54 protein-coding genes (1 of these 54 running past the window's edge) are annotated in these 57,671 nt (G+C 40.1%); 8 read left to right on the plus strand and 46 right to left on the minus strand.

The annotated features are described in order from the left end of the window. Positions 1–277: 277 nt before the first annotated feature. Complete coding sequence (gene gmhB / locus LMH66_RS05155; RefSeq protein WP_229368801.1) at positions 278–835, minus strand: D-glycero-beta-D-manno-heptose 1,7-bisphosphate 7-phosphatase; 558 nt, start codon at positions 833–835, stop codon at positions 278–280. A 158-nt stretch (positions 836–993) separates the two neighbouring features. Here gmhB and LMH66_RS05160 point away from each other — a divergent pair, with 158 nt between their 5' ends. Further along, the gene (locus LMH66_RS05160; protein WP_102528394.1) at positions 994–1,668 is read left to right on the plus strand and encodes a GntR family transcriptional regulator; all 675 of its coding nucleotides are present in this window, start codon (positions 994–996) and stop codon (positions 1,666–1,668) included. A gap of 55 nt (positions 1,669–1,723) precedes the next feature. Continuing rightward, positions 1,724–2,794, plus strand: coding sequence for a ketoacyl-ACP synthase III (locus LMH66_RS05165; RefSeq protein WP_229368802.1), 1,071 nt, complete (start codon positions 1,724–1,726; stop codon positions 2,792–2,794). An 89-nt stretch (positions 2,795–2,883) separates the two neighbouring features. Here LMH66_RS05165 and LMH66_RS05170 read toward each other — a convergent pair whose 3' ends face one another. From LMH66_RS05170 to LMH66_RS05220, 11 genes are all read right to left on the minus strand, one after another. Beyond that, on the minus strand, positions 2,884–3,573 hold the full coding sequence (locus tag LMH66_RS05170; protein WP_420709402.1) for a 3'-5' exonuclease: 690 nt from the start codon (positions 3,571–3,573) through the stop codon (positions 2,884–2,886). 3 nt (positions 3,574–3,576) lie between these two features. Continuing rightward, the gene (locus LMH66_RS05175) at positions 3,577–5,451 is read right to left on the minus strand and encodes a DUF294 nucleotidyltransferase-like domain-containing protein (protein WP_229368803.1); all 1,875 of its coding nucleotides are present in this window, start codon (positions 5,449–5,451) and stop codon (positions 3,577–3,579) included. A gap of 219 nt (positions 5,452–5,670) precedes the next feature. Then, positions 5,671–7,389, minus strand: coding sequence for a sodium:solute symporter family protein (locus LMH66_RS05180; RefSeq protein WP_229368804.1), 1,719 nt, complete (start codon positions 7,387–7,389; stop codon positions 5,671–5,673). 10 nt (positions 7,390–7,399) lie between these two features. Further along, complete coding sequence (locus LMH66_RS05185; protein ID WP_102528398.1) at positions 7,400–7,666, minus strand: DUF4212 domain-containing protein; 267 nt, start codon at positions 7,664–7,666, stop codon at positions 7,400–7,402. A gap of 777 nt (positions 7,667–8,443) precedes the next feature. Further along, on the minus strand, positions 8,444–8,698 hold the full coding sequence (locus LMH66_RS05190; protein ID WP_229368805.1) for a hypothetical protein: 255 nt from the start codon (positions 8,696–8,698) through the stop codon (positions 8,444–8,446). Between the two features lie 13 nt (positions 8,699–8,711). Next, complete coding sequence (locus tag LMH66_RS05195; protein WP_229368907.1) at positions 8,712–9,509, minus strand: DNA-binding protein; 798 nt, start codon at positions 9,507–9,509, stop codon at positions 8,712–8,714. Next, positions 9,509–10,054 carry a core component of ECF transporter gene (locus LMH66_RS05200; RefSeq protein WP_229368806.1) on the minus strand — a complete coding sequence of 182 codons (546 nt, stop codon included), beginning with the start codon at positions 10,052–10,054 and terminating at the stop codon, positions 9,509–9,511. The genes LMH66_RS05195 and LMH66_RS05200 overlap by 1 nt, the downstream gene beginning before the upstream one ends. A gap of 26 nt (positions 10,055–10,080) precedes the next feature. Beyond that, positions 10,081–10,857 carry an energy-coupling factor transporter transmembrane component T gene (locus tag LMH66_RS05205; RefSeq protein WP_229368807.1) on the minus strand — a complete coding sequence of 259 codons (777 nt, stop codon included), beginning with the start codon at positions 10,855–10,857 and terminating at the stop codon, positions 10,081–10,083. Next, complete coding sequence (locus LMH66_RS05210) at positions 10,854–12,266, minus strand: ATP-binding cassette domain-containing protein (protein ID WP_229368808.1); 1,413 nt, start codon at positions 12,264–12,266, stop codon at positions 10,854–10,856. Before LMH66_RS05210 ends, LMH66_RS05205 begins: the two co-directional genes overlap by 4 nt. 3 nt (positions 12,267–12,269) lie before the next feature. Next, entirely contained in the window at positions 12,270–14,336 is a 2,067-nt protein-coding gene (locus tag LMH66_RS05215; RefSeq protein ID WP_229368809.1) for a TonB-dependent receptor plug domain-containing protein, read from the minus strand. A gap of 208 nt (positions 14,337–14,544) precedes the next feature. After that, positions 14,545–16,056 carry a helix-turn-helix domain-containing protein gene (locus LMH66_RS05220; RefSeq protein ID WP_229368810.1) on the minus strand — a complete coding sequence of 504 codons (1,512 nt, stop codon included), beginning with the start codon at positions 16,054–16,056 and terminating at the stop codon, positions 14,545–14,547. A gap of 211 nt (positions 16,057–16,267) precedes the next feature. On the opposite strand from LMH66_RS05220, the gene LMH66_RS05225 reads away from it, so the two are divergent. Both LMH66_RS05225 and LMH66_RS05230 read left to right on the plus strand, forming a co-directional pair. Beyond that, positions 16,268–17,173, plus strand: coding sequence for a helix-turn-helix transcriptional regulator (locus LMH66_RS05225; protein WP_229368811.1), 906 nt, complete (start codon positions 16,268–16,270; stop codon positions 17,171–17,173). A 123-nt stretch (positions 17,174–17,296) separates the two neighbouring features. Beyond that, a complete protein-coding gene (locus LMH66_RS05230; protein WP_229368812.1) occupies positions 17,297–19,486 on the plus strand; it encodes a sensor domain-containing diguanylate cyclase in 2,190 nt (729 codons plus the stop codon). Here LMH66_RS05230 and LMH66_RS05235 read toward each other — a convergent pair. Continuing rightward, positions 19,467–20,921: an alpha/beta hydrolase gene (locus LMH66_RS05235; RefSeq protein ID WP_229368813.1), complete on the minus strand. Its 1,455-nt coding sequence runs from the start codon at positions 20,919–20,921 to the stop codon at positions 19,467–19,469. The genes LMH66_RS05230 and LMH66_RS05235 overlap by 20 nt on opposite strands. 107 nt (positions 20,922–21,028) lie before the next feature. On the opposite strand from LMH66_RS05235, the gene LMH66_RS05240 reads away from it, so the two are divergent. Continuing rightward, positions 21,029–21,607, plus strand: coding sequence for a DUF6942 family protein (locus LMH66_RS05240; protein WP_229368814.1), 579 nt, complete (start codon positions 21,029–21,031; stop codon positions 21,605–21,607). Between the two features lie 31 nt (positions 21,608–21,638). Here LMH66_RS05240 and nadE read toward each other — a convergent pair whose 3' ends face one another. The 9 genes from nadE to LMH66_RS05285 all read right to left on the minus strand — a co-directional run bounded on the left by nadE (position 21,639) and on the right by LMH66_RS05285 (position 30,532). After that, positions 21,639–22,469 carry an ammonia-dependent NAD(+) synthetase gene (gene nadE / locus LMH66_RS05245; protein ID WP_229368815.1) on the minus strand — a complete coding sequence of 277 codons (831 nt, stop codon included), beginning with the start codon at positions 22,467–22,469 and terminating at the stop codon, positions 21,639–21,641. A gap of 246 nt (positions 22,470–22,715) precedes the next feature. Beyond that, positions 22,716–24,020 (minus strand): inosine/guanosine kinase, encoded by a 1,305-nt coding sequence (locus tag LMH66_RS05250; RefSeq protein ID WP_229368816.1) that lies wholly within the window; start codon positions 24,018–24,020, stop codon positions 22,716–22,718. Positions 24,021–24,253: 233 nt separating this feature from the next. Continuing rightward, on the minus strand, positions 24,254–24,898 hold the full coding sequence (gene adk, locus LMH66_RS05255; RefSeq protein WP_102528409.1) for an adenylate kinase: 645 nt from the start codon (positions 24,896–24,898) through the stop codon (positions 24,254–24,256). A 133-nt stretch (positions 24,899–25,031) separates the two neighbouring features. Next, entirely contained in the window at positions 25,032–25,895 is an 864-nt protein-coding gene (locus tag LMH66_RS05260; protein WP_229368817.1) for a co-chaperone YbbN, read from the minus strand. A 103-nt stretch (positions 25,896–25,998) separates the two neighbouring features. Beyond that, on the minus strand, positions 25,999–27,918 hold the full coding sequence (gene htpG / locus LMH66_RS05265; protein ID WP_102528411.1) for a molecular chaperone HtpG: 1,920 nt from the start codon (positions 27,916–27,918) through the stop codon (positions 25,999–26,001). 299 nt (positions 27,919–28,217) lie between these two features. After that, complete coding sequence (recR, locus tag LMH66_RS05270; RefSeq protein ID WP_102528412.1) at positions 28,218–28,817, minus strand: recombination mediator RecR; 600 nt, start codon at positions 28,815–28,817, stop codon at positions 28,218–28,220. 177 nt (positions 28,818–28,994) lie between these two features. Beyond that, on the minus strand, positions 28,995–29,228 hold the full coding sequence (locus LMH66_RS05275) for a helix-turn-helix transcriptional regulator (protein WP_102528413.1): 234 nt from the start codon (positions 29,226–29,228) through the stop codon (positions 28,995–28,997). Further along, positions 29,221–29,718 (minus strand): hypothetical protein, encoded by a 498-nt coding sequence (locus LMH66_RS05280; protein ID WP_229368818.1) that lies wholly within the window; start codon positions 29,716–29,718, stop codon positions 29,221–29,223. Before LMH66_RS05280 ends, LMH66_RS05275 begins: the two co-directional genes overlap by 8 nt. Before the next feature lie 463 nt (positions 29,719–30,181). Next, positions 30,182–30,532: a putative quinol monooxygenase gene (locus tag LMH66_RS05285; protein WP_229368819.1), complete on the minus strand. Its 351-nt coding sequence runs from the start codon at positions 30,530–30,532 to the stop codon at positions 30,182–30,184. 298 nt (positions 30,533–30,830) lie between these two features. Here LMH66_RS05285 and LMH66_RS05290 point away from each other — a divergent pair, with 298 nt between their 5' ends. Then, positions 30,831–31,010 carry a DUF6435 family protein gene (locus LMH66_RS05290; RefSeq protein WP_229368820.1) on the plus strand — a complete coding sequence of 60 codons (180 nt, stop codon included), beginning with the start codon at positions 30,831–30,833 and terminating at the stop codon, positions 31,008–31,010. A 240-nt stretch (positions 31,011–31,250) separates the two neighbouring features. Here LMH66_RS05290 and LMH66_RS05295 read toward each other — a convergent pair whose 3' ends face one another. The 7 genes from LMH66_RS05295 to LMH66_RS05325 form a co-directional block, all read right to left on the minus strand. After that, positions 31,251–31,580: a YbaB/EbfC family nucleoid-associated protein gene (locus tag LMH66_RS05295; protein WP_102528417.1), complete on the minus strand. Its 330-nt coding sequence runs from the start codon at positions 31,578–31,580 to the stop codon at positions 31,251–31,253. A 130-nt stretch (positions 31,581–31,710) separates the two neighbouring features. After that, positions 31,711–34,521 carry a DNA polymerase III subunit gamma/tau gene (gene dnaX, locus LMH66_RS05300; RefSeq protein WP_229368821.1) on the minus strand — a complete coding sequence of 937 codons (2,811 nt, stop codon included), beginning with the start codon at positions 34,519–34,521 and terminating at the stop codon, positions 31,711–31,713. Between the two features lie 302 nt (positions 34,522–34,823). After that, the gene (gene apt / locus LMH66_RS05305) at positions 34,824–35,375 is read right to left on the minus strand and encodes an adenine phosphoribosyltransferase (RefSeq protein WP_198589576.1); all 552 of its coding nucleotides are present in this window, start codon (positions 35,373–35,375) and stop codon (positions 34,824–34,826) included. A gap of 157 nt (positions 35,376–35,532) precedes the next feature. Next, the gene (locus LMH66_RS05310; protein ID WP_102528419.1) at positions 35,533–35,898 is read right to left on the minus strand and encodes a YbaN family protein; all 366 of its coding nucleotides are present in this window, start codon (positions 35,896–35,898) and stop codon (positions 35,533–35,535) included. A gap of 336 nt (positions 35,899–36,234) precedes the next feature. Then, positions 36,235–36,996 (minus strand): DNA-binding domain-containing protein, encoded by a 762-nt coding sequence (locus LMH66_RS05315; protein ID WP_229368822.1) that lies wholly within the window; start codon positions 36,994–36,996, stop codon positions 36,235–36,237. Continuing rightward, positions 36,996–37,835: a DUF692 domain-containing protein gene (locus LMH66_RS05320; RefSeq protein WP_229368823.1), complete on the minus strand. Its 840-nt coding sequence runs from the start codon at positions 37,833–37,835 to the stop codon at positions 36,996–36,998. The genes LMH66_RS05315 and LMH66_RS05320 overlap by 1 nt, the downstream gene beginning before the upstream one ends. A gap of 141 nt (positions 37,836–37,976) precedes the next feature. Then, positions 37,977–38,438 carry a hypothetical protein gene (locus LMH66_RS05325; protein WP_229368824.1) on the minus strand — a complete coding sequence of 154 codons (462 nt, stop codon included), beginning with the start codon at positions 38,436–38,438 and terminating at the stop codon, positions 37,977–37,979. Positions 38,439–38,752: 314 nt separating this feature from the next. Here LMH66_RS05325 and LMH66_RS05330 point away from each other — a divergent pair, with 314 nt between their 5' ends. Together LMH66_RS05330 and LMH66_RS05335 are read left to right on the plus strand one after the other, a co-directional pair. After that, positions 38,753–39,700 carry a tRNA-dihydrouridine synthase gene (locus LMH66_RS05330; RefSeq protein ID WP_102529634.1) on the plus strand — a complete coding sequence of 316 codons (948 nt, stop codon included), beginning with the start codon at positions 38,753–38,755 and terminating at the stop codon, positions 39,698–39,700. A 154-nt stretch (positions 39,701–39,854) separates the two neighbouring features. Then, positions 39,855–40,223 carry a TraR/DksA family transcriptional regulator gene (locus tag LMH66_RS05335; RefSeq protein WP_102529633.1) on the plus strand — a complete coding sequence of 123 codons (369 nt, stop codon included), beginning with the start codon at positions 39,855–39,857 and terminating at the stop codon, positions 40,221–40,223. 113 nt (positions 40,224–40,336) lie between these two features. On the opposite strand, the gene LMH66_RS05340 is transcribed toward LMH66_RS05335, so the two are convergent. The 17 genes from LMH66_RS05340 to trmJ all read right to left on the minus strand — a co-directional run. After that, positions 40,337–42,985: a TonB-dependent receptor gene (locus tag LMH66_RS05340; protein ID WP_229368825.1), complete on the minus strand. Its 2,649-nt coding sequence runs from the start codon at positions 42,983–42,985 to the stop codon at positions 40,337–40,339. A gap of 463 nt (positions 42,986–43,448) precedes the next feature. Next, a complete protein-coding gene (locus LMH66_RS05345; protein ID WP_229368826.1) occupies positions 43,449–46,079 on the minus strand; it encodes a TonB-dependent receptor in 2,631 nt (876 codons plus the stop codon). A 728-nt stretch (positions 46,080–46,807) separates the two neighbouring features. After that, a complete protein-coding gene (gene ndk / locus LMH66_RS05350; RefSeq protein WP_102526368.1) occupies positions 46,808–47,239 on the minus strand; it encodes a nucleoside-diphosphate kinase in 432 nt (143 codons plus the stop codon). Between the two features lie 225 nt (positions 47,240–47,464). Beyond that, positions 47,465–48,115, minus strand: coding sequence for a TetR/AcrR family transcriptional regulator (locus tag LMH66_RS05355; RefSeq protein WP_229368827.1), 651 nt, complete (start codon positions 48,113–48,115; stop codon positions 47,465–47,467). A 126-nt stretch (positions 48,116–48,241) separates the two neighbouring features. Beyond that, positions 48,242–49,186 (minus strand): amidohydrolase family protein, encoded by a 945-nt coding sequence (locus LMH66_RS05360; protein ID WP_229368828.1) that lies wholly within the window; start codon positions 49,184–49,186, stop codon positions 48,242–48,244. After that, positions 49,104–49,637, minus strand: coding sequence for an amidohydrolase family protein (locus tag LMH66_RS05365; protein ID WP_229368829.1), 534 nt, complete (start codon positions 49,635–49,637; stop codon positions 49,104–49,106). Before LMH66_RS05365 ends, LMH66_RS05360 begins: the two co-directional genes overlap by 83 nt. Positions 49,638–49,729: 92 nt before the next feature. Then, positions 49,730–50,212, minus strand: a complete 483-nt coding sequence (locus tag LMH66_RS05370; protein ID WP_229368830.1) for a Rid family detoxifying hydrolase — start codon at positions 50,210–50,212, stop codon at positions 49,730–49,732. Between the two features lie 15 nt (positions 50,213–50,227). Continuing rightward, a complete protein-coding gene (locus LMH66_RS05375) occupies positions 50,228–50,635 on the minus strand; it encodes a GFA family protein (protein ID WP_229368831.1) in 408 nt (135 codons plus the stop codon). 345 nt (positions 50,636–50,980) lie between these two features. Then, entirely contained in the window at positions 50,981–51,319 is a 339-nt protein-coding gene (gene fdx / locus LMH66_RS05380; protein ID WP_102526364.1) for an ISC system 2Fe-2S type ferredoxin, read from the minus strand. An 8-nt stretch (positions 51,320–51,327) separates the two neighbouring features. Next, positions 51,328–53,190, minus strand: a complete 1,863-nt coding sequence (gene hscA / locus LMH66_RS05385; protein WP_229368832.1) for a Fe-S protein assembly chaperone HscA — start codon at positions 53,188–53,190, stop codon at positions 51,328–51,330. A gap of 74 nt (positions 53,191–53,264) precedes the next feature. Continuing rightward, positions 53,265–53,789 (minus strand): co-chaperone HscB, encoded by a 525-nt coding sequence (gene hscB / locus LMH66_RS05390; RefSeq protein WP_229368833.1) that lies wholly within the window; start codon positions 53,787–53,789, stop codon positions 53,265–53,267. Between the two features lie 48 nt (positions 53,790–53,837). Then, positions 53,838–54,161 carry an iron-sulfur cluster assembly protein IscA gene (gene iscA, locus LMH66_RS05395; RefSeq protein WP_102526361.1) on the minus strand — a complete coding sequence of 108 codons (324 nt, stop codon included), beginning with the start codon at positions 54,159–54,161 and terminating at the stop codon, positions 53,838–53,840. Positions 54,162–54,174: 13 nt separating this feature from the next. Continuing rightward, positions 54,175–54,558: a Fe-S cluster assembly scaffold IscU gene (iscU, locus tag LMH66_RS05400; protein ID WP_102526360.1), complete on the minus strand. Its 384-nt coding sequence runs from the start codon at positions 54,556–54,558 to the stop codon at positions 54,175–54,177. A gap of 39 nt (positions 54,559–54,597) precedes the next feature. Then, positions 54,598–55,812: an IscS subfamily cysteine desulfurase gene (locus tag LMH66_RS05405; RefSeq protein WP_102526359.1), complete on the minus strand. Its 1,215-nt coding sequence runs from the start codon at positions 55,810–55,812 to the stop codon at positions 54,598–54,600. A 79-nt stretch (positions 55,813–55,891) separates the two neighbouring features. Continuing rightward, on the minus strand, positions 55,892–56,353 hold the full coding sequence (gene iscR, locus LMH66_RS05410; protein WP_055024669.1) for a Fe-S cluster assembly transcriptional regulator IscR: 462 nt from the start codon (positions 56,351–56,353) through the stop codon (positions 55,892–55,894). 312 nt (positions 56,354–56,665) lie between these two features. Further along, the gene (cysE, locus tag LMH66_RS05415) at positions 56,666–57,487 is read right to left on the minus strand and encodes a serine O-acetyltransferase (RefSeq protein WP_102526358.1); all 822 of its coding nucleotides are present in this window, start codon (positions 57,485–57,487) and stop codon (positions 56,666–56,668) included. A 56-nt stretch (positions 57,488–57,543) separates the two neighbouring features. Next, a protein-coding gene (gene trmJ / locus LMH66_RS05420) for a tRNA (cytosine(32)/uridine(32)-2'-O)-methyltransferase TrmJ (protein ID WP_229368834.1) crosses the window boundary here: on the minus strand, positions 57,544–57,671 show its final stretch. It continues 616 nt past the right edge of the window; the window shows 128 of its 744 coding nt (coding positions 617–744); its start codon lies beyond the right edge, outside the window; it ends in the stop codon at positions 57,544–57,546.

Consider the following 57,671-nt stretch of genomic DNA (forward strand, 5'->3'; position numbering starts at 1 on the left):
GCCACCTAAGTGACAATTTCGATTAACTCAACACCTGTGAGTGTCCACACAGATTACTTGATAAATTGTTAAAGAGCGGACTCGGTAACTAGCGTTAAACGCCTTGTTCCGTGTCAGTGGTTGCGCATTATAGGGAAAACATTTTTTCCCGCAAGTGCTTTTATTAAATAATTTAAAAAAAACCGATCAAAAGCGTACTTTTTGAACGTTTCGAGTTAAAAATCATCATTAAACGTTCATTTTGCATTTTTATGACAGTTTTAAGAGCAAACTTTTACTACTTGGTTAGCTCAGTTAGGTAATTAGGTACATCCGCAATGCTATCTACAACTACTGTCGCAAGCTCAATTCCTGCTTCATCGACAACTTTGCCGCTTCGTACCAATATAGCGGTATTAATACCAGCAGCTTTTGCTGCGCGAATATCGTCAGCTTTATCACCAACCATAATAGAGTTAGCCATATCAATTTTTAAAAACTTTGCTGCATCTAATAACATGCCAGGTTTAGGTTTACGACAATCACAATCTTGTTTGTAATCCCCTATGCCTTTAACTGGATGATGTGGACAATAGTAGATACCATCTAAATCGACACCTTTATCTGCAAAGTTCCAATCCATCCATTCTGTTAAATGGTGAAAATCATCTTCTGAATACATTCCACGCGCAATACCTGACTGATTAGTGACAACAACTATCTTATAGCCCATTTCTTTAAATGCTAAACAAGCTTCGAAAACGCCCTCTATATACTCAAAGTCATCGACAAGGTGAACATATCCCTTATCAACATTAATGACTCCGTCACGATCTAAAAAAACGGCTTTATCCACGATACCACTCCAAAATTCTTTATTATTGCGATTATCCCATTACTGAGAAAATTATGCACTTGTATTATAAAAGGAACATTTTTTACTGTTGTACTTTATAATGCGTGCAGTAAAGGTTACCCTTCCGTAGATATTTTGTGACACTTATATAAGAAGTAATGAGTCAAATAAAACCAATAATTCATAAAACACGCACTCAGGCGGTTGTTGAAGTACTTAGAGAACGCATTTTGTCTGGTTATATAAAAGCAGGCGAACCTCTAAGACAATCAGCTATTGCTGAGCAGCTCAATGTAAGCCGTATTCCGGTACGTGAAGCATTAGTTCAACTAGAAGCCGAGGGCTTAGTTAAATTTGAAGCGCATAAAGGTGCAACTGCGACTGAACTTTCTGTAGAGCAAGTCACAGAATTATTTGAATTAAGGGTTATGATTGAAACAGACTTACTTGCAAAGGCTATTCCTAACTTGCAAGAAGAAGACTTCGATAAAGCTAACAAAGTACTAGCTCAATTAGAGTCGGCATTAAAGTTACAAGACTCCGTGGCAACATGGAGCGAACTCAATACTCAGTTTCATACCTGTTTATACGAAGCCGCGAACAAACCACATACACTCGAAGTCGTCCATGGATTGAACACTAATTGCGATCGTTATATTCGTTTGCAGCTATTATTAACCGGTGGGATCCCAACTGCGGAAAAACAACACCGCGAATTATTCGAGTTATGCAAAAACAAAGATATCGATAAAGCGACCCAGCTTTTGCGAGAGCATATTTTACATGCCGCAAAAGCGATAAAAAAATTAGTTATTCAACAAATCGATGAATAACACTATTTTAGTGTCGTTTTAGAAACAATTTAATTTTTATTTGAGAGATAAACACATGCAGTATGCTCATATTACCGGGTGGGGAAAATGTGTCCCACCAGCAAAGTTGACCAATGACGACTTAGCCACCTTTATGGAAACGTCAGATGAGTGGATTAAAACTCGTACTGGCATCAGTGAAAGACATATCAGTCATGTGAACACATCTGAACTTGCCACTGTTGCTGCGCAAAATGCATTATTAGCTGCAGGCATTGAAGGTAGTGAATTAGATTTAATCATTCTTGCTACTGCAAGTCCTGATACGCTTATTCCAAATATTGCTTCTACTGTCCAAGCTAATGTTGGCGCAACCTGTGGCGCATTTGATATCAATGCTGCATGTAGTGGTTTCTTATATGCCCTTGGTATGGGTAGCTCTATGATAAAAAGCGGCCAAAACAAGAAAATTTTGGTGATAGGTGCTGAACGCTTATCTTTTTATTTAGATTGGTCTCGACGTGAAACTGCAGTCTTATTTGGTGACGGCGCAGGCGCAGTTGTGATTGAAGCAAGTAATGAACCTGGTGGCGTATTAGGCTATGAGCTGAATAATGACCCAGCTGCACGTGACATTTTATCTTCGGGTTTTGGTACTCGGATGGATCGATTTGACTCATCTTCTTTAGATTTCTTTATCAACTTAAATGGTCAAGAAGTCTTTAAGCGTGCTATTCACGGCATGGGCGGACTCAGTACTAAGGTCCTGGAAAACTGCAACATGAGCAAAGAAGATGTTGACCTTGTGATTCCACATCAAGCTAACGAACGTATTATTGATACCTTAATTAGCCGCATGAAAATTCCAAAAGAAAAAGCTTTTGTTAACATCGCTAATTATGGCAACACATCTGCAGCGACTATTCCAATCGCGATTTGTGATGCATTAGAACAAGGTCGAATGACCTCTGGTCAAACAATTTTATCTTGTGCATTTGGCGCTGGACTTACATCAGCTGCGTTACTGCTAAAATGGGGCGATCGCACAACCCCAATCAATGCGCCAACTGCTGAGCTTCCACCATGTGAAGTGTCGGCATTAGAGTTGATTAAACCTGCTGTGGATTTCTTTACTAATCGTAAGTAGTCGCTACAGCGGTTTTCAATAATAAGAAACCAGCTTAATGCTGGTTTTTTTATACCCAAAAACCTTCAACTTCGCATTAGAAAATTCACTCATATTGATATAAATTCTGCTGCAGACAACGTATTAATGTCGCCAATGGAATTAACTTGTGCAACAAACAATTCAGCACAAGCCAATGCATCAGTCAGTGCATCATGTCCTGAATATGTCGGTAAACCATAGCGCTGCCTACAGGCATCTAAACGCAAACTCCCCTCTTTCAATACATCATGTTGACGCAGTAATCGCTGTTTCTCTAGTGCCAGCGTATCGATAAAAGGAAGCTTTATAGCTCTACCGTTGGTTTTATATAAATGGGATTGTAAAAAACCAATATCCATGGGCGCATGGTGTGCCACGAGTAAATGTCCTTTGGTTTTCTCAACAAACCATTCCATGGCTTGGGTTAATGTTAACGCGCTAGATAAATGATGATCAACAATACCGTGTACCGCAGCACTTTGACCGACACTGCCGTCAATATTAATCATGATCTGCTGCGCTTTGGCTAATGGAATCGATAATGGCATTGAGCTTGGCTCAATAGGAACGATACCAATACTGATGATTTGGTCTTGTTGAGGATCGAGTCCTGTCATTTCAAGATCGATAGCCATTAATGGTGCTGATGTTATTGGCTTATTAATCACACTCAAGTAAGCCTGTTGGTATTCAGATAAAAGATCACTTTGGCCAAACATTTCATAATACAATCGCGCTTTTAGCCATAATTCGTTCACAGATTAATAGCTCCGCATAAATTTCATTCGCAAACCAGATTGCGCGTCATGAACCACTTTAAAGGCATCCCGTAGTTGGTGCCGTATAAGCGAAGACATCTGTTGAGGCTTTAAGTAATTCGTCACATCTTGCTGACTAGTATATTGTTCGCCCTGATTAGCAAGGCGCATATGTGCAATAAATTCATGCGCATCTGCAAGGTTTAACGCATCTTTACGATTAATAATATTCGCGTCCATCAAAGCCCGAATACGCTTTGGGGTATTCACTTCTGTTATCCCAGCACTTAATGCATACACGCGAGCAATATCATTAATTAACGCTACGCCTTTATGCTTTAAGTCCATCCCTTTTACTTCACTACCATCACGCTCAAGTACGAATTTTCTAAAGAAGCCTAATGGCGGCGATTCAACCAAAGAGTTACCCGCCATTCCAGCAAGGAAAATGTCATTATCTTTAGTGCGCTCAAGCACATGGTTTTGCAATTGCTCGAATAAGTTTTGAGGGCCATACACCGCGCGCATATCAAAAAAGATACTTGCATGCATCAATGCCTTAGGCTCAGGTGCATTTAACCAACTTTCGAAATGACGCTGCCATTTATCAAGTGATAATCGCCATTTCGGGTTTTGCGCCATAATATCGCCTGGACAATAAATATAGCCACACTTATCAAGACCTTCACACACAGCATGGGATAAAGCATTGAAATAACCTTTAGCATGTTCATCGGGTTCATGAGCAAGCAGTAAACCATTATCTTGGTCGCTACATGCAGCTTGATCTTGTCTACCTTGAGAACCAAAAGCTAACCAACAAAAAGCCATTGGCGCTGCACCTAGTATTTGCTGGTTTAGAATGATCAAACGTCGAGTTAACGCATCCGTTACCGACGTTAATACACGGCCAACTTCTTCAGCCCTTGCATCGGCACTGATCAGGTTTTGCAGTAATACTGGGATTTGTTTACTGACATTAATCAAACTATCAATATCTTGCTGTCTTTCAATTTCCCCAATGAGCAATAAAGGTTGCGAGCTTTGACCACGCAGAATATCGGTACTGGTCAGCATCCCAACTGCAGGCGCTTCAGTGTTATCATCAATGGGGGTTTCAGCCATGATAGGTAAATGGTGTATTCCATGCTCACTCATTAAAAGCATCGCTTCAAACACTAATGCGTTTGCCGATAGCCTTTTAGGATTAGTTGTCATTGCTTGATGCACTGCTAAACTGCCATCGAAACCTTCAGCTAATACACGGTTACGTAAATCTCTATCAGTTAAAATGCCAATTAATTTATGATTATCTATCACTAGTACTGATGACACTCTTGCCAGACGCATTTTTTTAGCCGCATCACATACACTGGCATGGCAATCAATCGTTAAGGGATCAACTGACATCAGACTATTAACCCGATTGGTGGTGGTTAAGTCTTTGGCTTTAAACCTCGCTTGGTGACGCATTCTTTTTGCAAATGCACGATTAAAAAACCGATCGAAGACTCTGCTTTCATTTCTTAAATAATTGAATGTGTCTGGATCAAGGTGATAAACAAGACTATCTTCTAGGATTTGCACCTGATTACTGACTTTTTCACCTGACAACAATGATGGAAAACCAAAGTAATCACCTTCGCCTAACCTATCAAGCAATTCCCCCTGCTCATCTCTGACTTCAAACGCACCACTTCTGACGATGTATAATTGCGGGTGACTTTCATCTAAAGGTACGACTTTGCTCGTTTTACTGTAATAGCCGATGGTTAATTGCTGGCAACACCTGACTAAACTTGAATCGGAGAGTGAATCAAATGGCACTAATGCGGAAATAAACTGTTGTATGGGTTGAAGCTCGCTATCATCTTTCATATTAGCCTCATCAGAAAACTCAATTTGTCAGGGTGTTGATAGACCTTGTTATATTGAACTATACGGAATTGTTTAATTGAGCACTATTCGACTTAAGGTTAGTGATAAGGTTAGAGATAACGAGTGCGATGTTATGAATAATCATCAAGTTTTCAAAAACAAAAAGAGCGCCGAGGCGCTCTTTTTAATGAATGAGTATTATCAACTCATGCATCATGATTAATGATCTTGTGCTTCACCTGATCCTTTAGGGAAACGAATAGATTCAACCATTGCCACCACATCATCAGGTATTTTCTTAGTCACTTTAGTTACAGCAAATGCAACACCAAAGTTAATGAACATACCAACCAGACCAAAGCCTTCAGGTGAAATACCTAAGAACCAGTTATCACTGATGTTGGCACTTGGATTAACAAACTTGAAGTAGATGATATAAGCAGCGGTACAAAATAGACCTGATAGCATACCGGCAATCGCGCCTTCTTTATTCACTGTTTTAGAGAAGATACCCATGATAATCGCAGGGAACAGTGATGATGCAGCAAGACCGAATGCAATCGCCACTACCGCAGCCACAAATCCTGGAGGATTAATCCCAAAGTAACCCGCCATTACAACACCTAAACCTGCAGCAATTCGGGCGTATTTGAGCTCTTCTTTATCAGAAATGTCTGGCATTAAATTCTTCTTCAATAAATCATGTGAGACTGAAGTTGAAATAACCAATAACAAACCTGCTGAAGTTGAAAGTGCTGCCGCTAAACCACCCGCTGCAACCAGTGCAATAACCCATGCTGGTAAAGAGGCAATCTCAGGCGTCGCGAGTACCATGATATCGCGGTCAATCTTCATTTCATTGGCATCACCATTGGTGTAATAGATGTTACCGTCACCGTTTTTATCATCCCAAGTAATTAAACCTGTTTTTTCCCAGTTCTTAATCCACTCAGGCGCAGCCTCATAAGATACACCTGTAGAGTCTGGTCCATTAATGGTTTCAATCATATTTACACGAGAGAATGCCGCTAGAGCAGGAACAGTAGTATACATAATAGCAATAAAGACTAATGCCCAACCCGCTGATACACGTGCATCTTTCACACGAGGTACAGTAAAGAAGCGAACAATAACGTGAGGTAAACCAGCCGTACCAAACATTAATGCACCCGTGATAAAGAACACATCAATCATGCTCTTTGAGCCTTCGGTATACTGGGCAAATCCAAGCTCTGCCGACAATCCGTCGAGCTTATCAAGTAAGTACACCCCCGTGCCATTACCTGCGGCATCCACCATTTCAGCACCAAAGCCGATTTGAGGTAAAATATGACCTGTCATCATCACTGAGATGAAAATTGCTGGCACCATGAAGGCGAAAATCAGCACACAATATTGAGCAACCTGCGTGTAGGTAATTCCTTTCATGCCGCCTAGTACCGCATAGAAGAACACCACAGCCATACCTATGTATACGCCGGTTTCTACATCTACCTCTAAGAAGCGGGAGAACACCACACCTACGCCACGCATTTGACCAGCAATATAAGTAAAACAGATAAAGATGGCACAAATGACAGCAACTGTACGTGCAGCTTGTGAGTAGTAACGGTCACCGATAAAGTCTGGCACAGTAAACTTACCAAACTTACGAAGATAAGGAGCCATACATAGCGCTAGCAGAACATAACCCCCCGTCCAACCCATTAAATAAACTGAGCCGTCATAACCTGTAAAAGACACAATACCTGCAAGCGAGATAAATGATGCCGCTGACATCCAATCGGCTGCCGTTGCCATACCATTCATTACTGGTGGAACCCCACCACCAGCAACATAGAATTCTTTAGTTGAACCAGCACGAGACCAAATGGCAATACCGATATATAGGGCAAATGTGACCCCAACAATGAGATAAGTTAACGTTTGAACATCCATGATTTATTCCTTAGTCTTCGTGTACGTTATATTTTTTATCTAAAGCATTCGCTTTCGCTACATACACAAAAATTAGTGCAACAAACACGTACATGGCACCTTGTTGTGCAAACCAAAATCCTAATTTAAACCCCATAAAGGTAATTTCGTTTAGTACGTCCACTAATAAAATGCCGCACCCAAAAGATACAAACGCCCAAATTGCGAGTAGTTTTAAAACTAGTCGTAAATTTTCGCTCCAATATCCATTTGCCTTGTCTTCATTTTCAAAAGCCATTGTGACTCCCCTGTGCTAATTATTTTTAAAGTCGATAGTTAATCTAGCAACTCAAAATGTGACGACAATCACGACCTTAGTCTATAGCGGCAAATACCACTTAAAACAAAACCCAACATAGTGCAATATATTCAATAACTTACACCAACTTAACCAATAATTTACAAATGTAATGACTTGGCTCGGTTTAGACCAAGGTCGAATTAGAAAAGTGATAAAAAGAAGGTAAACAGCCAACTACTGGATGAATCAGATGCCCTGGCTAAACAGGTTTATAGCCTGAGCTCACTGTAAAGTAAGGTACGGAAATGGATGCTAGTATTAGGGTTATCATAGTTAAAGATGGGAAAGGAGTGTGTTAAGTCATCACAACTGTGAGTTGGAAAATTTCAAATGAACGTAATAACTCGCTCATCATGATGTCTCTTTCAGCGATGAATAAGTGGGAGTAACCCATGTCACTCTCACTCATTTTGAGCTAAATTAAGAAAAGCATTCGTTAATCTAAGTGTTAACCTAAGCGTTAATCTAAGCGTTAATCTAAGCGTTAATCTAAGCGTTAATCTAAGCGTTGGCCTACGACTTAGTCAGTCAGTGGTCAGTCAGTGAAATAATCAGCGAGTTATTCGAATTTCGCTGATTTATTGTTTGAGTATGGGTTTGAGTTTGAGTTTGAGACTCAATTTCCAGATACTCATTTTATATTCAATCTTAAATGCAATTTTTAGATACAAACTTTTAAGTATCTATGATTAAAAACCAGGCTTTATAGCTCGCTTATACATTCTCCTTTTTTGCTAAGCCTCTGCACTCGAACCCTTCTATTAGCCAGCGACGTTTCATACAATTGAAGCAACTTATTAGCTCATCATCAATCATCTCATCTTCATCATCTTCCATGAATTGATCGCAGTACTTTGCGGCTTGTTGAGCGTGATGGTTATCTTCGTTGGTAAATCGAAATAGCCATTTTCCCTGCTGTTGATAAAACCAGTTTTCTTTATCCGAAAAGCCTTCCAATTTTTCTGACATGACATTCTCACTGTTAATAGTTTTTCAATTGCTGTTTTAATGCATTGCGCCAACTCGGCTCGCCTGTCAATTCATCTCGGTGCTGATACACAAGCAGTGCAAACTGGTTATTTTGCAGCACAGCTTTAATTTTTCCGCTCACCAATACTGATTCTTCATCGTTTAACAAAAAGCCATTAAGTTCAATGACCGCATCTAACCCTGTGAGTTTTTTGATTTGATGTACTGATAACATTAGCTCTTTGGTGGAATTTGTTAACCCCACATCAAGTTGGCCTTTTACCCGGCCATCTCGACCAGATAAACGTAGACCAATACCTGCAATAGCACCGATAACGCCTTGACCTGTTCCTCCGTGCTCCGATAAATCGATCCCTAGATTAGCCGCTAATTCATAAGCATCAGATTTAGTTTTTACTTGCCTCTTTGTTTCAAAGCCAAAGGCCATCAAGCGTTGAATTGCACTCGTAGTTAATAAGCTTTTTTCTATAATAGCCAACCCGGGATCGGCAGCTAATGCACTTTCAGCTTTTAAATGAATAACACAAATATCTTTTATTTCTGCCAGTGTTAGCGAAGATAAGATTTCAAAACACATCGCACTATTATGAGATGTATAAGGAATATCTGGATGCACAAACAACTGATGACGAGTCACCCATGCTGATGATGAAGTTAACCTCACTTTACCTTCAACATGATCACCTAAGGCCTTTGAGTTCAGTAAATCCATTATTTCTTCAGCAATTTCACCTGTGCCTTTAGTACCAATATCATCGGTATCATCAATACAAATTAACCAAGACTTGATCATTTGTGCGCCGCCTTATTCGTTGTTAATAAATCATGGGCATCTAGGCGATTAATAATAACCGGCACCAGCAAAGCACCTGCTATTGCAAATACACCGCCTTTAACACTACTTAACCCAAATTGAATAAATGCCACTTGCGGATCCATTCCAACCAGTAAATTTTGAATCCAAGATTTGCTCGCCCATGCAATGCTGCCGATAATGGCAAGTAAAATACATCGCCAGCGCAAAGTGAACATATTGGCCATAAAGATTAAAGCTAAATCCATTGCTAATGCTGGCAATGCAAACTTGAGTAATATAAAAGGCCCACCTTTTCCTACACCCAAAATCATCGCCAACATCCCTGTAAGTAAGCCGCATAAGGTCATGCTGCCGACTTTATTTGTCGCACCATAGCAAACGAGATAAAACAAGCTGATTAAGAACATTGAATGACCGGTTAACCCCAGCTTCATTCGCATCATACTTTTTATGGCCACCAATAATGTGGCGCAAAAGCCTATGAATAATGCATTGTGTAACGTGAAGCCTTGCTTCATTGATTAATCCTCTTGAGTGGTAGTAATTAACTTAATGGCCAATGTGTGTGTTTAATGTGCTTATCAAAATGTCTTTGTTGTGCTGATTTAGCGATATGTTTTGACAAGCTCAGCAGTTGAATGAGTAAAGGAAATAACACGCAGCGAACTAGCTCAATCCAATTAATAGGGTTGATTAACTCTTTAGGCATGATTCGAGCGCCGCGTAAGCACTGAATATGATAAATATCTCTCACTTCTTGTGTGATAAACGGTAATAATTTAATCGATGTCGTGATAACAAATGCCCACTTACTGGGCAGGAATAAGCACAAAACTTGACTCATATGGTGCGCTGTTTGTGTACTCGTAAGCCACCAGCTTGGTAGCATGACAAGGATAATCCTTAGCACCACAATTAAGGCTTCAAGTACTCTTTCGCTGCCATAAAACAAAGCATACAAACTGACCGTGATGACAGATTGAATAGCAAATAATTTAACAAGGGGCTTTAATCGCGCTTTACAAATCCAAGCATGTATCATTAAGCCCAAATTAATCACAGCCAAATAACCCAGCTGCTCTGTGGTGACTAAAAAAGCGCTACTGGACAAAACAATACTGAAAATAATCGCAACGCCACAAAGCCAACGTTTTCTTTTAGACTCGGTTAATCTAGCCTTGTAGCTTGATGCATTAGGTGATGTATTAGTTGATACATTACTTAGTGTATTACTCGATTTTTTACCTAAATTCTTGTTCATTGTGATATCAAGGTTGTTGACATCAGAATCGTCGCTTTTAAGGCAAACCCGTTTACTCATAACAGTGCCTTTGTTGTTAATTGACCGTTCTCGATTTGCCAATATTGAGTCAATTGCGCCTCTAAAATCGGTCGATGGCTGGTAATTATGATTGTGCCACCGTGCCTAGAAAAAGCCGTTAACATGCTAATGATATTGGTAAAATATTGTTCATCTAGCCCTGCAAATGGATCATCGAGTAGCAATACTTTGGGCTTTACACACAGCACTGAAGCCAACGCCACTAAATGTTGCTGGCCATAAGAAAGTTTGTGCGGAGACTGAGTCGCTAAATGGCTTATTTCTAATTGTTCTAGTATTTCATTCACTCTCGATAGCGGAAGGTGAAAACGTTTTAAGCTGAACTCTAACTCTTGTCGAACCGTTACCTCAAACAACTGCCTTGATGGCCGCTGCATCAGTAAGCCCAAGTCTTTATTAAAACGGCCAAATTTAGCAGGCTTACCAAAGAGCAAAATATCCGCTTGATTGCTGTCATCAATGCCAGCAATCTGATTAAGCAGGCTCGACTTACCGCTTCCGTTTTCACCAAACAGACCAACTATATCTCCTGCATTTAGATGCAAGGTTTTTCTAATCTCTACCACTGGCGTTTGGTTTTCAAACTGAACTTTTAAGGGGAAAATACTTAACCTGTTTTCGGTTGCACATACTTCATCAGTAATTAAAGACTGAGTATTTGCAGCGGAGTTAGTATTTGGAACTGAAAAATCTAAGTTAGATTCACAACATTGGCCCTTGAGAATTGAAGATGCGCTTACCGCATTAATTGAATTAGCTTCGACGAGAGTTAATTGACCTTGTGCTAATAGCCAATAAGTCTGAATGACTTCAGCAAAAGCGTCAGCATGATGTTCTGTCATGATCACACTCACTCCTGAATCGACTAAACGCTGAAGCACCAGGTTCAACTCGCTAACCCCAGAGTTATCTAGTTGTGCCCAAGGTTCATCGAGCAAGAGTAAATTAGGATTAAGTACCAATTGCGCAGCCAACATCAAGCGATACTTTTGTCCTAAGGACAGATGGCTAACTAAGGTATCTAATGGTAAACCAAGCCCAACAATGGCTAATGCATGTTCCACTAAGCTAAACATCTCATTGACTGAATATGCTAAGTTTTCTAATCCAAAAGCTACTTCAGCGCCAATAGATTCACGAATAAGCTGAATGTTGGGATCTTGCATCACCAAACCTAAACGAAGGTTTGGGTGATGGATGATTTGACCGTCAAAGTCGACATCATTTGGCATTGCTATTAACTGTAACAAGGTCGACTTACCCGCTCCGGTGACGCCCAAAATACAGTGGCACTCACCAGCAGCGACCGTAAGGTCTAGCTGGTTAAACAAGTCAATTGAGGATGAGTGGTGTCGATAACTCACCCCATGCAATGCCAATAGCGACATGAGCTACAGCTGCCAGTTAATACCAACAAAGATCTGTCTTCCTGCTTGAGGCAAGGCTTCACTTTGGTAGTAGTTCACATCGAGTAAGTTTGTCGCACGGATATACGCTTCTAAATTATCTACCATCAACGGTTGCACAATATTGATATCAACTAACGTGTAGTTATCAACTTCATTTCGTACGGACATGGTTTCATCAGCGACCTTTTCACTGGTGTAGTAAATTTGATCTGCAATATACTCAACATTCAAATTTACATTTAGACCAAAATCAAATTGGTATGCGCCCTGAAATCTAAACTGATGTTTTGGGCGGTATTCTAATTCGCTCATGACATCATTATCTGAATCTTCTGAGTCTAAGTAGCTATAAGAGACCGTTAGATCTAGATCATCGAAGTATTCATTTTTAACTGAAAAATCCACCCCTTTAAAAGCGTAGTTACTGATGTTTTGATAAACGCCATCTGTATCTTTAGCAATGTAATTCTCAGCGTCAGTATAGTAACCGGTGATATCCATACTGGTGTTATAGGCAAAACCTTGATTTAGACCTAATTCAAAATGGGCTGATTCTTCTGGTTCAAGGTCGCTATTACCAGATGATTGAGAATAGAGGTTTCTCAATGAAGCGAAACGTACTTTACGGGCAATACCTGCGTGTAATTTGCTATCTTCTGCTACTCGCCAATAACTAGAGATTTGGGCGGAGTAGTTGGTGTCGTCACCTTCGTCACGTTCCTGACTATGAGCAGCACCACCAATAGTCACACCATAGTGATCATTATGTTGATATTGATACTCAACAGCTAAAGTATTCAGCCAGCCATCTTTATTAAAGTCATCACTTGAGCCAGAACCTGAACCGCCACCAGAGCCACCTCCCGAGCCAGAACCAGAGCCTGAACCAGAACCAGAACCAGAACCAGAACCACTAGATGCTGTATTAGTGTCGCTTTCAGCTTCAAAGTTTACCGACTCCCAGCTTTGTTTTTCACTGATAATTGAGCCTGTTAATAAACCCGCAGAGTCAAAATCGGCAATCAGTTGTAAATTACCACCTTGAACTGTGGATATGCCGTCTTGAGTTGAAGAAATATCGCTGTAATCACTGCTGGTATATGCGGTTTCAAAGACCTGACTCTCATTGTGGTAGCCGTAGCCACGTAACGCTAAAGTATCCGAAAATTTATGGGCGAAACCTAACTGCATGATGGTGCTTTCAAAGTCATCAACACGTTCATATTTTGATTTATTCGTGCCAGAGCCATCGACACTCGGTTTGCCCCAGCTTCCAGATTTATAGTTTAGATTAGCGGTTAACATAGTATCGTCAGAGACAAAGTAGCTGCCTTGGGCATAGAAATTATCCAAGGTTTTATCTGAATTTAAGCGAGTATCACCAGATTGTTCATCTGTGTCTTCTAAATCTGATGACACAGGGAAACCATCTGTTTGCTGACGGTTGTAACTCATAAATCCTTGCCACTTTTCGCCGCTGCCCGCTAAATTGATGTTGCCATTAAAGGTGTCATTTTCAGCAAACTCAATATTGCCTGACACACTCGGCGCACTATCACCTTGTCTGGTGATAATGTTGATCACACCTCCTGCGCCACCAGGACCATACAAGACTGATGAAGGGCCGACTGAAACTTCAACAGACTCTATTTGTGAGGCAGGAATGACACTGGGATCAAACTGACCATCTTCAGCATCATTTGCAGGAACTCCGTTGATAAGATAAATAACATGACGCGCTTTAAATCCACGAATATCTACTCTCGGGGTGCCTTGACCGCCCACTCGTACGTATATTCCGGGTACATTAGCTAACAGCAAATCAAGACTTTGCACACCAGATGCTTCAATCTCTTCTCGGGAAATATTCCAGTGAGTCATAGATGCTTCAGCAGCTGTTGGTCCTTCTCCCTTCACAACAATCACTTCTTGGATTTTTAATAAAGGATCTCTTTCAAAGCTTTCAGCATGAAGGGTAAAGCTCGCTAAAACAGCTAGGGAAAGTATCGAAAAGTGCAGTGGTTTATGCGCAGACTTGATCATATTCATTGTGTAACAACGTCCTAATTGTGCAATCTCATTTGATTGCGAACATTGTTACGTCCACTCAGATAAAGCTCAACAAAGAGGCATTAAAACTACTACAGACACGACAAAAGCTAATAAAATGGAAATTAAAAAACAAAAAAAGGACAAAATGTCCTTTAATCATGTTCAAAAAATAACAAATGCTTAAATAAAGATAATGTAACCCAAACTAATGCATCACTTCATCAGTCCATTCCGTTATCTTTCTATCAATGGTTTTACGAGATATGTTTAAATGTTTTGCCGCAAGTTGTCTATTACCCTGGTAAAGTTTCATAACACGTAATATATGGGCTTTTTCTATTTGCTTAACGTCCCATTCAATAGGGAAAAAGTGTTGATTCGCATTATTCGGTCCATCACTGGCTTTAGCTTCTGTTTGCTGACAATCCGTTTGGGCGCTTTGCTTAAAATATTCATTGGGTAATAAATCCATCAATAAGCATTGTTCTACCGCATTCTTAAGTTGTTGAATGTTTCCCGGCCAGCCATATTCCGTCAGGCTTTGGAAATCTGTCACTCGCCAGCTTTGATAACGATTGAGTAAATCTACTCGACAGTTTTCACGATTAGTCATCAATTGATTGGCAAATAACTTGACCAATAGGACAATATCTTCACTACGCTGGTGTAGTAATGGGATTTCTATGGTTAACCCTGCAAGTTTAAAATACAACTCTGATGAAAAGGCACCATTTTGAACGCGCTTTAGCAAGGAAGTACAGCTTAAACTCACCAATCTTACTTTGGATTGATTCAGCGGTATCGTGTCTAACCATTGCATCAAGGCAATTTGACCTTCAATTGAAATCTCGTCTAAATGGCCCAGTACAATGAAAGTAATCTCATTATTGTCGCAGATAAGTTCATTATTTAACTTATGTAGTAACTCACCTCGACAATCTATATTCACTCGCCTGCTTGGGGTTTGAGATAATAACAGTAGCTGCCTAACAGCCAATTTTTTACCTGTACCTGATTGACCTTCAATCAATAAATGACTGCGACTTAAGCTTGCATGGTACAAGTTTGCCTTCAAATCTTGCGCCGCTTTGCTGTCACCGATGCATAAAGACAGTTCAACATTAGGCAGACTTGCGCTAGTTTGTTTCGAGGTAAAACAATCTGAATTTGATATGGTATTAGGCTGAGTAAGCGCCCAACGTGATAACACACGCTCAAGTTGCGACGTCTGAACCGGTTTATTAATCCAATCTCTTGCACCAACCTGCATCATGGCCAGCAAGTTCTCTGCTTCAAATGTACGGCTTAACACCATGAAGTTTTGGGGATAGATAGGCTCTAGTTCGATAGGAGCTGGTTCTATAGACTTTGATTCTATAGACTTTGGTTCTAAAAACTCTGGTTCTATAAAATCTGGTTCGCTTGAATAAGCAACATATGGTGGTTGATGTCTACTTGCTAACACTTTGGCAAATGTGTCAACTTGCTTAATATCAATAATAGTTAAATGAAAATTAAATCGTCTATAACAGACTACCGCTAATTCTACCGTTCTAGCATGTTGAACTAAGCCAAAATACTGAGACAAGGTGGGGGCCATTTTTTGCCATACACTTAAATCCGGCTCTATCACTAAGACTGCTGCATCTAACTTTGCACTTATCACATCTGAAACATTAGCACCAAAGCTATGGTCAGTTAAGTTTGCCTTATTCATTAGCTGGTACCATAAGCATAAGTCATTAAATGAGATCTATTATCAAAAAAAGTTTATGCAAGTATCATCTCAAAGCATAGGCTAAATACAAGTAGCAAAAATCCAACATTGCCCACAAATATTAACTTTTGCTGATAAGTTCATTTGCAAGTTAAACGGCAATAATTACACTAACTTATGTCGACCCCATGCCTAACTTCCTAGGAATATTATGCCGATTGATTCCAACATCATTTATATGAGCACTAAGCAAGTTGCTGAATATTTGGATTTAAACGAGAAAAAAGTTTACTCGATGGCAAATCATCGTATTTTACCAGCGACAAAAGTCACCGGTAAGTGGTTATTTCCTAAAGTATTAATCGATAGATGGTTAATGGACTCATGCCATAGCGGTATGCTGTCAGATAGAATGCATATCACTGGTAGTGATGATCCTCTACTGTCGATGTTAGTTGCGCAGTTAATGTCTGAGGGCGACCACCAAGAAATCATCAGTTACAGCTCCACAGGTTCTAAATCAGGTTTAGAGTTACTTTCTCGCGGATATGCCGATGTGTGCAGTATTCATTGGGAAAGCCAACAGGGAAACCGAGACAGTTTATTCAAACTATTAAAAAGTTACCCAAATCATCAGCAATGGATACTCGTCAGTGGTTATGAAAGACATCAAGGTTTGATGGTTCGTAAAGAAATGGCATCACTTTTTGACAGCAATATTGCCGTGCCTGAGCAGCCACTTAGATGGGTTTCTCGTCAAAAAGGTGCTGGTAGTCAACGTCATTTGGAGCATTGGTTAACGCAGCAAAATGTGAATGTCGAGACCTTGTTATATACCGCCACCGCGCAATCTGAACGTGAATTAGCGGGATATATTGCTCGAGAGAATGCCGATATCGGTTTTGGCTGTCAGGCTGTAGCAGCAGAAAGTGGTTTACACTTTATCCCCAAGCTCACTGAATCATTTGATTTTGTTATGTCACAGAGCATCTTTTTTAGACGACAGCTACAAGCCTTGCTGGGATTACTAAACCAGCCACAAACTGCACAACTTTCAAATTTACTATCGGGTTATCAATTAAATAAAAGTGGCGAGCTGCTTTGGCGTGGTCAATAATCAATCGACATCATCAGGTACATAAATAGCATCACAAACTAAATCATCCTCAAATACTTCAAAGGCTTGTACATGCTGAATAAGGCAGGTAATATTTTTTAGAATAATGAAAAGGATGACTCATTGAATAACAAAAGCTTCAACTCTCAACACCTCGTATTTGCACTTGTTTTAGGTGTGATTGGTTTTATTATCAATTGTTACCCCATTCCTATTTTTGCCAATGTCCAATTGGTGCTTGGTAACACCTTTACAATTATCTCTGCTGTAATTTTAGGTCCTGGATACGCCCTAATTACCGCACTCTTGAGTGCTTCAGGGTTAATGTTCACCTGGGACAGCCCGCACGTCTATTTAATTTTTGGTGTCGAAGCCCTGTTTATCGGCTATTCCCGCAGAAAAGGGGTATATCCATTATATGGTAGCGCTTTATATTGGCTGACCATTGGCATGCCATTGACATATCTTTATATGATAACCTTCAGTGACCTTCCCGATAGTCATATGTTGTTTGCCATCATCAAACAAAGTATTAATGGGCTCATCTACGCGAGTTTAGGTTCATTATTGATTGTGTTAATTCCTAAGCTTTGGTCAATCAACGGTCAAGGCACTCCCAAAGCACGTCGCTCTTTTAATGGCCAAGTCACCTACTTCATGACTTTGATGTTGACCTTATGTTTACTTATTTCTGCGTTAACCTTTAACTATTTATTTTTAGCAAAGCAGCAAACCTTATTGCAGCGTAACTTAACCGATACCACAGTGCATCTAAGCTCTGCTACCGAGCAGTATATTGAAAATCACAAGAAGGTCATTGAAAACGCGGCAAACTTCCTTAGTTTGGCTAATAGCAATGCCGACTCTTGGCAGCCAATGATAAGTAAGTTACACAGTAATTATCCGAGCTTTATCACCATGTTGATTGCAAATAATGATGCAAAGGTCGTTGCAGGCAGTCCAGGTGCAATGATGTTGGACGAAAATAACCAACTCAAAGATATGTCGATAAAGGATAGAGATTACTTTATTGAATCATTCCACAATCGTCGTTTGTTTGTCTCATCAGTTTTTCAAGGACGCGGATTTGGTAACGATTCCATTGTCGCAATTAGCGCACCGTTTTATAGCGCTAATAATAAAATCAATGTTACAGGTATTATCGAAGGCTCATTAGATTTACGTTTCTTTTCCAGTATTGATAATAAGAATACTTTTGGAGATAAAGAGATGCTGATATTGGTGGATGAAAATAATCACATTATTTATGCTACTCCAGAACTTGGATTAACAGAACATCAAGAGTTTCAGTATTCTGATGATAAAGGCAACTATCACACAGCCTTAGACGTGATAAAAATTAGTAATTTCGAATCGACATCACCCGATCATGTCTATGCTAAAAAGCAGTTAAATAATGGCTGGCAGCTCTATGTACTTCAACCTTTATCTCCACTGTTAAAAACAGCAGAAACCCAAATGCTGGGGACATTTATCCTGCTCATCATCTCAATTATATTAACTTCACTCATTTCGAGAAAGGTATGTAAGCTACTGACAGCCCCATTAGAAATCGTCGCCAATCAATTTGGTGAAATGAGTAATGAGGAATTAAAAAGCCAAGTTGTCGATGAGAACTCATCGAAAGAAGTGTTTAACTTATATCAACGCTTAACCTCAAGTAAACGAGCCTTATTAAAGCATCAACTTGAGCTTGAAGAAACCGTTGCTATCCGCACTGATGAATTAGAACAAGCCAATCAAAAGTTACTCGCTTTAGTTGAGGAAGATCCACTAACAGGTTTGAAAAACCGCCGTTATGCTGAAGATAAATTTGATGCCTTATTGGACTTTTGTTTACGCGGCGAGCATGCAATAACTATCGTTATTCTTGATTTGGACTTCTTCAAAAAAGTGAATGATACTTATGGTCACCTTGCTGGTGATGAGTGTTTACGTGTTGTTTCTACATTACTTCAAAATGAATTTAAGCGTGATACTGATATTGTATCCCGTTACGGTGGAGAAGAGTTTATGCTTATCTTGCCACTGTCTAACGCACTTAAAATTGAGCAACATTTAAATAATTTCAAACAAAAATTATCAGAGTTGGTTATTACCTCTCCTACAGATAATCAGCAATTTTCAGTCACGACCAGTATTGGTGCGATTACAGCTAATGCGAGTTTTTCCGCTGACATCGATGTCTGGATAAAAGTTGCCGATGACAACCTTTATGCAGCTAAAGAGCAAGGCAGGAATAAAGTAATCATTAATATCGTGAATGATGACACTATTGAGCAGAAGGTTTAATAAACAGTTCCATTTGTTCAATCATATAAGGGTAAAAAGGGTTCCATTTTTGCCTTAACATTTCAGCTGCGGGGATCCCAAATAGGCCTCGCTCCCCCTTAAATATAGCTTGGCCAATTTGAATATGAGGGTTTTGCTTTTGATAATGTGGTCCATATAAAGGATCTAATTCAGGAAACGGCAAAGCCACATGTGATAATGAATAAACGCCTAATGGCCATGCTAAAGGCATCCCATTTTCAGCTTTAACTTCTCCTCCTACGAAGATCCGCTCCTGAACATAATGATCGCGTTCACGATCATTCTCAATCATATTCAGCTGATAATTCATCGGCAAATCAGCCCAAAGTGATGCCATTTCATTAAGTGGATCATTAGTGATTAACTGATGGTTATTGGGGTTACGGTTAATATCAAATACAACTAAACGATGTTTGTTTTCTGGCAGGTACTGATATAAATTCTGGATCACTGCAGCTGAAGAAACCGTATCATCAGCGATAGATTGAAAGGTCAATACAGGCGGGATATGTTGCTTCTGTTCTTGCGTTAGTAATTGGACAATATCAAGGTTACGCTGGGCTAATTGATAAACCACATCACCCGCATTAACTGCAAATGAAGTATATTTAAACGGGTCATATTCAACCGATATACTATTCCAAAATAGCTTTTCATAACCTAATACATTTCCAAGCAATGCTTGCCATTTTGCTCCAGCAGCAATTGGTGCAAGCCCTATCGCTGGCGAGATAAACACCATACCTTGGTAATCGGCTGACTTATTCGATGCAATGCGTTCGAGCTCTAGGTTTAACGCCAGCGCTGCTCCCGTTGAAAAGCCCACGACATATAAAGGTTTACCATTCAGTTTAGCCTTCATATGACTGGTTGCTAGTGCTACTGCGCTCACAAGATCTGGCCAAGTGATTTCAGCCAATCCAGCAGGAATAGTGCCATGTCCAGGCAAGCGTAAACCTAATACATGCGCAGATTGTTTAAACTCTTTTGCCAAATGCGATATAGCATAAGGTGAGTCAGACATACCGTGAATGAATAACACACCAAACTCGGCTTGTTCATTTTGCCATTCAAAAGAACGGTTCCAATTAATGTCCCAAATATTAGGATCTGACAAACTCCCCGACTCATAACGGTTAATCACTGAAGGTATCTCGGGAATATATTGTTGATAAATTTTGCTATCAAGCTCTGCAAAGAGTTTGTCTTCTAGAGTGAGGTACTCTGTAAAAGTGTTTATACCAGATTGCTGATGAAATTCTTGTGTTAAATGGGTGGTATGCCAAGGGTCTAATTCTGCGCGAGCATTCAGTAACCAAACGATGGCAACCAATAAAGCGATGACACTGCCTATAAAACCGTAAATAGCAAAAAATAATGCATGTTTTGTTGAGCCTATAACAATGGCTTTCATCAATCTGTCCTTGATACTATTTACAATTAAACAACTAAAAATTGAGCTTACTGATATGGCTAATAGTGAGTTATAGTCTAGCTTATATTAATGATAATCTAAGAAAAATGATTGAATTAACAGACAATAATATGACATCAAACCTCTCGTTAGAAAATACCCAATCGATTTGTATCGGTAATAAAAATACTGACATCGCATTTTACTTACCTAACCCACCGACTCTACCAGCCAATATTCACTATGATAACCCGCACTTTATCAAACAAATTATTGAGCTAAACGGCAATCATTGGCGAAAAATTGTCACTATTATGGCTAAAATTATTGCCCACTCTGATTCTGCAGATGCGTGGCGAGAATGCCGAGAAGATCTATTTTTACCATCACCCCAAAAGTTAACCGTTAAATTATTAATCAACCACAGCACGCTTAATCCTGATGCAAAAGTGCATATAATTTGTGGTCAACAGGCGTTAGAGGAGTTGCAACAGCACGCTTTGCCAAAGGCTGAGTCATTAAACAATTTCGATATAAATCAAGCTATATTGAACGCTAAGCCAATAGATGAAAAACAAAAAATAATGGCGCATAAGCAGGTACTTATTACGCCATATTTAGACTATCGTCAATTTTCGAATCAACAAATAAGTGTCGTCAGAGATTACATTAACAAGCTGCTTTAAAGGATACTCGTTTAGTCAGTCACCACAAATGTTAATCATAAATCGTTGGGATCGGCTGACGTTTATGCTGAGTGCGTTTATAGATGCCAATTAATTTGTCTTCTACGCTCGAATCAACGGTTTTACCTTCTAAAAAGTCATCGATTTGATCATATGAAAGCCCAAGTGCGACTTCATCTTCAAGTTGCGGTTTATCATCTTCTAAATCCGCTGTTGGTGCTTTCTTAACAAGTACATCTGGCGCACCTAAAAAGCTCGCTAGCTGGCGTACTTGGCGTTTATTTAACCCAAATAATGGCGCTAAATCACAAGCGCCATCACCAAACTTGGTGTAAAAACCAGTAATATTTTCAGCACTATGATCGGTGCCGACCACTAGACCACCAGTAAGGCCAGCAATATGATACTGAGCAATCATTCGCATACGGGCTTTAACGTTACCACGAACAAAATCGAGATTGTCATTTTCAGCTACCGCGATCCCAGCATCCTCAAGCCCAGATACTGTAGCGTTATGCACACCAACCACACCATCAGCAATATTGACGGTCACTTGCTTTGAAGGCTGGATAAATTGACAAGCCAATTGCGCTTCATCTTCATCTTTTTGAACTTGATAAGGCAAGCGCACTGCTACGAATTGATAAACTTGCTCTGAATTTGATTCATTTAAGCTATCAACCGCTAATTGACATAATCTTCCCGTGACAGATGAGTCAACACCACCACTGATACCTAACACTAAACAGCGAGCGTGCGCTTCAACTAATTTAGTTTTAAGAAAAGCCACTCGGCGCTCAACTTCATAAGCTGGTTCAATAGCCTTAAGTACTTTCATCTCTCTTAAGATTTGTCCCTTCACAATGCTCTCCAATTAGCTTTTAGAATTTGATTTAGTTGCCATTTTTATTAGCAGTTGTTCACTGGCCAATAATTCTACTTACAACGAGGTAGTTGCCAGTTACCTCAACATCCTACTTAATTTTATCTCATCAACCAAGTACATCTTGTGCTTATTTACTTATTATCAATGCCAATAAAAAAGGCGACCATACTGCTATGGTCGCCTTTTAAACAAATTTAAAAACGTTGTAAAACTGCAGAAATATTATCTTCCCCAGTATGACTCTTCTAAGCTATCTTCTCGTTCTGGAAGACCGCGAGACAATCTTGGGCTATGTTGTGCTAATACTTCATAGGCTACACGGTTAGCGTATTTACATACTTGCGAGAATGACGAATAACACAAACCATCACGCTGATGTTTACTTGAACCAGGTACGTTGGTTTTATGGAAGGTATTCGCCGATAAATCATGCAGTAATGCAGCTAATGCGCCATCGCCTGCACCATTGGTATTTCTGATTAATTCAGGCCCGCCCATATAAGGAGAAATATGCGCAAATACTTTTATCGGCGTTTCACAATCTGCTTTTAATTTAGGACGAGAAAACTCGAAACGGTTAAATTCTGGAATGGCGCCCGGCAATAAAGTATGGCTCGTTGCACGTTTTTCAGAATCTTCAGTATAACCTGCAGTGTATAAGCCTAACGGACCTGCTGTACAAAGTACCATATCAGCCCACTCTAGTGCTGCATCGCTCGCTAGTAACGGGTCACTAAAGCCTGTTAACGCTTCGCCTTCATCTTCATTCATCGCCAAAATAGTCACATTGTCACGAATGAAATCCTGCCACCATTTTGGATCTTCTTGAATTAAAAAGCGCGTACCTAATGTAAGCACTACTGGCACATCTGCAGCTTTAGCATACTCGATCGCTTGCATCGCAGCTGATGTCATGCCATCGCCTTCACTTGCACGCATTAAATACGCCGTGATCACTAAAGCTGAACTGTTTTGTACCACTTCCTTATCAATATACTCAGGGGTGAGTTTATCCATTGAACCTTTACTAATCGCAAATGTTCTTTCGCCATCTTCAGAGATAAGGGTAAAACAACGGCCAATAGGGCCATCAACGGGTTGCAGGTAGTTTAAATCAACTTTCGAAGAGGTATTACATAGGTAACGGTATGCATAGCTACCAACCATGATATTTTGGCTCATCACGCCGAACAGTACTGAACGATCATCAGCCAATATGGAGTAGTTGTGAACTGTGTTGCCAATGGTGCCACCAGCAAACTCGTCACTGATCATCTCATTGTTTTTTAGCTCATGATAAAGCTCATGGGCTTGTTGGTCATCAATCAGGGTTGAATTCCCTTTTGGCAGACCATAACGGCTTAATAGCTCGTCTTCTACTTTAGCTTCAATATCTACCAAGGTTTGGTCGATACCACAAATATAAGTCGATACTGACTGCTCTTGTTGGGTTAACTGAGCCAGTAACGGATCTCTGTTATTTACCGGAAAATAATGCTTAGATTTGCGTTGACCAGGAAACTTCATCTTAAACTCTCTGAGTAGGCATCCGTGCTATAAAGGATAATGGATTGAAACGGCATTTTGCTTATTACCAATAAGCTAATTTTAACACAAAAACAATCAACACCAAGATAGATATCTATCTTTGTTATATTTTGTGATGTTGATTTTATTTATGCCATAAAAAAGCCTGCAATGCAGGCTTTTTTATGAACAACAGCAATTGGATACCGTTGTTTAACACATAACGTAGGCGATTAACCTAGTAACTGTTTAACTTGCTCGCTTACAGCGGCAACAGTTTGTGTTCCATCATACTTAGTGTACTGAGTATTACCTTCAGCAGCCACTTTACCGTAGTACTCTACTAACGGTTTAGTTTGCTCGTGGTAAATACCTAAACGCTTACGTACTGTGGTTTCTTCGTCATCAGGACGGATAGCTAAATCATCACCCGTCACATCATCTTTACCTTCCACTTTTGGTGGGTTGTAAACGAGGTGATAAACACGACCAGAACCAGAGTGAACACGACGGCCACTCATACGTTTAACGATTTCTTCGTCTGGTACATCAATTTCGATAACGTGATCAATTTCGATACCATTAGCAACCATCGCATCTGCTTGAGGAATTGTGCGTGGGAAACCGTCTAATAAGAAACCTTTAACACAATCATCTTGTGCAATGCGTTCTTTAACTAAACCAATAATTAGATCATCTGATACTAACTGGCCCGCATCCATCACTGATTTGGCTTCTAAGCCTAATGCTGTGCCAGCTTTAATTGCTGCACGAAGCATGTCACCAGTTGAGATCTGTGGGATACCGTACTGCTCCATAATAAACTGAGCTTGTGTACCTTTACCGGCACCAGGGGCACCCAATAGTATAATGCGCATCTCAAAAGTCCTCTTTATTGCTTTCATATTTTTAGGCCGCGATTCTCGCACATTTAACCTCTGTTTAGAAGGTTAAAAGCGAAAGAGTTAGACCAATATCTAATACGTCATGACGTACATAAAAGGGTTGCGTTTAATACAGTAAGCTATATAAACGACGGCGATACTGATTCGCTAAGGTGTTGCCTTGGCCTAACGCTGTAAGTATTTCCATAAACACTTGTTTGACTTTGCCATCAGCTGCCGACAAATCTTTTTGTAAAATCACAAATAAACTGTCTAGTGCTTCTTCACCGCGATTAGCTTGATTAAGCGCTTTGGCTAAATCAATTGAAAGTTCAGCATTGTCTGGTTGCTGCTCAAGGGCTTGTTGTAACTGACGAATTTCTGGAGTGTCAGCGGCATCTTCAGCCAAAGTCAGTTTAGCTTTAAGATTTTGATAATAACTGTCTTGATCGGCAAGGCCTATTGTTGCCAGTAGGGTTTTCGCTTCTGCTAATACCCCCAGTTGTAAATAGGTATCAACAAGATATAACCCAACCTCTGCTTTTTCACCTGAATCGGCGTAACCGCTTTTTAGTAGTGCTAACGCTTCTTCTAACTTTTCTTTAGTGACATTTTCGTCAGCTAAAATGGCTTTAGCGGCGTTCACATCTTGAACCCATAGTGCGGGTAAATGCTTATTCAATAGTTCATTAACTTGCTCGGCACTTTGAGTACCAGCAAAACCATCTATCGGTTGGCCTTTATTTAACACAAGGTGCGTCGGTAAACTTTGAATTTGAAAGTAGTTAGCAATTTCTAACTCAGCTTCGCAGTTCACTTTAGCGAGAATAAAGCGACCCGCTTGCTCGTTGGCAATTTGCTCCATCAGCTGCAGCATTTGCACACTTTCAGGCTGTTGCTGCGCCCAAAAAGACATAACAACAAAGTTATCCATTGAGGCATCAACAACCTGCTGAATGTTCTCTTTGGTTAAATTAATAATATGTTCCATCGTGGATCCTTGTTAGCTATCCTTCAAACCAGTATCACACTGGCTATAAATGAATGCTAATAAAAAGCGGACACTCGGTCCGCTTTTTTATAATGAAGAATGTTTACTTCAAGCTAGCAACTAGCATTTCATTGGTTAGCTTAATGAATGCAGATGGATCCGCTAAGCTGCCTTTTTCAGAAAGTTGTGCTTGCTGAAGCAACAAGTCAGCCCAGTTAGCAAATAACTGTTCATCTTGCTCATTGTTCAAACGCTCAACAAGAGGATGATGCGGGTTAATTTCAAACGTTGGCTTAGACTCAGGTACTGGCTGACCAGCTGATTGCATCAACTTGATCATTTGCGATGACATTTCACCTTCACCAGCAACAACACACGCAGGCGTATCAGTTAAACGAGACGTCACTTTAACGTCTGCAACTTTAGCGCCCAATGCTGTTTTCATACGCTCAACTAGCCCTTCAGCTTCACCAGCTAATTTTTCTTGAGCTTCTTTTTCAGCTGCATCTTCAAGTTCGCCAAGTTCTAAATCACCACGGGTTACTGAATGCAGTTTCTTATCTTTAAATTCAGTTAAATGGTTAATTAACCACTCATCGATACGCTCTGACATTAACAGTACTTCAATGTCTTTCTTACGCAGCAATTCAAGGTGTGGGCTGTTTGCTGCCGCTTCATGGCTGTCTGCCACGATGTAATAAATCTTGTCTTGACCTTCTTTCATGCGGCTAATGTAGTCATCTAGCGATACGTCAGTGGCTGCAGTGTCATTGTGCGTTGAAGCAAAGCGAAGTAAACCAGAGATGCGTTCGCGGTTAGCGAAATCTTCTGCTGGTCCTTCTTTTAATACTTGACCAAATTCAGCCCAAAATGTTTGATACTTCTCAGCATCATTTTTAGCCATTTTTTCAAGCATGCCTAATACACGCTTAGTCACGCCACCACGAAGTGCTTTGGTTACGCTGTTGTCTTGTAAAATTTCACGAGACACGTTTAATGGTAAATCGTTTGAGTCGATTAACCCTTTAACGAAACGTAAGTAAGTCGGCATGAATTGTTCTGCGTCATCCATGATGAATACACGTTGAACAAATAATTTAAGACCGTTTTTCGCATCACGGTTAAACATATCCCACGGCGCTTTACTTGGGATATACAATAAGCTTGTGTACTCTTGCTTACCTTCAACGCGGTTATGAGACCAGCTAGCAGCATCACCATAATCGTGCGAAATATGCTTGTAGAATTCTTGATACTCTTCATCAGAAATATCTGACTTGCTACGAGTCCAAAGCGCAGTGGCTTTGTTCATTGGCTTCCACTGACCTTCAGTGGCAGGAATCGCTTCACCGCCCTCTTCAGTCGCTTCAACCGCAGGTGTGCCTTCTTCAAACATTTCTACTGGTACTGAGATATGATCAGAGTACTTAGTAATGATTGAACGTAAACGTGTATCGTCTGCGTATTCTTTTTCTTCATCACGTAAATGTAGAGTGATTTCAGTACCACGGCTGTTTTTAGTAATGGTATCGACAGTAAAGTCGCCTTCACCTTCTGATTCCCACACAACACCTTGGTTAACATCGGCGCCTGCTGCACGAGTACGAACCGTTACTTTGTCTGCAACGATAAATGCAGAGTAGAAACCCACACCGAACTGACCAATAAGTTGCGAATCTTTTGATTCTTCACCTGACAAGTTTTTGAAGAAATCAGCCGTACCTGATTTTGCAATCGTCCCTAAATGTTCAATCACACCATCACGTGTCATACCGATACCATTATCTTCAATCGTAACGGTGCCTTTTTCTTTATCGGTACTGATACGAACACGCAGTTCAGTATCGTCTTCAAATAAGGTGTTGTCGGTTAATGCAAGGTAACGCAACTTATCAGCCGCATCGGCCGCATTTGAAACTAGTTCACGTAAGAAAATTTCTTTATTTGAATATAAAGAATGGATCATCAGATGAAGAAGTTGTTTTACTTCGGTTTGAAAGCCATGTGTTTCTTGTTGAGACATGAAAATTTCCCTTGGTTTAACGTTAATACTGCAATTGCACTGAAACCGGTTAAGTTTTCAATACAATTAAAATTCTTTGTTACCTAGGAAATGGGGCGTGAAAATGAGTTTTCAAGGGGATTTTTTTCTGATGCCTAAAAAAAACGCAAAAAGGGCTAAATTAGCCCTTTAATATTCAATTTTGCTACGAAGATGGTAATTAGACTGTTCTTTAGGTATGTATAACTCTAGATTCGGGACATATTCACAGTTTTGAATTCAAACAATCAGCTTAGAAGTGTTAAATCAAAAGCATCAGTTTATAACGGAATACGACCATTAAATGATAAAGCCAGTGTGGTACTGTCGACATATTCAAGCTCTCCACCCACAGGAACACCATGGGCAATGCGGCTAATCACCACATTATGACGACGAGCAATATCAGCGATAAAGTGCGCAGTTGCGTCGCCTTCGACTGTTGGGTTAGTCGCTAAAATAAGTTCGGTCACATCTTCTGATGATAAATGCTTTTCAAGTAAAGCCAGACCTAACTCTTCTGGTCCGACGCCATCAAGGGGCGACAAATGGCCTAACAGGACAAAGTAACGCCCCATAAAGTGGCCGCCAGCTTCGATAGCCAACACATCAGCAGGGGTTTCTACCACACAAATGGTTCCTGCAGTACCGCGTTTAGGGCTACTGCAAATAGGACATAAATCTTGTTCAGTAAAGGTTCTACAAGCCTGACAATGGCCAACTTCACTCATCGAACGCTCTAGCGCAGTGGCAAGCTTTTGCCCAGCTTTGCGGTTACGCTCTAATAATTGAAACGCCATACGTTGAGCAGACTTAGGCCCAACACCAGGTAAACAACGTAACGATTCAATTAACTCATCGACAAGAGGACTAAATTTCATAACCTAAAAACTGCCTTAGCAGTGCAAGTGCACTAAAAAATGGTATCAGCATCGATAATAAACATCGGCTGAAGAATGGGTGAATTATTATCGTAAGCGTTAAAGATTGCAAAGAGTATCTTGGCTATTGGCTTTAGAATTCGCCTTTATAAGACTCATTAATAAACTTACAGCCAGTTAATCAGCGGTTGAGCGATACCGAAAAACCTCCTCTAATGGCAAATTAAATACCTCTGCAATTTTAAAGGCGACTTCCAGCGTGGGTGAATACTTATTTGACTCTATGGCCATCACGGTTTGTCTTGTAACACCAATTAATTCAGCTAATTGTTTCTGTGTCATTTCATCATGTAAAAAGCGTAAGGTGCGAATAGAGTTAGATATCCCTACCCCTGCATCATTTTTACCCATAAATATCACCCGTACGCCCTTTATATAATTGTACGCCATAATGAGCGAGTTCTGCGGTTAAAAAAGCCACCAGTAATATATGCAGCGGCAAATGAGGAATCGTTTCAAACAGTACCGTCTCGGCCTGTTGTTCAATACCATATTGTACCATTGCCAGTACAACACCAACTTGTAAGATCATCGCAGAGTATTTATAACCGACTAAATTAATTTGCTTTTCACGTACATCCATAGGTTGATTAAGTTCATCATCGCTCACAAACGCTAAGGCGATATAACTGATGACCATCAGTACAACCGAATAAATGATCACCTCCAATAACACTCCAGAAATCCATACGGTTGAGGCCAATTCTTCAGCTGATGCATAATACATTCTGCTTAAATAAATATAAAAAATATAACCCGTCACAATTAAATCCACTGACAGCGTCACTTCTCTAAAACTGGTTTCTTGCAACCACTGATGTACCTTTTGCAAATTACTCATGTTAACTATACCCCACTCCATGTAAAAAATATTTAACCTGCATATAATTTATGCTTACTTTTTAGATGTGTCAAACATTTTTAACCTGAGGTACAGTATTGAATACTTAAGTTGGATCTCATATGACCTCAGTAGCCTGCCATACCTCAATGAGACTTCATCGATGAATGACATATTAAATCATTAAATTTTAAGACAAATATTTTAAAAAATATAATGTAAAACAAATAAAGGGACTGATGGTGGGTAAATCTTATTGAGTGGCGAGATGGCTTACATCAGAGAAGACAGAGAACCGAGATGGCAAAATCACAGAGGCAAAATCACAGGGGCTAAAACCACAGGGCTAGCATCACAGAGCATATTAAGTAGAGAGTCCCGCTGCAGGGGCTCTCTGCTTCAAGCTTTTAATAAAATCAGTTAAACGAGTTATATGAGTGAAATGAATTACGCTAGTGCGGCATTACTCGTAGATTGGGGCATCATATTCATAGCCTTCATCGGTGTATGCAGTAACGATAGCATCGTCAACCAACCCCGTTTCAGCCTTAACTTGAGTTTCAAAGAAATGTTGAATTTGCTTCCTACGACCATGTGCAGACCATGAATCTGCATTATCCCAAATTTCATTAAAAACGATTGGGTATTCATTTCGACTTGCACTTGAATGATCGATTTGTCGAGTAAGCATGTATTGAATACAACCCTTTTCACGATATGAGTCAGGCTCAAGCGCTTTCAGTATTTCAAATAATTCAGCTTCCTTACCCGCTTTCGGCTTAAACTGAGCCAATACATATACACGACTTGTCATTATATTCCCCTACTTTCCAATTGGTTACTTCCGATGCTAGTACAGTACCTTACAATGCATTATTAACACAACTCGCTATCAGTCATCGCACACTAGCACATATAAAAAATGTATGTAAAAGTACAATGATATTTGTGAAGATTTATACATATAACCGACCCCCTGCACACCTCGAAGACAACCAAGGGTTTCTTTATATTATAAATTTAATCGTTTGCTATGTTTTAACTTTAGTTGTTAAACCAAACTTCAATGGGGAACGTATTAGAAATAAACAATGAATCATCAGGTGAACCACATGTTGTCAATATTCAAACGTGACCCATTAAAGAAGCTCAATAAAGCCTATGAAATCAAGCTTGAACAAGCGATGCATGCCCAAAGGAAGGGAGATATTAAATCCTATTCAATGATCACAGCTGAGGCTGAATTAATTGCAGATGAAATACAGGCGCTTGAGAACACATCGAACACTTAACGCCGCTTTAAGCGAAAATACCCAAGTTATTATCCTTTTATCTAAACACCTATTATCTAAACACTTATTATCTAAACTTATTAAAATGGGCAACCATTATGCTGGCGCTCAACGTCCACTGGGGGCATTGTAAAAGATGGTTGAAATCAGCTTCTAACAAAAAGCCCAAGTCGATGACTTGGGCTTTTAATTGATTCAACAATCTAGCTTAGCTAAATGCTTAGCCAGTAATTTGTTGTCTTAGAATGGCATTTTCATTCCTGGCGGTAATTGCATACCACCGGTGACTTCTGCCATTTTAGTCTTTTGATTTTCTTCGATGCGACGTGCTGCGTCGTTGAATGCTGCAGCAATAAGGTCTTCCAACATCTCTTTGTCATCTTCCATCAAGCTTGGATCGATATCCACTTTACGGATGTTGTGTGCACCTGTCATAGTGACTTTAACTAAACCTGCACCCGCTTCACCAGTCATTTCTGATTGAGCGATCTCTTCTTGCATTTTAGCCATTTTGTCTTGCATCTGTTGGGCTTGTTTCATTAAGTTGCCCATACCGCCTTTTCCAAACATAGTCTTTTCTCTTAATTAGGTTATTAGCAAGCAGCCAAAGTGGGGCTAATCTTACTGAAAAAAAATAAATTGGCAATAAATCTCAGTTTATTGCTATCAAACTTTTGAAGCTGCTACCGCTTTAGCCCATTTAATGTGCAACTAAAGCTGGAATTTGTTGACCAATGGCCTGTAATTTCTCTGCGGGATACACCAGGGTATCCGGATTTAACTGCGCAGCCAATCGTGTGAACATCCATTGTACTTTGTCATCATTAATTAAAGCGTAATTTGCATTAGCTAATAATTCACGATGGAATCTTTTTCTTAATTCTAGGGGCGTTTCATGTTTTCTGTCTAAACCGACTGTCACTTCAACAGTTGTTGGCTCACCAAAATGCTCTGTTAACGCAATCTGTAATTGGTCAATAGCCACATCTGCTGCTAGATGCTTCTGATCAGGCTTTAACAATAACGGAATGGGATTATCTAAGCGCTGACAAACAGAATTGACCGCTAATTGTCTTACACGACCGCCAATACTCAGCGATGCCATCACTTTATACCAATGTAAGTCTAGCTCATCACCAGATATATCGTGCTCACCGTTTACAGCCAGTGCCGTTGAAGGCTGTGTTTCCTTCGTGGCAGTTGGTACTAATGATTGAGGTGCTAATGACTGAGGTGCTGCAGTCGTTGCAGAAACTGGCTCAGATTGACCATGTCCTACCGGTTCGACGTGATTCGTAGCAGAATGTGCCTCACCACTCGAACTTGTATCACTATTAAGGGCAACTTGCTCAGTATCTTGAGCATTTTCAGTGATGCTTTCTTTTGTTAATAAGGCTTGAGCCATAGGCGGCTCAATCGCCCCTTCTGGTTTAACCCACGGCGCTTTATCGTTCTCATTATTAACAGAGTCAACAGCACTATCAACCGACGTTTTTGCCTGATTGCTGTCACCTATATCAGATGACTCAATTGTTGCATTTCCTTCTGCGGCATTTTTACTGCGTGGTGCGGGTACCTTTATACTAGGACTCGCTGCCGCCTGTTGCTTTTTTGCTTGCTCACCTTCTGTTGCCAGTGAGTTTACGTCAGCTTTTAATGAATCATTGGTGGCCAACACGGCATCAAGCAAAGCATCTAAATCTGCCGTTTCTTCCGCCGTTGGCTCTGGTGTAGGGTTTGGTGCTGCTTTAGATGCTGTTTCTGAAATAACGGCCGCGTTAGTTTCAACAGCTCGCGTTTGTTGCGAGTTCGCTGTTAATGGAGCATCGGTATACTGACTGTCAGAGAAAGCACTCATATCATCATGCTGATAATCATCCATTGAGCCTTCAGCGCTTGCTTGCGCAAATTGCTCATAAGCATCCACCGGCATGTCATCATGGTCATTTGATGGTAACTGAGGCTGCGACTCTGGTGTTTGCACCTCTTGTACCGGTACTTGATTTGTTACTTGTTCAGTCTTCGACTTTACTTCTTGCTCTGGCTTTTGTTCGGGCTTTTGCTCAAGCTTTTGTTGAGTGACTGCTTGTTGCTCAAAGCCTAAACTGCTGGCTTGGCTTAACAATATGGCTTGTTCAGCCACAAGCGCTGCATCAGACTTATCTTCTGTTGCAGGAGCATCAGCTGATTGAGCCATTAACTCAGGTTTTGGTTTAAGTTCTGGTTTAAGTTCCTGTTTAAGCTCTGATTTAAACTCTGGTTTAAGCTCTGGTTTTGGTGTTAGTTCTGGTTCTGACTTTGGTTTAAGTTCAGGCTTAACTTCCGCTGTCGCAACTGATTTAATCGCTGATGCAGCAATTGTTTCGGCGCTAGGTGCTGCAGGCAAACTTATTTGCGCGGCATCATCTGTGTGCCAACGCTTTACTGGTTTTTCAGGTACAAAGGCAATTGCGCGCAGCAATGCCATTTCTAACCCTGATTTAGGGTCAGGTGCAAACGCCAGTTCTTTGCGGCCAGTTAACAATAACTGATAATAAAGCTGGACTTGCTCAGGCGTTAATTGCTCAGCAAAAGCTAAAATATGTTGGCTGTATAATGATTGTTGCGCTGCAGCTGGAGCAAATTGAGTTAAGGTAATTTGATGAAGCAGCTCAAGTAAACTTCGCAGTACTTCATCAGCATCAGCGCCAAAGCTAAGCACTTGCTGAATAGTCTGCATCAAATTAGCCACATCGGCATCGCACAGTGCTTTTAATAGTGCCAGCACTTGCTGCGCATCAATACTGCCCAACATAGATTGAACTTGTTGATGCATTACTTGGCCACTGCCAAATGCGATTGCTTGATCCGTTAGGCTTAATGCATCTCGCATACTGCCGTTCGCAGCTTTAGCCAGTAAGTCTAGTGCTTGAGGTTCGTACTCTAATTGCTCTTGAGTCAAGATGAAGTCTAATTGCTTAGCAATTTCATCTTGAGAAAGGCTTTTTAAATTAAACTGCAAACAGCGAGATAATACCGTAACAGGTAGTTTTTGCGGGTCAGTTGTAGCGAGCAGGAATTTAACATGCTCAGGCGGCTCTTCAAGCGTTTTAAGCAAGGCATTAAAACTACTTCGAGATAGCATGTGCACTTCATCGATAAGGTACACTTTAAAGCGACCACGTGATGGCTTGTACTGTACATTGTCCAGTAATTCACGGGTGTCATCCACTTTGGTACGCGACGCTGCATCGACTTCAATTAAGTCGACAAAACGCCCTTGGGCAATTTCAACACAACTAGAACATATACCACAAGGCGTTGATGTTACGCCTTGTTCACAGTTTAATCCTTTAGCAAATAGCCGAGCTAAACTGGTTTTACCTACACCTCGAGTGCCGGTAAATAAGTATGCGTGATGTAAGCGCTGCTGAGTTAATGCATTTGTTAGAGCTAATAAGACGTGTGATTGTCCTACCATTTCTTCAAATTTTGCAGGGCGCCACTTACGGGCTAACACCTGATAAGACATGGAATTCCCCAAGCTTTAATAAAACGGGATGATTACGATTAATTTTACCCGAAAATAAAAATAACAATAACATGCAAGTGATTCTGGCGCTATTGATACACTATTTGCAGGGTGGGTTTGGCGAAGTATTATACCAATTCCATCAAATCGAATCGGAACCTTGAACAGCGTGATGGGTTTAATCTGAAGAGTTTCAACTTATTCGTTAATCATTGCGATAGTCAATGCCATAACCGATGTAACAAATAGAGCAAGCAGAGCAATGTTCAACACTGCCCTGCCCAGTAGAGTGCTAAAGAGGTTTACTCGCCCTCAAACTCACATAAGGTTAGGATATCGATACCTAACGCTTCGATACGCTTCTCGCCGCCAATATCAGGCAGTGAGATAACAAATGCAGCATGAGCAACATCGCCACCGAGTTCACGAATTAACTTTACAGTAGCTTCGATAGTGCCGCCAGTTGCAAGCAAATCATCAACTACAAGCACTTTATCACCTGGTTTGATGGCATCAACGTGGATTTCTAATGTGTCTTTGCCGTATTCAAGATCATAGGTTTGCGAAATCGTCTTTCTTGGTAGTTTGCCTGGCTTACGTACAGGAACGAAGCCAATACCCAGTTCCAATGCTAATGGTGCACCAAATAAGAAGCCACGCGCTTCAGTGCCAACCACTTTGGTAAATCCAAGCGACTTATAGTGTTCAACAAATAATGCGATGGTCGCTTTATAAGCCTCTGCATCTTCTAATAAGCTGGTGACATCGCGAAACATAATGCCTGGAATTGGATAATCAGGAATGGCTTTAATGCTGTCTTTGATTAACGCTAAGCTGGTTGGATTCATAGTCATATTGATTCGTCTATTTAAAAAGGAATGGATTAATAGCCATGGTGCAATTCTGATTAAACTGAATTTGCAAATATAGTATCTGGCATATCACTCGATTTGGCTGATAGTAAGCATGTTTGAGAAGAGTTGCAACTAACGAGCAAAATACCAGCAACTTTTAATCTAACTCTGGGATCTGCCACATAAAAAGCAATAGCACACATAACATACAAACCAACATGATTTGTACCCACAATAATGGCACGATAGCGATACTGACGACGAAACTTAACGTTGTCATAATCATGGCTTTGCGCTTTAACTTTTTATTTATTGATCGTTTGTTTTGCCAGTCATTCAAACCTTGAGAAAACCATGGATGGGTCATTAACCAATGATGAAGTCTGTCACTTGAGCGTGCAAAACAATATGCCGCAAGCAAGATAAAAGGCACTGTGGGTAGCAATGGCACGACAATACCAATTGTACCTAGCGTTACGCTGGTTAAACCAACAATCACAAAAAAGCCGCGCTTTAACGACATATCTCTCCAGGGCCAAATCAAAAAAACCATTCAATAGAATGGTTTTTGGGTAACCGATACTATCAAAAATAGTCCGGTATAATAACTGAGATTGGCAGTTAAATTAAGCCTGCAAGTCTCAAAGCTGAAATAGAAGCTGGTAATGTTGGTAATAGCAAAACAAGGATAAAACCAATAAAATACAAAATGTTAAATGGGTCTTTAAACGGCTGACTCATGTTATTAGATTCCTAAGAGTATTGTTAACCACCTTCTGGCAGCGTGAACTGGATCACAAAATTCGCGCTATTGTAAGTAAAAAGGTCGTCAATAAAAACCACAAAATAACTGTGCCATTTATTCTGCTTTATCTAGATTATTTATCGTGCAAATAATGCCCTTCTCTGCCAATTGCTGCAGCATCTGCAAGCAACCATTTGATAAGGCTTCACTGCTCATTTGCGGGTAGGAAGTTTGTAACCAACCAATAATATCACTCAAGTAGCAATTATCGGTTTGACTGATAAAACCGAGGACTTGGGCCGTAAGCGGGTTTAATTGTAAAAACACCACTTCATCATCAACATCTCGATATACGCAAAAACTGTATGCTTGTTCACTGGGCTCTGTTGGTTGGTAATCAACACTAATATGCTGCACTTCATAGTGATACTGAGTCACAGTAGCCTTAGAAGATAAGCTTAGGGGCAACTCCGTTATCATTTCAGCTGATAGAGGCTGTTCGTTTTCATTATCAAATACGGTGGCAATGTATAACTCTAACCATTCATAATGCGCCAACTCCACCATAAAAGGTGGATCGTAATCTACCGTTTGATAACTGGTTTGTAGGAACGCAATAAACTCTTGAGATATTTCGATGAATATCGGTGTTTTACAATCAAAACTAACAAAAAATGCCTGTATAAGCTTACGCCATGCGTCATCAGTATAAAGTGACTTTAAAACTGGAAACGCACCAGAGACAAAGCCATCAACATTATTGAAAAAAAGTTCTCTGTATACTGTCATCCGCTCTAACGTCATCCCATCTGGTAATGGGTTACTAGGGTCGCGAATGTAATCCATAAAGGATTGTTGAGTGTCAATAAAGTTCATTATGCACTCCTGATCTTTGTTGCAGTTAACGCTTGCTGCTGATATTGATGGATTTGATTAATCTCAAGCAATAACTCTGGTGTTTTAGGGATGTTAAAGTCTCGCTCTAATAATGTCGGAAATACCCCATGCAACTGGTAACTTTGTTGTAAAAGGGCCCATACAGGGTCGATAACATCTGCGCCGTGAGTATCCACCATCAATTCAGGGGTTTCTTCATAATGACCTGCAATGTGCATGTATTCGATACGATCAGTTGGCATTGACGCTAAAAATTGTGCGGCGTCATATTGGTGATTAATGGAGTTCACATAGATGTTATTGACATCGAGTAGTAATTTACAGTCAGCCTCAGTAAGCACCGCATTAACAAACTCTTGTTCATTCATCTGCGCACCAGGCGCTGCGTAAAAAGAAACATTTTCAAGAATAAAAGGCCGTTCTAAAATATCTTCAACTTGCTTAATTCTTTTGGCTACGTAACTGACCGCTTCTTCTGTAAACGGGATTGGCATCAAATCATACATATGGCCCGTACCAGAACAGTAGCTAAGATGTTCTGAGTAAATATTGATTTGATGTAAGTCGAGAAAGGCTTTGATGTTTTTAACGAAATCAGTATCAAGCTTTTCAGGGCTACCAATTGATAAAGAAAGTCCATGACAAAAAAACTCGTGCTGTTCAGTTAACTGCCTAAACTGTTTGCCAAATTTGCCACCTAGAGTCATCCAATTTTCAGGTGCGACTTCAAAGAAGTTGATTTCATCAGGTACTTGCTGACAAAACTCATCAAGCATCTCTCGGCGTAAACCCAGTCCCACTGTTGCTTGCTTTGCCATTACAACACTCCATTTATGACTTTTTATCAATTAAAAAGGCCTGCATAACAGGCCTTATCATGACGTACTTTACGCTGACAATAAACACTCAATGGGGTAAAAAAATGTTTATCCGCTAAAGTAAATAAATAAGCAAACTAATTACTTAGCACCGCCACATTTACCTTCACCACACTTACCTTCTTTAGCTTTACCTTCAGCAGCTTTTTTCATATCGCCGCCGCATTTACCTTCACCACATTTGCCTTCTTTGGCTTTTTTCATGTCGCCGCCGCACTTACCTTCACCACATTTACCTTCTTTGGCTTTTTTCATGTCACCACCGCACTTACCTTCACCGCATTTACCTTCTGCAGCTTTTTTCATATCGCCGCCACACTTACCTTCACCACATTTACCTTCTGTGGCTTTTTTCATGTCGCCGCCACATTTGCCTTCACCGCACTTACCTTCTTTAGATTTGCTTTCGCCACCATCAAGTTGGTAACCGGCATTCATTTGCTCAAAACCAAATGGGTTCGCTTCAACAGAAGTTGATACACCTGCAGTTAATACCACTGCGCCTAAAGCCATTGCTACTGTAGTTTGTTTTACTGAGTTCATAATAATCTTCCTTATATTCAAACTTTATAATGGTGACCAACAACTAACAGTGCTGGCTTACACTTTAATAGACCTACAACCGTCTACTTTTATTTCACAAAAATTGATCTAAATCATAATTATTTTCAAAAATTCTTGCTAGAAAGCCAAGACTATTTGTAATCATAGTGTAAATTTATGATGTATCAACCTGATATTTAAGATTAATATTACTTTTTCAACTTATTTGTATTTTTTCACTGTATTGAAATGAATTTGTATAAAAAGTTAAAGTCGCTAGAATGGCGCTCCTTTAATTGACAACAGGTTGAACCGTGCGCGTAGTATTAGCTCCGATGGAAGGCGTCATTGATGATTTGATGCGAGAAATATTGTCTGAAATTAATCCATATGACTTAGTGGTCACTGAGTTTGTGCGAGTAATCAGCCAATTGCTTCCTGAAAAAGTGTATTACAAACTTTGCCCTGAACTCCATAACGGCGGGTTTACCGCATCAGGTACCCCTGTTCGTATCCAATTATTGGGGCAACATCCAAGTGTAATGGCTGAAAATGCCCAACGAGCCGTAGAGTTAGGCTCACAAGGTGTTGATGCTAACTTTGGTTGCCCTGCAAAAATGGTCAACCGCAGTAATGGCGGCGCGGTATTACTGCAATACCCAGATACCATCCACGATATAGTAAAAGCCATGCGAGATGCTGTACCTGCTGAGCAACCTGTTACCGCAAAAATTCGTCTAGGCTTTGAAGATAAGTCTTTGTTTATGGAAAATGCGTTAGCTGTATATGAAGCTGGCGCCACAGAGTTAGCTATTCATGCACGCAGTAAAGTCGACGGTTACAAACCACCTGCTTATTGGGAATACATAACCGAAGTACGTGAGCGCTTACCGATTCCAGTGATTGCTAATGGTGAGATTTGGAATGCTGATGATGCCAAGCGCTGTATGGAAGTGACAGGCTGTGACAACATCATGCTTGGTCGCGGGGCTATGTCGCTACCAAACTTAGCGGCAACCATTAAAGATGGCGTAGCACCTTATACCTGGTCACAAACCTTAAGTTTACTGCTGAGCTATACCCAAAAACAGCTTATTGGCAAAAAATCTGATTATTATCCAGCACGGGTGAAGCAATGGTTCACCTATCTTAATAAGCAATACCCAGAAGCAGACACATTGTTTAGAGAGTTAAGAGTGATGAAAACAACAGATGATATTGTGGCGATTTTAGAAAAAGCATACGAGCAAAATAATAAATAATGGAATTAGTTATTTGGTTACCTGCACTTTATATGAATAAAGCTTAATATTAGATGACATAAATGAAGCCTTGATTTGATCTCCATCATAACAATACTGCTGTATAGCGTTAGACTACATACCCAGTAAAATGATTAAGTAATTAGGCCCTTTTGTGAGTACTCAAGAGATACAACAAACATTAATGCAAAAAGAAGCACAGCTTAAATACGAGCTCGTGCATCACCTGAATCAGCAGGTTAATGTAAATAGTGCAGCTCAAATTCATTTTAATATGAGTTTGACAGAGCTGATTGAGTTAATGAGTAGCCAAAATTTAACAGACAGCCCTCTTTTCAGCCAACTGACTCGCCTAGATGCTGCTCTTTGCCAACTAGAATTAGGTCTGTATGGTTTGTGCTCTGATTGCGAATCTGAAATAGAACCAGATAGATTAGCAATCGATCCTACTGAGCAGCGCTGCGCTCATTGTGATGCAAAACACCGTCAAGAACACCGCCAAGAACTTCGTTTAAGTCACTAACCTTTTTTATTTCAACTCTTCTTTATTCTCTCATTTACGTTCTTTGTTGAATTAAAACCAATAAAAAAACCTCCGACTCGCGGAGGTTTTTTAGCTTTAAACTTTAGAAAAGTTTAGAAACGTTGGCTTAAGCGAATGTAATAAGTACGACCTAATACATCATATAAACCTACGTTTACATCGCGGTAATCTGCGTAGTCATAATATGTTGGTGCTTCTTCATCAAGTATGTTGTTAACACCTACTGTGATAGAACCATTCATTGAGTGATTGTAAGCAAACTGCACATTATGTTTGAAGTAAGTACCATAGTCTGTGTAGTTGTCATACTCTTCTAGTTCACGCCAGTATTCAGCTGATTGGCTACCAATATATACTGTAGTCCATGCTGCACTGAAGTCATCGTAACTCCAACCTACTGCAAAGTTACCACGTAAATCTGGATAATCAGTAGAGCCTGAATAATCAATCATTGCAGATTCTGCATTATCCTGTTTCTTGAAATCAAGTACTTTTGATAGGTCAAGTTTGAAGTTCCAGTCACCAACACTACTTTCTAAGTTATACGCTGTGACAAAATCAATACCTGAAGTCTCAACGGTTGCAATGTTACGCACACCTGATTCAATGTACTCAATTTTTCCGTCAGCACCACGAGTAACGAAGTCAGATGTACCTTCACGTAACTCATCACGTAAGATGTCATCTACACCCACTGATTCAATCTTATTGTCATAAGTAATTGAATAGTAAGAAACCTCTACATTCCAATCATCATTAACATTCCAAACACCACCGACAGTAAACGAATTACCCTCTTCAGCTTCTAGATTTGGATTGCCACCGAACCAAGTTTTATGTTGTTGGTTAGGATCACAATATGTATCGTCATCATTACCTGCAGTATTACACCATAAGTTATCAAGTGACGACTCAAAGCTTAATGCTTGTGAAGAGAACATCTCACCCATGTTTGGTGCACGGAACGAGTCGCCATAACTTGCACGTAGTAATAATGAATCAACTGGACGCCAGCTTAAACCAAGCTTAGGCACTACAGCATCAAAGGTTGAAGAATTGACAATATCACCCGTTGCACCAGTAAGCTTACCTTCTTGCTCGTAACGTTCATAACGAACAGCAGCTGAAACTTCAAAGTTCGCAGGTAAGCCCATTTGGAATTCTAAGTATCCAGCTGTACGATCACGAGTTGCGTTAACATCGTCACCACCAGAACCACCAGAAATAATTCCTGCAGCAGACTCAGGATCTGAAGTTTGTTTAAAATCAATCATTTCATACTCAGCACCCGCAACCATTGCTAAGCTAAAATCACCTTCATCAATAAGTAAAGTAGAGACTAAACCATCAATTTGGGTACTTTCAAATTTACCTTGATAAACCCCTGTATGCGCAGCAGCGCCATACAGTTCAGACATTTGGCCATTCCACTCTTCATAGCTCATGCCTGAAGTGTTGAAAATATCATAATTCCCAGTATCTATTTCACGCTGAATGATACTGTCATTAATCAAGTTATAGCCAAATGAGTTAGTTGTAGAAGATGAGCTTTGTACATTAAACTCCCAATCTAAGCCGTTACCTACATCAGCGAAACCAACAAAACCGGCTAAGATATCGAAATTATTCGTTTCAGTTAAAGTGTCACGTTCACCGATTTGAACTGAGCGCATGTAAACAGTAACGTCTTCTCCACCCGTTGAAGCATAAGGGTTATAAGGGTTATCTGCTGACATTACTGGATAGTTAGTTGATACTGGCGTACCCGCATAACGAGTTTCTGTTTCAGCTAAAGAAGCGGTTGCACGTCCACGGAATTGAATATCATCTGTAATATCGTAACTGAAATTAGTTAAGAATGAGTTACGGGTCGAATCACCAAATAATTTTGTCACTTCTCCATAACTGTATAAACAGCGTCCATCAGAGTTTAATACTGTATTATCTACTTGATCACAAAACTCTGAATTGTCTACCCAGCCAGAATCTGAAATACCATTAGGAACTGAACTGAAAGTACTGTAAGCGCCATAAGATGAATCGTCTAACTTCCAAACATCACGATCCATAACAGCTTTAGTATCATAATACTCATAGGTAAAAGTGATATTCCCTTTATCAGTATTGTAACCAGTCGCTATTGATAAACGCTCTGCATCACCGCCTTCTACATCAGGCATCTCATAGCTGTAATCAAGTTGTACGCCATCAAATTCTTTCTTGGTAATAATGTTAATTACACCAGCTACAGCATCTGAACCATAAACAGCAGATGCGCCATCACGTAAAATTTCAATTCTTTCTACGATAGACATAGGGATTGAAGATGTATCTGCTACTGCGCCAGAACTTGAACTGGTTCCAGGCATACGACGACCATCCAGCAGTACTAATGTTGCAGAAGCACCAAGACCACGTAAATTAACACTACTAGTTGAACTTGCGCCTGAGCCATAACCCGACACACCACGCCATGAGCCAAAGCTGTTAATAGCTGAGTTATTTAAAACATCTGCTACTGTTTTTTCACCGGTCATTGCGATTGCTGCTGCATCGATTACTGTGACAGGCGAAACGGTTTCCATATCGACTTGCTTAATACGTGAACCTGTTACTTCAATTCTTTCCACTTTCTCTGGTGCATCTTCAGCAATTGCAACACCTGAGAAAGCAACAGATGCTGCTGTCGCAGCTAGAATACTGCGACGAATCGCCTTAGCAGTTAACGTTAATGAACTCATGTAAATCTCCCTGGATGTTAGTTTTACTAACACATTGACTTTTTATTGTTTTATTTAGTTAAACCGAGGTTATAGCCTCAGCTCGATACTGTTAAAACAACGTAAATCATTCAATGAGGGATACATTAATTTAACGAATTGGGTACAAATTGATACACGAAATAGTGAGCTAAATCACCATAGGTCAGCAAATAACCTTGAAAAACATGTGGTTGATTTTCACCAAGACATTACACCTTAAAAGCTGAGGCGGAAGATACAAAAAGAAACACCCGCTACACGAAAGTAAAACCAACTCAACATACTGATACAACTGTAAATAATAAGAATAAAATCGACAGATACACCTTACATATGTTTAGGGAAAGTTAACTGGTTATTTTGTTTTAAAAACAAAAAATCCCAGCCGATATCTCGACTGGGATTTTATTAACAAGATTTCTTAAAAATTAAGACTTCTTGATTAGAACTTCACGCTAGCACGAACGAAGAAGTAACGACCTAATACATCATAAGTGTACGGATCGGTATTCGAATCGTTGTTACCTGTGTAGTATGGAGGCTCTTCATCTAATACGTTATTCACACCACCAGACAATCTAACTGTTTCGGTAATGTCATAGTTAGCTGAGATATCGTGGTAAACGATTGAGTCAACTGAAGGCGCGTAACAATCACTTGGATCATCTTTACAAGCGAATGAATCCATACCGTCAATGTAACGAGCTTCATATGTTGCTGACCAATCATCACCAGCTGCTGTTAGGTTAAAGTTAGTTTTTAACTCAGCATATGCGCCCACACCACCAGTGATGTAACCTTTATAATCAACAGCATTACCATCTTGGTCAAATTCTTCATATGTATCTAAGATAGAAGTATCAAGACCCGCTTTCCAATCTAGACCTAAACCTTCGAATGTGTAAGCTAAGTTAATATCGAAACCAGATGTATTTGTTTCACCAATGTTTTGTAAACCATTATCAAAACTTATACGGCCAGTGTTATCAATTTCAATGTTAGATGCCTGACATAAAGCAGTACCTTCATTGATCTTATTACCATTAGCATCTAAACACTGGTTAGCAATGTAGTTTGAATCTACTGAAGTAATTGTATTTGTAATGCCAATATCATAGTAATCAACAGTTAACGATAAACCATCAACAAAGCTTGGAGAATAAACTAAACCAAGAGTAGTAATATCCGCTTCTTCAGGTGTTAACAGTGGGTTACCACCAACTGTTACTTCCGCTTGAGTTTGATCTGTTGCAGGGTGAACAATTTGATCGAATGACGGAGACTTACCACCAAATAATTCAGATACTGTTGGTGCACGGAATGCAGTTGATTGACCACCACGAAGCATTAAGTCATCAAATACACGCCAAGTTAAACCAAGTTTCCAAGTCGTATCATCACCGAATGTGCTGTAATCGAAGTAACGAATAGCAGCGCTCAGATCAACTTGTTGAAGTAATGGAATATCGCTTATTAGCGGAATTGCAAGCTCAACGTAGGCTTCATTAACATCAAATGAACCTGAAGTTGCTTCAACACGTGGGTCATTTGCAAGACCTTGAGCCGTTAATGAATCAGGAGTGTAGTATGCAGATTCTTTACGGAATTCATAACCCGCAGCAAAACCCATAGTACCAGCTGGTAAATCAACGATATCACCAGAAAGAGAAAGCGAAGCAATATCTAACTCGCTACCACCAGCATTCACTTCTGTATATACGAATGGAGCAATACTATCGCCCATCCAAGATGACTGAAGGAAAGGATCAAATTCTTCAGCTTGCACAGCATCATTGATAGAGCCGATGTTGTGTAGGTTTGCTAATGTGTCTACTGAATCATTCTTACCTTTATTGTAAGAAGCATCCCATGTCCAACCATTGTCGAACTCGCCTTCAACACCAACAACTAAACGGATCGTGTCAACAACTTGAGAAAAGTCACGAGAACCACTCTCAACCATACGACGACCATAATCTACAAGTTCGCCATCTTCTACCCATGGAAGAAGATCATCAGTCATCCAACCGCCTGCAGAAATTGGCTGGTATTCCCAAGACTCACTATTCCAGATTGGTTGTGGTGCCATTTGTTGGTCAGACCAACGCTTAGAGTACATAGCTTCAGAGAAGAACATGATTGAATCAGATAGCTCGTAAGTACCAGCCATACTTAAATTCAAACGCTCCATCGGAGTAGATAGAAAACTTGAAGCTGAATAGTTATAACGGTCAGCATCAGTGAACTCATGGTACTCACCACCACGACCACTTAAATCAGCACCATTTGCTCCCCAAATATGGCCGCCTTCTGAGTATGAAGAACCGGCACAATATAGGCCGTCAGCACCTTCAGCAATTGGACATTCAGAAAAGTCACGATCTGCTTGGCTCGCGTCACCACGTTTAGTGTACTGAGCGTTGATGACAACGTTACCTTTATCAAAGGTATTACCCATAGTGAAATCGACACTTGATTCGTCTGCATCACCTTGACCAGATACACCAGTTTGAACGTTTAATTCAAAACCATCAAAATCACGCTTTAAAATAACGTTCACAACACCCGCAATTGCATCGGTGCCGTATACAGCAGAAGCACCGTCTTTTAGTACTTCAACACGTTGAATCATAGAAACTGGAATGGTGTTTAAATCCACAGAAGACGCTGCACCAGTACCAGAAGCGATCATACGACGACCGTTAACAAGTACTAGAGTACGGTTTGAACCTAAACCACGAAGGTTTACACGGGCGTTACCACCTGAGCCGTTATTCACAGCTGCATTGGTCATGGCACCACCAGAAGATGTCATCTTCTGTAATACATCATCAATTGATGTTGCGCCTGAAGCAATAATAGCTGAAGCGTCAATAACGCTAACTGGGCTAGCAGTTTCCATATCGGTACGTTTAATACGTGAACCAGTAACTGCAATTCTTTCTACTTTCTCAGCTTGCGCTTCTTCAGCAATAACACTGCCTGAAAAAACTGAACCTGTTGCGACGGTTGTTGCTGCTATTGTCAAAAAGCCACGGCGGATTGCCTTAGCTGTCAAAGATAATGAACTCATTATTAAACTCCCTTCGTCATAATCAAACATAAAGTCACGACGTTATATTTTTTATTTTTAGGTTAATTATTTAATCAACCGAGAGCATTATTGTTAAATAAAATGACAATAGTCAACATTTATTACAAATTAATAACTAAGCGAGCATCCATAGATACACAAATAAATTAACACCTGTTATTAAATTGTTAAGTTACTGTTTTAGATGTAATTAATAAAAAACAAACCATAGAAGTTAAATAAAATTTACAGAATTGTTAAGTGCCAGTTACACCGAACATTAACTACGAATAGAAAATGATCAAACACATTAACGAGTAGCGTAACAAATAACCACCAAGAAACATTAAAGATACATAAAATAACAAAAAATTAACTTAAGTAACAAAATAAATATTGAAAATTTTTATTTCCCGTTTATAAATTTGGTTATTCCAATAAGAAGTGACGCAATTGTTAACGCAATAAAGAACGAAAAGCGAATATAAAGAAGAGCAATGACTCTAACTGTCATTGAGCTGTGGTTAACAATTGAATAGTAAGAAACTAAAGTCGCATAGCTATGCAACTTTGCGCTGAAGCATCATCTAAGAGTTCGAAACTAGAAGTGTAAAGAATACGTACTGGTTAATTTGAGTTAGATAATTAGCTAGAAATGTTCACAAAGCTAATAAAGCAGACACAAAAAAGGAGCCATATGGCTCCTTTTAATCTAATTCAATTAAGAATTAACGAGTACGTGCACATAACTCTTCAGCACTGAAGAAGTAAGCAACTTCACGTTCAGCAGATGCTACAGAATCAGAACCGTGAGCAGCGTTCTCATCGATGCTTTCTGCGAAATCTGCACGGATAGTTCCTTCAGCAGCTTCAGCTGGGTTAGTAGCACCTAATATTTCACGGTGAGCTAGAACAGCGTTTTCGCCTTCAAGCGTTTGAACCATGATAGGACCAGAAGTCATGAATGCAACTAAAGCACCAAAGAAAGGACGTTCGCTGTGCTCAGCGTAGAAGCCTTCAGCTTGTTCTTTGCTTAGGTGAACCATTTTAGAAGCGATGATTTTCAGGCCAGCAGTTTCAAAACGGTTGTAGATAGCGCCAATGTGGTTTTTTGCAACAGCATCAGGCTTAATGATAGAAAAAGTACGTTCGATAGCCATGAAAAGCTTCCTTCTTAATATAGGGTTTTTAAATTCGCGCGGATTATACGAAATTTACGCCTAGATGCATAGGGCTAATGGTGTCACATAATCAAAATGTCATCATGTGACTTAGCTTCTAGTCAAATTGTGATTCAACTCAAGTGATTCAACTCAAGCAAATCAACTATACAAAAGTAGCTGCAGCACCGCTTTATCGAAAACGAGCAAACAGCAGATTAATCTTTAACCTGGATTAACAATTGGCTGCAAGTAGTTAAGTAACATCTTAGGTAATTGCTGCACGAATTGCATCTGTGTCATTGAGCAAGCGATTGCTGGTGTCAGGTTTGGATACAGAATTTTATCAAGCAGGCCATTGATCATCATATATATCGCCATATCTGCAGCTTGCTGCTTTATTGATGTAATATTAGCAGCCTCGTTGCTATCAACAAATTGTAATAGCAAATGAGACAAGCGGCTATACGCTTCATTTCTGTCTAAAGTAGGATTTGCAAACATGGTGTCAGGATGTAACCGCGCATTTAGGTGAATGGTCCTAAATACACTTTTTCTATCGTCAAGGAATGTATAAGTGGACTCGCATAGTGATATCACTCGATCCTCAAGCGTGTCGCACTCAATTGCTTCCATTTCCTCAATCCACTGCCCAAGCTCTTTACCAAATGCATCATATAGAAGTGGTAGTAATGCTTCTTTGTTCTCAAATCGACGATAAAACGTCCCTACCGACACCCCCGCGCCTTCAGCTAATTCTTTAATACTGATATGTTCAAAGTACTTAACCTTTAATGCATCTTGTAAAGACTGCAGAAATTTATCATGAGTCACTTGGCTACGTTTTTGTTTTGGGCGTAAATCTATGGCTGACATGCATTTTTCCAGTTCGAAATCAGGGAGGAAACCAAGGTAACAATTCCTGTGTATTGTCACCTTAAGCATCATACAATTTCTACTGGCTAAACTCTAATTCAACAGGTCATTTACTGCGCTGTTAAGTTAATGTAACCCTACTATCGCTTTATTATCAGCAACGATTTTTTTAGTGTCATAGCCAATGCCATTTTTAAATACCACTGGCATGTCTTGAATTCGACTAATATCAACACTCAAATCACCATTTATTAATACTAGATCAGCATTCTTACCGACCTCAACTGAGCCAATAGTTTGCTGCTTATTAAGATAGTTTGCTGCATTCAAGGTGGCGATTTTAATCACTTCTTCTACACTAAAGCCTGCTTCATAAAGTAGCTCAATCATACGTTGATTTGAAAATCCAGCGACGACCCCGCCATAACCGGTAGGATCCGTTCCGGCCATCAACAAGCCGCCAGCTGCAAAAAACTTCTTTTCTAATTGCATCATTTTATTAAACACGACAGGCCAAGTAGCGTCTTCTTGCTGAGAAATAGTGAGCCAACGATTTTGATACTGCTCTCTAACTTGTGGAATGAGCGCTTCTAATGCTAATGGGTAGGCTTGTGGTCGCCCTTTTGTGAACGTTTCATAAATAGTTAGCGTAGAAGTAATGGCGACTTTCTTTTCGACTAAATAGGCAATGAGATCATTGACCTCAGGTGAATCAATATCTAAATCAACTAATGACTGATGTGCCCCTTCTGGGCACATATCTTTCTGTTTGTCTTTAACAAAATCAGTAGCGGCAAAGAAACCATGTTCAAGGTTATCGATTCCCATCTCAGCGGCTTCTCGGTAAGTAATAGAGCAAAGATGTGCTGTCACTTTATGATCCCGCAAATGCGCTTGCTCTATGACTGTTTCAAGCTCTTTTGTACGAATATTAATATAGGCTTTATATGACGTTACCCCTTCAGAAACCCAGTAATCTATCATTGCCTTAGCATTTTCTGCATCCCGAAGCGCTTTGAGTTTTAGAATTGGCAGCCCTGGACCATTTAAATACGGCGCAGTAACATCCATAGCAGGCCCAATAGTGTCTAATGGCATCTCTTACATTTAAATCCCCGTAAGGTGAAGTGGTGCCAGCAGTCCTTACCGTGGTTGCACCGCCTGCGAGATAAAGTTTGGGAAAGCTATGGAGCATTTCGGTGTAATGGGCTTTTCCGGTGGGATAAAACATATGCTCATGCATCATGATCAGGCCTGGAATTAAGGTTTTCCCCTTACCATCGATGATAGTGACGTCCTCTGCAATCGTTGTCGAAGCAGAAGCCATTATCGTTTTAATTTTCCCTGCCTCAATAACAACAGTTTGCGCTTCCTTAATTTTACTGCCAGTTCCATCGATGATATTGACATTGGTAATTGCAATTTTAGGTTGTTCATATGATATATAACCACTCGCCACAGCACTTAAAGAAATACTGTAAAGCAGCATACCTAGTGTGCAAAACAATTTAGATTGATTCATCCTTAACCTTATTCAAATTTATTTTGAACAAGATGATATAGTGCAAACAGACTTATGTAAATCCAGATTCACATTAAGGGTAATTTTTAATATTATTTTGCAGCAATACATTCAATTTCAATACTGGCACCAAGAGCGAGACCTTTGACAGCCATAGTACTTCTTGCGGGATAAGGGGAACTAAAATGCTGCTTATACACCTGATTAAATGCTGAGAAATCTTCAATATCCGTAAGCATCACAGTGCACTTAACCACATCTTTCATTTCATAACCCATTCGACCTAAAGACCCTTTAATGCCTGATAATGTCGATTGAGTTTCCGCAACGATGCCACCTTTAACTAAGGTCTTAGTCTCAGGGTTAAATCCTATTTGCCCAGATAAATAGACAGTCCCGCCGACTTTCACCCCTTCAGAAAATGGCAAGGTCATGTCACCTTGCTGGGTATTTAAAAAACTAACTTCACCCTCTGAATAGCTACCAAGATTTACTGGCAGCACTTTCTGTTCAGAACTCTGCACAGCATTAACATAAAAACTCGCTAAAATAGATAAACTGACCATCAATTTCATTGTCATCCCTTAATATTATGGTGTTGTTGAAAATGTGCTTATGCCATGTAAAGTATTCAACCAAGGTTGTGCTGAACGATGCCAGATTTGCATAACAGGCGTTAATTCATTTCTTTGATCCACAACGCCTAAACGAATTCCATACACTCTCGACTTATCACCAACGGAAGTGGCGTACATTGCTGAGCCACATTGCTGACAAAAACCTTGGGCTCGTTGATTGCCACTTTCGGCAACTTTGATGTATTCCTTTGGCGTGCCTTTGATAAAATTCATACCGTCAACTTCTGACATCACTACCGTCCTAAAAGCACTAGCCGATAGTAACTGGCAATCAGTGCAATGACAGATGACAACTTTTTCTGGTAAAATCTTGGCAGTAAAAACTAACTCACCACAATGGCAATGTCCGGTGATGTTCATATAGTCCTCTAGAAGAAATGATGCTTATTTAATTTGCGAACTTAGATTCACAAATAAGATAGTTAGATTGATCCAACATTGCAACTTAATATCGTGTCAATGGGTAAATCAGTAAATTGCTTGGAGATAAATAGAATAACCAACTTAAAAATAACGACCGAAGGGGTTATGAATGAAGGGGTTATGAATGAAGGCGGTTATGAATGAAGTCGGTTATGAATAATGACGTAAAGAATAGTAAAAAATTTCCAAAAAAAAGCAACGACTATGAAAACACATACACCGTTGCTCAATGAAACTGTCCTATTGAATAACGATAGGACATTGCCAATATCTGAAACGAGCTTAGTGCCCTTCAGACACCATGTTGACAGTGTACTTAGGGATATCAATCACTAAATCACAATCAACCACTTTAGCCTGACAAGAAAGACGGCTTTCAGGCTCTAAGCCCCATGCTTTATCTAGCATGTCATCTTCTAACTCATCACTTTCTTCAAGTTGGTCGAAGCCTTCACGCACAATACAGTGACAAGTAGTACATGCGTTCGACTTTTCACATGCATGCTCAATGTGGATGCCATTTTTTAGCGCGACGTCTAAAATGGTTTCACCGACTTCGGCTTCAACAACTGCGCCATCTGGACACAGCTCTTCATGTGGTAAAAAAACTAACTGTGGCATTTCATCACCTATATATTTTCAACAGACTGACCTTTCAGTGCTGCTCGAATTGAATTATCCATACGACGATTAGCAAACTCTTGAGTTTGTGCATCTAATGCTTCAATCGCTTTTTCAATGGCGTCAGTATCATCACCTTGAGCAGTCAATTGTAACTGTTCAATTGCAGCGTTGATATCAGCAAGTTCTTGTGGGTTTAATAAATCAGCATCTTTAACAAGTGCTGCACTTAAGGTTTCAACAACTCTTGAAGCCTCTACTTGCTGCTCAGCTAACATGCGACGAGTAATATCATCTTTCGCATGCTTCATTGAGTCTTTTAGCATTGTAGCAATTTCAGTATCAGATAAACCGAATGACGGTTTAACCTGAATCGTTGTTTTCACTTCAGTGGACTTTTCCATTGCTGTCACACTCAGTAACCCATCCGCATCGACCTGGAATGTGACTCGAATGTGCGCAGCGCCAGCCGCTAATGCAGGAATACCATTTAAGGTAAAGCGAGCTAATGAACGACAATCATCAACTAACTCACGTTCGCCCTGCACTACATGAAATGCCATTGCCGTTTGGCCATCTTTAAATGTAGTGAACTCTTGTGCTCTGGCTACAGGAATTGTGGTATTGCGCGTTACTACTTTTTCAATTAAGCCACCCATGGTTTCAATACCAAGGGACAGTGGAATAACATCCAATAATAATAAATCTGACTCAGGCTTATTACCTACCAAAATATCAGCTTGGATTGCCGCGCCAATGGCAACGACACGATCAGGGTCAATTGACGTTAATGGAGTCCTTTTAAAGAAGGTTTCTACTTGCTCACGCACTAATGGTACACGAGTCGAACCACCGACCATGACTGTCTCAATGATGTCATCTGCAGTCACATCGGCATCACGTAATGTACGGCGACAACTTGCAATCGTCTTTTTAACAAGCGATGCAATTAACGATTCAAATTCAGCTTTCGATACTTTCGCATTAACTGTATCGCCATTTTCTAGCGTAACAGATGCAATACAAGTATCTGCATTGGTTAACTGCTCTTTGACACGACGAGACTCAATTAAAAGCTGACGAGACAAAGAAGCTGAAAGCTCTGTCAGTCCAAAAGCTCGCTGTAAGTGCGCTTGCAACAGGTGGTCAAAATCATCACCGCCTAGCGCAGAGTCGCCACCTGTGGCTAATACTTCAAATACACCACGATTCAGACGTAAAATTGAAATATCAAATGTACCGCCGCCCAAATCATAGATAGCAATCACGCCCTCTTGTTTGGTATCTAAGCCATAAGCAATCGCTGCTGCAGTAGGCTCATTTAATAAGCGTAATACTTTTACACCCAAAAGCTCTGCTGCATCTTTAGTACCTTGACGCTGAGCGTCATCAAAATAAGCCGGTACGGTAATGACAACCCCTTCTAAATCTCCGCCTAATGTTTTTTCAGCGCGACTAATAAGAGGTTTAAGTATTTCAGCGGAAACTTGCACAGGGTTAACAGCGCCCTGAGCAGTATTAAAAATAGGTAGACCATTATCACTAGCAGTCAGCGAATATGGGAGTAGTTGCTCGCCAGATTGAATATCAGCAAGACTGCGTCCCATAAAGCGTTTAACAGAAACGATGGTGTTTTGCGGATCTTTTACAGATAGTGCTTGAGCTGCTAAACCTGTTTCGATGCTGTCGACACTGTAATGTACAACTGAAGGTAAAGAATGTTGATTACTGTCATCAGGTAAAGTCAGTGCTTCACCACTTCTGACAGCCGCAACTAATGAATTTGTTGTACCTAGATCGATACCCACAGCAAGGCGGTGCTGATGAGGCGCGGCGCTTTGACCGGGCTCAGCGATTTGAAAGAGGGCCATAGTATTCCAATTATTTATTAGTCTGGACTCAATTAGAGACAATTTAAAGGCGCTGTTATATTAACAGCGCGGAATTAATCTAAAAATGAATCTTCGACTCTTGCGAGTTCATCCTGCAATTTTGCCATAAATTTTAGCTTTCTTATTTGATCCGCTGCAGATAAATTATTTTCATCTGATTCGGTTGCTAATAATGTGGCAAGTAATTGCGAAAGTGTCTTTTCAAAGCCAGCAAATGACTGATATAAATCATCGATTAATTCATCAGCTTGTTGACTATCTTTAATATCTTCTAGGGATTCACGCCATTCCATTTGCTGCATCAAAAAAGCAGTATCTTTGACTGTCGTCGTTTCATGGCTTATATCAATGCCACGTAAACTTAACATGTGCTCTGCACGTCTTAATGGATTTTTTAGCGTTTGATAACCGTCATTTACCTGCGCAGTGCGTTGCACAGACAACAACTTTTGTTGTTCTGACTCGTTAGCAAATTTATCGGGATGAACCGCCCTTTGCAGCTCGCGGTAGCGCTCTGCAAGGTTGGCGATGTCGATATCAAAGGAAGGTGTTATTTGAAATAATTCAAAGTAATTCATTGGCAGATATCATGCTCTTAGTTGGTAAATTAGAGTGAAGCTTCACAATTAAACAGTAAAGCTTTCACCACAACCACATTCACCTTTGGCATTAGGATTGTTAAATTGAAAACCTTCATTGAGGCCTTCTTTAACAAAATCTAATTCTATGCCTTGAAGATAGATAAAGCTTTTAGCATCAATGATGATATTAACGCCTTCAATCTCGAAAACGTCATCATCATCATTTGCTTCATCAACAAACTCAAGCACGTAAGCCATACCAGAACAGCCAGATGTTCTTAACCCTAGGCGTAAACCCAAGCCTTTTCCTCGATTAACTAGGAAAGATTTCACTCGTTCAGCCGCAGCTGGGGTCATTGTTATTGCCATCTTAACTCCGGTATTACTTGTCTTGCTTTGATTTGTACTCATCTAATGCTGCTTTAATAGCGTCTTCGGCTAAAATAGAGCAATGGATTTTAACTGGTGGTAATGCAAGCTCTTCAGCAATGTCAGCATTCTTAATCGTTGCTGCTTCATCAACACTTTTACCTTTAACCCACTCTGTTACCAGTGAGCTAGAAGCGATTGCGCTGCCACAACCATAAGTTTTGAATTTAGCATCTTCAATGATACCGTCTTCGCCAATTTTTAGTTGAAGCTTCATCACGTCACCACATGCTGGTGCGCCAACCATACCTGTTACCACTGAAGGGTCATTCTTATCAAATGAACCTACGTTACGTGGATTTTCATAATGTTCGATTACTTTTTCGCTGTAAGCCATAACAATTCTGCTCCGTTTATCGCTATCGATAATAATGTATTAGTGATGTGCCCACTGAACTTGGTCCAGATCGATACCATCTTTGAACATCTCCCAAAGTGGAGACATTTCACGTAACTTACCGATAGAATCATCAATTACTTTAATTGCATGCTCGATATCTTCATCAGTGGTAAAACGACCAATTGAGAAGCGAATTGAGCTGTGTGCCATTTCATCATTTAAGCCTAATGCACGAAGTACATAGCTAGGCTCTAAACTTGCAGAAGTACAAGCTGAACCTGATGATACTGCTAAATCTTTAAGGGCCATCATTAATGACTCACCTTCAACAAAATTGAAGCTCACATTAAAGATACCGCAGTAGCGTTGTTCCATATCGCCATTGATATAGGTTTCTTCGATATGCTTAATGCCAGCCCATAATTTGTCACGTAGACGAAGTATGCGAGCATTATCTTCAATCATATCTTGCTTAGCGATAGCAGCTGCTTCGCCTAGGCCAACAATTTGATGAGTTGCTAATGTACCACTACGCATACCACGTTCATGGCCACCACCGTGCATTTGCGACTCTAAACGAATACGTGGTTTACGACGCACGTATAATGCACCAATCCCTTTTGGTCCATACATTTTATGGCCAGAGATAGAAATCAGATCAACTTTAGTGGTTTTCACGTCAATCGGTAATTTACCTGCACTTTGTGCAGCATCCATATGGAAGAAAATACCTTTTGAGCGACATAACTCACCAATTGCATTAATGTCTTGAATAACACCAATTTCATTGTTCACATGCATGATGCTCACTAAAATTGTGTCATCGCGCATTGCACCTTCAATCACTGATAATGGAATAAGTCCATTGTCACTTGGTTCAAGGTAAGTCACTTCAAAGCCTTCACGCTCTAATTGGCGACAAGCATCAAGTGTGGCTTTATGTTCTGTCTTGCTCGTGATGACATGCTTGCCTTTCTTGTTATAGAAATGCGCAATACCTTTAATAGCAAGGTTGCTTGATTCAGTCGCACCCGATGTGAATACGATTTCGCGGTGATCCGCGTTGATTAAATCAGCCACTTGATTACGAGCAATATCAACTGCTTCTTCGGCTTGCCAACCATAACGGTGAGAACGAGATGCAGGGTTACCAAACACACCGTCCATTGTCATAAATTGGACCATTTTGTCGGCAACACGTTTGTCGACTGGGGTTGTTGCGGCATAATCTAAATAGATAGGAAGCTTCATCATACACTCCGTACTGAGCAGCCATCTTTGTGACCACTTACAACGTACATATAATTGTTATCGATACAACTACATAAAATTACAATGTAACTCTATGCTCATTCTGCATTTCGTCTTGCTTTAACGAGATAAATTGAACATCTCTTTTATCCATTAATCCAGCAAGCGTAATGCCATCTAAAAATTCTGAAATTTGTTTACTTAAATCTCCCCATAATGAATGGGTGAGACAACGGGAGCCACTTTGGCAATTCCCTTTTCCCTGACAACGAGTCGCATCAACTGACTCGTCTACAGCATGCACGACCATGCCAACAGAGATGTCATTCGCTTCTTGTCCAAGACGATATCCGCCTCCAGGACCACGAACACTAGATACAAGACCATGTTTACGAAGCTTAGCGAAGAGTTGCTCAAGATAGGAAAGCGATATTCCCTGTCTTTCAGAGATATCCGCTAAGGGAACTGGCCCGGTGGCTGAGTGAATAGCAACGTCCAGCATAGCTGTCACTGCGTAGCGACCTTTTGATGTCAGTTTCATAACGTTATTTGCTCCCATATACTATAGGGCAATTTCACCATACCCGAGTAAATTAGTCAAGTATTTAACCTAGTAAATTACTCAAGTATTATCTCTCGTTCGCTGCTAACAATTTAGGTCTACAATTTTGCACAGGTATTTAACCTTTTTATACTACAAGATTCAATGCTAGTACGGCATTAATTGAGCGAATATGTGATAAAACTGCAGTAAGTCAAAAAAAACAGGTTAATGAGAAAAGCTCACGACTCAAAAATAAAAAAGTCGATACCTTTAAGTGGGTATCGACTGGATATTTTTCAAGTCTAATGATTAAATTATCGGATCAAACTTATCAATTTCTTGAATTCGCTTTTCTGCAGCTTCTTGCTCAGCTTCATTAAAGTCACCCACATTCAACTCTGGTAACTTTTCAGTGCAAACTTCACCGCCCATAGTTTGTACAGCTTGGCAAATCTCTTGCACTTTAGAATCCATCAAATGCATATGATCAAGCATTTGACCAATCGCACTGGCAACTGGATCTGGATTATCAGGAGATACTGCATAAGCATCAAACCCATATTTCTTCGCCATCGCACTGCGACGTTCAGTTTGTTCTTTCGATTGCGCCGAAGGTTTAGCAACTACCCTTGCAGGAATACCCACAACAGTCGTTTCTTTGGCGACATCTTTAACCACAACAGAATTTGAACCGACTCTAGCACCATCATGCATGGTGATTGGACCAAGAATTTGAGCGCCTGCGCCAATAACCACATTATTTTCTAATGTTGGGTGACGCTTACCTGCTTGCCATGTTGTGCCACCTAAGGTCACACCGTGATAAAGAGTACAATCATCACCAATTTCAGCAGTTTCACCAATAACAATGCCCATGCCATGGTCGATAAAAAATCGGCGACCTATTGTAGCCCCTGGGTGGATCTCAACCCCAGTGAACCAACGAGAAAAAGTAGACAAACATCGCGCTAGCAGATGCCATTTAGCATTCCAAAGCTTATTACTGATGCGATGAATCCAAATCGCATGCATGCCTGGATAATTGACTAAAATCTCAAAGCTACTATTCGCCGCAGGATCTCGGTGATAAATAGATTCAATATCTTCCTTTATTCGCGCTATCACGCCCATGTCACAGTCCTTCTTTCTACCACTATAAAATTATGACTTTTTAACTAAAAAATAAGTTATGACTCTTTATCGTTGCTGCTTTCTTCTTTCGGCATTTTTTTATCTATTGAGGTCAAAATACCACGAAGAATATTCATTTCAGCCGTTTCAACACGAGCACGGCTAAATAAGCGTTTAAGCTTGG

It is taken from the genome of Shewanella sp. 10N.7, assembly GCF_020806285.1.
GTDB lineage: Bacteria > Pseudomonadota > Gammaproteobacteria > Enterobacterales > Shewanellaceae > Shewanella > Shewanella electrodiphila.

Bases quoted from the DNA above. Each gene is read 5' to 3' on its own strand.
- LMH66_RS05160 (WP_102528394.1), top strand. From the start codon at position 994: ATGAGTCAAATAAAACCAATAATTCATAAAACACGCACTCAGGCGGTT.
- LMH66_RS05165 (WP_229368802.1), top strand. From the start codon at position 1,724: ATGCAGTATGCTCATATTACCGGGTGGGGAAAATGTGTCCCACCAGCA.
- LMH66_RS05175 (WP_229368803.1), bottom strand. From the start codon at position 5,451: ATGAAAGATGATAGCGAGCTTCAACCCATACAACAGTTTATTTCCGCA.
- LMH66_RS05180 (WP_229368804.1), bottom strand. From the start codon at position 7,389: ATGGATGTTCAAACGTTAACTTATCTCATTGTTGGGGTCACATTTGCC.
- LMH66_RS05185 (WP_102528398.1), bottom strand. From the start codon at position 7,666: ATGGCTTTTGAAAATGAAGACAAGGCAAATGGATATTGGAGCGAAAAT.
- LMH66_RS05190 (WP_229368805.1), bottom strand. From the start codon at position 8,698: ATGTCAGAAAAATTGGAAGGCTTTTCGGATAAAGAAAACTGGTTTTAT.
- LMH66_RS05200 (WP_229368806.1), bottom strand. From the start codon at position 10,054: ATGAAGCAAGGCTTCACGTTACACAATGCATTATTCATAGGCTTTTGC.
- LMH66_RS05205 (WP_229368807.1), bottom strand. From the start codon at position 10,857: ATGAGTAAACGGGTTTGCCTTAAAAGCGACGATTCTGATGTCAACAAC.
- LMH66_RS05210 (WP_229368808.1), bottom strand. From the start codon at position 12,266: ATGTCGCTATTGGCATTGCATGGGGTGAGTTATCGACACCACTCATCC.
- LMH66_RS05215 (WP_229368809.1), bottom strand. From the start codon at position 14,336: ATGAATATGATCAAGTCTGCGCATAAACCACTGCACTTTTCGATACTT.
- LMH66_RS05220 (WP_229368810.1), bottom strand. From the start codon at position 16,056: ATGAATAAGGCAAACTTAACTGACCATAGCTTTGGTGCTAATGTTTCA.
- LMH66_RS05225 (WP_229368811.1), top strand. From the start codon at position 16,268: ATGCCGATTGATTCCAACATCATTTATATGAGCACTAAGCAAGTTGCT.
- LMH66_RS05235 (WP_229368813.1), bottom strand. From the start codon at position 20,921: ATGAAAGCCATTGTTATAGGCTCAACAAAACATGCATTATTTTTTGCT.
- LMH66_RS05240 (WP_229368814.1), top strand. From the start codon at position 21,029: ATGATTGAATTAACAGACAATAATATGACATCAAACCTCTCGTTAGAA.
- LMH66_RS05250 (WP_229368816.1), bottom strand. From the start codon at position 24,020: ATGAAGTTTCCTGGTCAACGCAAATCTAAGCATTATTTTCCGGTAAAT.
- adk (WP_102528409.1), bottom strand. From the start codon at position 24,898: ATGCGCATTATACTATTGGGTGCCCCTGGTGCCGGTAAAGGTACACAA.
- LMH66_RS05260 (WP_229368817.1), bottom strand. From the start codon at position 25,895: ATGGAACATATTATTAATTTAACCAAAGAGAACATTCAGCAGGTTGTT.
- htpG (WP_102528411.1), bottom strand. From the start codon at position 27,918: ATGTCTCAACAAGAAACACATGGCTTTCAAACCGAAGTAAAACAACTT.
- recR (WP_102528412.1), bottom strand. From the start codon at position 28,817: ATGAAATTTAGTCCTCTTGTCGATGAGTTAATTGAATCGTTACGTTGT.
- LMH66_RS05275 (WP_102528413.1), bottom strand. From the start codon at position 29,228: ATGGGTAAAAATGATGCAGGGGTAGGGATATCTAACTCTATTCGCACC.
- LMH66_RS05280 (WP_229368818.1), bottom strand. From the start codon at position 29,718: ATGAGTAATTTGCAAAAGGTACATCAGTGGTTGCAAGAAACCAGTTTT.
- LMH66_RS05285 (WP_229368819.1), bottom strand. From the start codon at position 30,532: ATGACAAGTCGTGTATATGTATTGGCTCAGTTTAAGCCGAAAGCGGGT.
- LMH66_RS05290 (WP_229368820.1), top strand. From the start codon at position 30,831: ATGTTGTCAATATTCAAACGTGACCCATTAAAGAAGCTCAATAAAGCC.
- LMH66_RS05295 (WP_102528417.1), bottom strand. From the start codon at position 31,580: ATGTTTGGAAAAGGCGGTATGGGCAACTTAATGAAACAAGCCCAACAG.
- dnaX (WP_229368821.1), bottom strand. From the start codon at position 34,521: ATGTCTTATCAGGTGTTAGCCCGTAAGTGGCGCCCTGCAAAATTTGAA.
- apt (WP_198589576.1), bottom strand. From the start codon at position 35,375: ATGACTATGAATCCAACCAGCTTAGCGTTAATCAAAGACAGCATTAAA.
- LMH66_RS05310 (WP_102528419.1), bottom strand. From the start codon at position 35,898: ATGTCGTTAAAGCGCGGCTTTTTTGTGATTGTTGGTTTAACCAGCGTA.
- LMH66_RS05315 (WP_229368822.1), bottom strand. From the start codon at position 36,996: ATGAACTTTATTGACACTCAACAATCCTTTATGGATTACATTCGCGAC.
- LMH66_RS05320 (WP_229368823.1), bottom strand. From the start codon at position 37,835: ATGGCAAAGCAAGCAACAGTGGGACTGGGTTTACGCCGAGAGATGCTT.
- LMH66_RS05325 (WP_229368824.1), bottom strand. From the start codon at position 38,438: ATGAACTCAGTAAAACAAACTACAGTAGCAATGGCTTTAGGCGCAGTG.
- LMH66_RS05340 (WP_229368825.1), bottom strand. From the start codon at position 42,985: ATGAGTTCATTAACGTTAACTGCTAAGGCGATTCGTCGCAGTATTCTA.
- LMH66_RS05345 (WP_229368826.1), bottom strand. From the start codon at position 46,079: ATGAGTTCATTATCTTTGACAGCTAAGGCAATCCGCCGTGGCTTTTTG.
- ndk (WP_102526368.1), bottom strand. From the start codon at position 47,239: ATGGCTATCGAACGTACTTTTTCTATCATTAAGCCTGATGCTGTTGCA.
- LMH66_RS05355 (WP_229368827.1), bottom strand. From the start codon at position 48,115: ATGTCAGCCATAGATTTACGCCCAAAACAAAAACGTAGCCAAGTGACT.
- LMH66_RS05360 (WP_229368828.1), bottom strand. From the start codon at position 49,186: ATGGATGTTACTGCGCCGTATTTAAATGGTCCAGGGCTGCCAATTCTA.
- LMH66_RS05365 (WP_229368829.1), bottom strand. From the start codon at position 49,637: ATGAATCAATCTAAATTGTTTTGCACACTAGGTATGCTGCTTTACAGT.
- LMH66_RS05370 (WP_229368830.1), bottom strand. From the start codon at position 50,212: ATGAAATTGATGGTCAGTTTATCTATTTTAGCGAGTTTTTATGTTAAT.
- LMH66_RS05375 (WP_229368831.1), bottom strand. From the start codon at position 50,635: ATGAACATCACCGGACATTGCCATTGTGGTGAGTTAGTTTTTACTGCC.
- fdx (WP_102526364.1), bottom strand. From the start codon at position 51,319: ATGCCACAGTTAGTTTTTTTACCACATGAAGAGCTGTGTCCAGATGGC.
- hscA (WP_229368832.1), bottom strand. From the start codon at position 53,190: ATGGCCCTCTTTCAAATCGCTGAGCCCGGTCAAAGCGCCGCGCCTCAT.
- hscB (WP_229368833.1), bottom strand. From the start codon at position 53,789: ATGAATTACTTTGAATTATTTCAAATAACACCTTCCTTTGATATCGAC.
- iscA (WP_102526361.1), bottom strand. From the start codon at position 54,161: ATGGCAATAACAATGACCCCAGCTGCGGCTGAACGAGTGAAATCTTTC.
- iscU (WP_102526360.1), bottom strand. From the start codon at position 54,558: ATGGCTTACAGCGAAAAAGTAATCGAACATTATGAAAATCCACGTAAC.
- LMH66_RS05405 (WP_102526359.1), bottom strand. From the start codon at position 55,812: ATGAAGCTTCCTATCTATTTAGATTATGCCGCAACAACCCCAGTCGAC.
- iscR (WP_055024669.1), bottom strand. From the start codon at position 56,353: ATGAAACTGACATCAAAAGGTCGCTACGCAGTGACAGCTATGCTGGAC.
- cysE (WP_102526358.1), bottom strand. From the start codon at position 57,487: ATGGGCGTGATAGCGCGAATAAAGGAAGATATTGAATCTATTTATCAC.